Source organism: Neobacillus drentensis, from assembly GCF_036962765.1.
Classification (GTDB): Bacteria; Bacillota; Bacilli; order Bacillales; family Cytobacillaceae; genus Neobacillus; species Neobacillus drentensis_C.
The window spans coordinates 1-46,460 of sequence record NZ_JBALOS010000039.1 but is presented as its reverse complement, the minus strand read 5'-3'; the positions used below and the strand labels follow the sequence as shown (position 1 = coordinate 46,460).

Genomic DNA, 46,460 nt, shown 5'->3' with positions numbered 1-46,460 from the left:
AATTAGAACAATAATCTATTGAAATTTTCAAAAAACAGAATTTAAATAAAAAACTAAATCAAATTGTTTCATTTTATTCGTATCTACTGAATAATAATAACGTTTCGAAAATTAAAGGTAGAATTTGATTTGCGCAAACGATATTCATTGGACCCCTTGTTGAAACATGTAGACCTTGTTCATAGGAATGGACGGGTACACATATAAATAGTTACAACAATTCGCCGAAATTTTGAAAATAAATAGGGGGTCAGGGAAGATGAAAATAGTTGCCATTATTTTTTATATCTTTAGTGCTATCCTTTTATTGGGTGCATTTAAATATTTTTTGGATTTAACAAAACCTGGAGTATATCCGCCTAAAAAAATTCTAAAGAAAAAAGCTGCTGCACTATTTGGATGTGGAGGGATATTCCTGCTAATGGCTGTTTTGATTTCAAAATTTTTATAGAAGTATAGTAAGAAAAGAACCCCGATGGGTTCTTTTCTTAAAAAGGATCCCGTACATTATTTTTGAATGACGGAAGGTGCTGTTAATTTAGTTCGTTTCACTATTGTTTGAGCTACCGGGTATAAAATAATCATGATAACAGTATTCAGTGCGATAGCTGGCAAAACTCCTGCAGCAAATAGTGCAGTGAATGATGCAGGTAATCCCACTAGAAAGAATGCTGCAGTTAAAAAGATTGTACCTGAAACAAGAGTTCCGATGGCTGTTAAAGCTCCAACACTAACAATAGAGTTTCGGTGTTTTTTTAAGGCTAAAAATAAACCGAGGAAAACTAGCGCAGTAATGGGTTTATCAATGATATTAGGGATCTGTCCACCTGGAAAACCGGTTGTCAATGCAGACAAAAATCCTGTTACAATTGCCAATAGCATGACACTTTTGATTTCAGGAATAAGGATTATTCCTAAAAACATCATCGCAAGCATCATGTCAGGTTTAATCCCAAGAAAATTAGGCATAACCGTGTGCAAGACTACCCCAATTCCCGCTAAAAGTGCTAAAACTACAATGTTCTTCGTATTCATTTCTCTTCTCTCCTCTGCTATACTAATCTATTTGTTCCTCCTGCAGTGCACTAATTGCCTACAGCGAAAAACTTATATTCATTATAACATAATAATTTAATAATAATAAAGATATAATTTTCAGATAATTGAAAATATCTTATTATTCTACTTGTTTATTAATATTTGCAGCCATCTCTTCTAACATTTGGAAAGAATATTCACTTTGATTACTTTTCCAAACTGCTCCAAATCCATCGCCTTTTCCATAACGAGGCAGTAAATGCATATGATAATGAAAGACTGATTGACCTGCATGTTCACCATTGTTATTTAGAGTATTTAGTCCAACGGGATCAAATTCTTTTTTTAAGGCATTAGCAATGGCAGGGACCACTTCAAATAGGTTCCTAGCAATTTCCGGTGTTAATTCAAATAAGTTGTCTTTATGTACTTTCGGAATTACTAATGTATGTCCTTTTGTTACTTGTGTAATATCTAGAAAGGCTAAAACGTGTTCATTCTCAAAAACCTTTGCAGATGGAATTTCTCCATTAACAATTTTACAAAATATACAATCGCTCATTTCTACACTGTCCCTTCAATATTGTTTGTATTATTTTACCATACAAACGAAAAAAAGAAAAAGGCAGGATCCGCATGGAATCCTGCCCTCTCGAAGGGGAATTGCTTCAAAAGGTACGTTCATTAGGAGTGTTCTTTGATAAACACCTCATTTTTCGTAGAGTGTTTTTATAAAGAAACATAATTGTTCAAGCTGACCATCCCCTATTTGTTTTTATATGTTTTCCCAACTTATAAAAACAGGTAGCGATCTGCGGTAAACACCTCATTTAATGTTTATTTTTTTAAGATAAACAGTTACTTGGTGTTACTAGAACTCAAAATGGCTACTGTGCACGCTGTACAAAACAACCATCCCCTTATCTGAAACGAATTGGAAGCTCACTTTTTTGAAATGTTAATTGTCTTTAACAGACACCTCATTTCAATTTTTGATGAATCACTTCATCGAAGTAATGTGTTTCCCCTTCGAATATTATGATGTCCGATGTGAAAAGAAATATACAAAAAAAATGATAAAAATTTGAATTCCTATTTTTATCAAGGACAATTTGTTAAAATAAATAGACAATCCTGCTGAGGAAGGACGTTGAAAATGTCATTATTATCGATTGAAAATCTTGTTGGAGGTTATACGAGAAATCCTGTCTTAAAAGATATTTCCTTTGAAGTAAAAGAAAAAGAAATGGTCGGACTTATTGGTTTAAATGGGGCTGGTAAGAGTACCACCATCAAACACATTATTGGTTTAATGGAACCACACAAAGGTGCAGTAAAAATAAAAGGACAAACCTTTACTGAAAATAAAGAAGCCTATCGTAAATTGTTTACGTTTGTTCCTGAAACCCCTGTTTTATATGAGGAATTGACTCTTGAGGAACATTTGAGACTCACTGCGATGGCCTATGGTCTCGATGAGCAAGCATACAAGGAGCGCGTAAGTCCATTACTTAAAGAATTTCGAATGGAAAAGCGGCTAAAGTGGTTTCCTGCCCATTTTTCTAAAGGTATGAAACAAAAAGTAATGATAATGTGTGCCTTTTTAATTCAGCCATCCTTATACATTGTGGATGAACCCTTTGTTGGACTAGATCCACTAGGGATACAATCCTTGCTGGATTTAATGAAAAAAATGAAAGATAACGGTGCAGGGATTTTAATGTCTACTCATATTTTAGCAACGGCAGAAAAATATTGTGATCGATTTGTGATCTTACATGAAGGAAAAATACGTGCAAAAGGAACGTTAGATGAATTGAGGAAGCAATTTTCAATGCCAACTGCTTCTTTAGATGATCTGTATATTCAATTAACAAAGGAAGAAAATTATGTTTGAGGATAAAAAGCTTTGGAAGGAACGAGCTAGTGGTCGTGTTAAGGATTTAGGAAGATACTTACGCTATATTTTTAATGGTCATCTTGTCGTTGTCTTGTTGTTTTTAATAGGAACAGCTTCATTTTATTATCAAAAGTGGATTGAAAATTTACCTGCGGGTTTTCCAGTTGAAATAGTAATCGCAATTGTCATTGGATTTTTGTTAACATACAGTCCTGTTTACAATTTTTTGCTAGAAGCCGATCAGGTGTTTATCATTCCGCTTGAGGATAAATTAAAAGGATACTTCCTTCGTTCTGGAGTGGCGAGTCTTGTTTTCCAAGGGTACCTTCTCCTTATGGTTTTGGCTATATTGATGCCAATGTATGCACATAGCAGCGGTAAAGGTTTTCGTTCCTTTTTGCCTTTTTTTGTCATCCTCCTCATAATAAAGGCGTGGAATTTAGCTGCTAGCTGGCGCATTGATTTTTTCGTTCAACCGAATGTTCATAGGTGGGACATAGTTGTTCGCTATTGTATTAATGCAACTTTTACTTTTTTGTTATTTAAACAAGCGAGTCTCTTTATTTTGTTGGTGATTATTGTGATTTGTGGACTTTATTATCGAACTTTTGCTGTTCAGACAAAAAAAATGGGGCTTAAATGGGATTTATTGATTAAACAAGAAGAGAAAAGAATGGCTTCTTTTTATCGCTTGGCAAACATGTTTACTGATGTGCCTAAATTAAGGGATACGGTTAAAAGACGAAAATGGTTAGATTTGTTCCTTAACCGAATGGCATTTACCCAAGAGAATACATATCTTTATTTGTTTTCAAGAGCGTTCTTACGATCATCTGATTATCTTGGCCTCTTTACGCGTTTAACAGTAATTGGTGCCCTGGCGATTTATTTTATTTCTTTTGGTATAGGTCAAATTTTACTAGGAGTCTTATTCTTATATTTAACAGGTTTTCAACTTCTTCCACTTTGGAACCATCATCAAAACAAACTTTGGGTAGATTTATATCCAGTGGAAAAAAGATTTAAAAGTAAAGCATTTTCCTGGTTGGTATTGACAATTTTAATTATCGAAACGGTTATCTTTGCTCTGTTTATTTTGGTTAAAGGTGAATTCATGCTTTCGTTGCTTTTTTTACTTGCAGGTCTTGTATTTACCTATATTTTTGTTTACTTTTACGCGAAAAATCGGCTAAAAGCATAATCGACAAAATCCTCTTTTTTATGAAAGGGGATTTTTTTTGAAACTATTGTGCGGAAATTTTCGTATGAATGCATAAATATTATTATGGAGGGGTGGCATATGAACGAATATGAATTAAAGGTATATGAGGAAGTAGAAGAGTGGAAGCGAAAATTAACCAGACGTTCGGGGATGATGAACCGTATTTCGAAAAAAGCTCAAGGAAAAGTAAATGAATTGATCCCTGAAAAGGTACATGAGGTAATGACCGAAAGTATCAAAGCAATGGTTAAAGCTACTTTATTTGGATCGCAGATGACAACAAATAAGGACCAAGCACGTGGGTTAACCCTAGCAGAAAAAGATGAATTAGCAGCTAAAAAAATTGTGGCATATCAGAAGACAGCGATGATCGAAGGGGCGGGGACAGGGGCAGGTGGAATATTGCTTGGATTGGCGGATTTTCCCTTATTACTTTCCATTAAGATGAAATTCCTTTTTGAAGCAGCGTCCATCTATGGTTTTAATACAAAGGAGTATGCAGAAAGACTGTTTATCCTTCATGTTTTCCAACTAGCGTTTTCAAGTGAAGACATTCGGAAAAATACATTAGATGAAATTGAGAACTGGGATAACCGAAAAGAGACACTGGTGGAAATGGATTGGCGCAAATTCCAGCAAGAATACCGGGATTATATCGACCTTGCCAAAATGCTCCAGCTTGTACCGGGTATTGGGGCGTTTGTTGGTGCATATGCCAATAACAATCTTCTTAAGCATTTAGGAGAAACTGCCATGAATGCCTATCGATTAAGAATAATACAAAAATCCCCTGACCCAATTTGAGTCGAGGGGATTTTTCTTATTGTTTATGAATGGTTATAGCGGCTACACCTAATGTTTTTGCTGCTATTAGCATGGCTTTTTCATCAATATCAAACTTAGGGTGGTGGTGCGGGTAGCCTGTCTCGATACCAGAAGGTTTTGCGCCGGTAAAGAAGAATGTTCCTGGCACGTGTTGCAAATAATAAGCGAAATCTTCTCCACCCATTTGCGGCTCGGTTTCTTCGATTGTGGTTACTTCAGTGACTTGCTGTGCACAAGAGGTTAAAAATGCAGTTTCATTTGCATGGTTGACTACAGCTGGGTAACCCCGTTCATAGTTAAATTGAAAAGTACTGCCGGTCATAGCGCATGTGCCTGCGATGATTCTGTCCATTTCATCTTCAATAAATTGGCGCACGTTGTCATTAAAGGTACGAACAGTGCCTATAAGCTGGGCTTTGTCAGCAATAATGTTAAATGCATTTTGCGCAGTAAATGAGCCAACGGTAACAACGGCTGAATCAATGGGGTTCACCCTTCGACTAACAATCTGCTGCAGATTTAAGACAAGTTGAGATGCAATAACAATAGCGTCCTGGGTTTTATGAGGCTGAGCACCATGCCCGCCTTTGCCTTGGATATCAATTTCAAAACGATCGGCTGCCGCCATGATCGGTCCAGTCCGATATTGGATCGTTCCTGTAGGTTCACTTGCCCATAAATGAGTACCGAAAATTACATCCACCCCCTCTAAGCAGCCATCTTCAATCATCGTAATCGCACCGCCTGGGGCATACTCCTCTGCATGCTGATGGATAAAGACATAAGTACCTTCCAATTCATCTTTTAGCTCATTTAATGCTTTTGCAAGGACCAGGAGGGTGGCAGTATGCCCATCATGTCCACAGGCGTGCATGACCCCAGGTACTAAGGATTTGTAAGGAACATCCTTTTCATCCTGAATGGGTAAAGCATCAAAATCTGCCCGTAATGCCACGGTTTTACCTGGTTTTTTTCCATAAACCTTCGCAACCACGCCATTTCCACCAATATTACCTTTGACTTCAATTTGGAGTTGTTCATAAAATGATTGAATAAATTTTGCGGTATTATACTCTTGAAATGATAATTCAGGATTCTGGTGCATATAACGACGGATTGCAACCATTTCTTCATAGGAACCTTCAAGTGCCGTAAACAGTTTGTTTAACATATCTAATCCCCCAAACCTCAAATGAAGAATGTATTTTCAAACTATTTTAACACTTTTATCCTATAAAGTAGATTTTTATAATCAATTTATTTATACTTTTACTAGAATTTCAATTAGATGAGAAGCAAGAAGGGGTTTGGAGGATGGATCGAAAGGACAAAAGAAGTTTTACCTATCTATTTATTTTGTTAGCTGTTTTATGGGCAGCGTTTACATGCATTAAGGTGGCAATGAGCAGTCCTTTTTGGATAGATAATAAAGTTGCCGGGATATTTTCAAATGTACCTGATTCCTTGATTCCGTTTTTTATTAAAATTACCGAAATGGGGGATAAAAAAGGGATAGGGGTAGCAGCCTTACTTGCACTTGCCTGGCTCCTAGTTAAAAAGAAAAATTATGTTGGTGCCGCGGCTCTGGCCTTATCCGTTGCAATCGGAAATGAAGTAAGTAAGCTAATAAAAGATTTTTTTGAGCGTCCACGTCCAGACCTTGAGCATCTCGTTCAGGTAAAAAGCTATAGCTTCCCTAGCGGACATGCCATGGTTGGGATGATTGTTTATTTTATGATTGCCTATCTGCTTTTGGAAGAGATGAGATCAAGGGCAGGGAAAGTAATCATTACGGTAATCACAGCTATCTTACTTTTATTGATTGGTGCCAGCCGCATTATTTTACAAGTACATTACCCTTCGGACGTACTTGGCGGCTATGCATTAGGTTATCTTTGGGTTGTTTTGTGGATTCTACTATATACCTATTTTAAAAAACGAGTAAAATAAGCAAAGAGGCTGGTCAGAGATCAGCCTCTTTGCTTGGATTAAATGAGAAACATTGCAGCAATAGTTGTTACAACGAGACCAATCACAACTGGCAAGAGGTTTCGTCTTGCAAGTTCAAATGGGTCGACATTACAAATTGCTGCAGCTGGGATTAACGCCCATGGTACAAGAGTTCCGCCGCCTACCCAAATGGCCGCAATTTGCCCGAGGGCAGTCAATGTGGCGGCACCTTTACCGATGGCAACTGCAAATAGGCTTGCTACTGAGCCGGCAAGAGATATACCTGAAAAGCCTGAACCATCTAAACCAGTGATCGCCCCTACAGTAGTTAAGGTAATCGCCCCAACTTCTTTGCTTAACGGTACGATACTGGCAAGGGATACACCTAAGTCATTAACAATCCCTTGCGAAGATTTTGGTAAATAGTCACCAATGATTTTCCCAAATCCGGCATCACCCAAGTAGAAAAATGCAGCAATTGGGATAACAGGACCAAAAACCTTGAATCCAAATTGGAATCCTTCTATTAAATATTGAGTAGTTTTTTCAAAGCCTTTATTTTTATGACCTGTTAAAGAAATTAATAGAAGAATGAAAATGGAGGTACCACCGATTAATGCGGTCGCATCCCCACCTGCTAAATCAAGGACTGACATTGCGGCAACGTCGGCTGCAAATAATAATGGAACTAGAAAGGCAAAGAAACGTTTTTGCCCAAGTGATAAAAGCGTAGGTTGATTGGTGGCTTCTTCAGAGGGATAATCAGTGTTAACAGAGGTGGTTGTTGTGAGAACCCCGCGCTTCATATCTCTTCTTAAGAAGTAGAAAGCAGCAACGGTGGTTACTAGGCCCATGATAATCACTAACGGAATACTCGCATCAATAACATCTTGAATAGGAATACCGGCGGCATCAGAAGTAAGCTTTGGAGCAGCTTGAATGACAAAGTCACCGGATAAAGCGATTCCATGGCCAAACAAGTTCATTGCCATTGCAACGCCGAGAGCTGGTAATCCTGCGCGAATTGCAACTGGTAAAAGAACAGCCCCTAAAAGTGCAACAGCGGGCGAAGGCCAGAAAAACCAGGAAATCACCATCATTAAGATCCCAATGGTCCAATACGCTAGTGTAGGATTGCGTATCAGCTTTCGAAATGGTGATATCATAACATCATTAATTCCAGTTACCGTTAATGTGTTGCTCATCGCAACAATTATGGAAATAACAAGAATAGTAGATAATAATTCTGTAATTGCATAACTGAAACTGTTGAAAATGCTGCTAATCGAATGACTTAACGAACCTGTTGCTGTAATAGCAATTAGAAAAATACCGACGATACATACAATCGACGTGTCTCTTCTCATAACCATGAATCCAATTATGAGGATAATAAAGGTTACGTAGATCCAATGAAGTGCAGTAAGCTCGACAATCATGCCATTCCCTCCTTTCATCCACCCAGGGGGGCTATAGCCCTGTTGGATGTAATACAGAATATGAAAATTGCCCTAAGTGGTGAGAGGAAAAAATGAAAAAATATTGAGGAGTTACCTGCCGAATTTAACAAATTCTCAAACGTAAAAACGACTTTTTTTTGACAGTTACTATCGTTAGCTATACACAAATAGGATTAATAGATATAGTTAATACAGTTTAGAATGAATCAGTGAGTTTTAAATTCATCTTATATATATTAAAATGGACAACAGACACGTCTTTGAAAGGTGGACAACAATAATGACAAGACCGATTAATGAAACATTTTTAAAAGCAGCAAGGGGCGAGAAAACAGACCATGTCCCTGTTTGGTATATGCGTCAGGCAGGTCGTTCACAGCCTGAATATCGAGCAATTAAAGAAAAGTACTCTCTTTTTGAAATCACTCACCAGCCTGAGTTATGTGCGTATGTAACACGCCTGCCTGTTGAGCAATATAACGTTGATGCAGCGATTCTATATAAAGATATCATGACACCCCTCCCTGCGATTGGCATGGATGTAGAAATAAAGGGCGGAATTGGACCAGTCATTGATAATCCAATCCGTTCATTAACAGATGTTGAAAAACTGGGTGAAATTAATCCAGAAGAAGATGTTCCTTATGTATTGGATACAATTAAATTATTAACTGAAGAGCAGTTATCTGTGCCATTAATCGGCTTTTCTGGTGCACCTTTTACACTTGCAAGTTATATGATCGAAGGCGGCCCTTCTAAAAACTATAATAAAACAAAAGCGTTCATGTATACCGAGCCAAAGGCATGGTTTGCACTTATGGACAAACTGGGCGACATGATCATTACATATGTAAGATCCCAAATCAAAGCTGGAGCAAAGGCTATTCAGATTTTTGATTCATGGGTGGGAGCATTAAATGTGGAGGATTATCGTTATTTCATTAAGCCAATCATGAACCGTATCTTTACCTCATTAAAAGAGGAAAATGTTCCGCTCATTATGTTCGGTGTTGGTGCAAGTCATCTTGCATTAGAATGGAATGACCTTTCGCTTGATGTAGTAGGTTTAGACTGGCGTTTACCAATCCATCAAGCAAGAGAAATGGGCATTCATAAAACTGTTCAAGGAAACCTTGACCCTGCTATTTTGTTAGCTCCATGGGAAGTTATTGAAGAAAGAGCAAAGGTAATTTTAGACCAAGGGATGGCGCAAGATGGCTATATCTTTAATTTAGGGCACGGTGTATTCCCTTCCGTAAATCCAGAAACGTTGAAAAAATTAACTTCCTTTGTCCATGAGTATTCAGCATCTAAATTAAGTCGTTAATTCCCCTTTTGAGTTTTAAAATTGGTAAGGAGTCCAATTTTTTGGCACAATAATATGGGTGCTTTATAATGGGTCATTAAGGGCATTCATGCTTTTAATGGCCCAAACCCAATTGTCTTATTTGAATTGGGAATAAGTGAACAGATTTTTAAAATGAGGTGCGATCATGTCAAAAAAGAAAATGGGTCTGCTGGTAATGGCTTACGGTACCCCATATACATTAGATGATTTAGAAAGATACTATACCCACATTAGACACGGGCGGAAGCCAACTCCAGAAATGATTGAAGACCTGCGTAGTCGGTATGAAGCCATTGGTGGGATTTCCCCGTTAGCTAAGATTACCCTCGAGCAAGCAGAAAAACTTGAAGAAAATCTAAATAAAATTCAAAACCACATAGAGTTCAAAATGTATCTTGGATTAAAACACATCAACCCCTTTATTGAAGATGCAGTGAAACAAATGCATGCTGATGGCATTGAAGAGGCGATTAGTATCGTTCTTGCACCTCATTTTTCAACTTTCAGCATAAAATCATATAATGGAAGAGCTTTAGAAGAAGCAGAAAAATTAGGCGGAGGGCTCAAAATAAGAACAATTGACAGCTGGTATCAGGAACCAAAGTTTATTGATTATTGGGTAGACAAGATAAAGAAAGTCTTTGCAGAAATGCCGCAAGAAGAAAAGGAGCAAGCAGTTCTGGTTGTTTCTGCCCATAGTCTTCCTGAGAAAATTCTCCAGTTTGGGGATCCTTACCCAAGCCAGCTTCAAGAAACGGCTAACCTAATTGCTAATCAGGCAGGAATAATAAATTATGTGGTTGGCTGGCAAAGTGCAGGGCAAACTCCAGAACCATGGCTTGGTCCAGATGTTCAGGATTTAACAAGGGATTTATATAATCAGCATCATTATAGAGCGTTTGTATATGCACCAGTAGGGTTTGTATGTGAACACCTTGAAGTGCTTTATGATAATGATTTTGAATGTAGAAAAGTGACGGAAGAATTGGGTGTAAGTTATTATCGCCCGGAAATGCCGAATGCCAAGGATGAATTTATTGACGCATTGTCGACCGTCGTCCTTAAAATGACCGCTGAATAAGCCTTAGAAAGTTTAATGGAAGAAGGTGACCACCTTGGCGGAAGAAAAACAAAGAATTATCATTATTGGGGGAGGGATTGCTGGGCTGACATCAGCTTTCTATCTCCAAAAAGCGATCCAGGAAGATAATCTCCCCATTGAAATTAAACTTATCGAAGCATCACACCGACTTGGCGGCAAAATGCAAACTGTTATCAGGGACGGTTTTACAATTGAGAGAGGGCCAGATTCATTTTTAGCCCGAAAGTTGAGTATTAGCCGGCTTGCAAAGGAAGTTGGGATGGATGATCAATTAGTCCATAATACCACGGGTAAATCATTTGTTCTAGTTAACGAGAAACTTCACTCTATGCCCGGTGGATCGATCATGGGTATTCCAACCGAAATGGGCCCGTTTATCACTACTGGTCTATTTTCTATACCCGGTAAATTAAGAGCTGCCGCAGATTTCATTCTACCAAGGTCAGAAAGTGGAAAAGACCAATCGTTAGGTGATTTTTTCAGAAGAAGACTCGGAGATGAGGTGGTTGAAAATTTAATTGAACCATTATTGTCTGGGATTTATGCTGGAGATATAGATCAATTAAGCCTCATGTCTACTTTTCCGCAATTTTATGAGGTAGAACAGAAGTACAGAAGCCTGATCATTGGTATGAAAAAATCTACTCCTTCCCAACCCCCAAAAACGCCTGATAGTAAGGAAAAAGCTAAAGGTGGTTTCTTAACCTTTAAAACGGGGCTACAATCATTTGCTGAAGCGATTGAAGAAAAAATCGATCCTTCATCAATCCTAAAAGGTCATCGAGTTGATAAAATTACCAAAAATGGTGATAGATATGATGTATATCTCAATAATGGGGAGACATTAGCAGCGGAAATCATTATTGCAGCAACTCCTCATAAGATAACTCAGTCGATGTTTGCAGATTATCATTTTTTCGATCCATTTAAATCAGTCCCGTCGACATCCGTAGCAACCGTAGCCTTAGCCTTTCCTGAAGAAGCGGTGAAGAATGATATTGATGGAACAGGCTTTGTTGTTTCTAGAAACAATGATTATTCCATAACCGCTTGTACTTGGACCCACAAAAAGTGGGCACATTCAACCCCGAAAGGGAAAGTACTGCTTCGGTGTTATGTGGGAAGGTCAGGAGATGAAACAATCGTCGACCTCTCAGATGACAGAATAATTAAGATTGTCCTAGATGATCTGAAAAAGATCATGGATATCACGATGAATCCGGATTTTGCTATTATTTCACGTTGGAAAAATTCCATGCCGCAATATACGGTGGGACATAAACAACGATTGGCTAATATTTTTGAGCATATGAATGCTGAGTTGCCTGGGGTATTTTTAGCAGGTTCTTCCTATGGGGGTGTTGGACTCCCAGATTGCATTGATCAGGGAGAAGCTGCTGTCAAAAATGTGTTAAATTATTTAAAAAGAGGAAACTCCTAAAAAGGGGCTGTTCAAAGATAACAGCTTCTTTTTTCTGCTTGCAAACATATCGGAATCGATGTATACTCTAAAAGTGTTAATTGACCATTTTGTTCAAACGGTCAAAATAGTCATTTATTTGAATTTCGATTAAATAGGATAGTCGATGAGATCGTCCTTATTTTTTGCAGAAAAATGACCAAATGAACAAAATGGTCATAAAGATAAGGGAGGTATTATAAGTGAAAAACCTGCTGATTAAGGAAGAGCTTCTTGCCATTCTAAGAAATAAAAAAGTGTTAATTCCTATTATCGCTGTCATGTTTGTCCCAGTTTTATATGCAGGAATGTTTTTATGGGCTTTTTGGGACCCATACGCAAAGCTTGATGAACTGCCGGTTGCTGTTATCAACGAAGATGTTGGGGCAACACTTGATGGAGCTCATCTGAAGCTTGGTAACGATTTAGTCGCAAATTTAAAGAAAAATGAACAATTTGATTTTGATTTTGTCGACAAAAAAAAGGGTTATGACAATTTAAAAGATCAAAAATATTATATGGTCATCGAAATCCCTAAGGACTTTTCAAAAAATGCAACAACCTTACTGGATGATAAACCCGAAAAACTGGAATTGATCTATACACCTAATGAGAGCTATAACTTCCTCTCTGCCCAAATCGGTGGCACAGCAGCAGAAAAAATTAAAACAGCAGTTGCTGAAAAGGTGACCGAAACGTATGCAGAAACGATGTTTGATAAAATCAGCGAGCTTGCCGATGGTGTTGTAAAGGCTAGTGATGGTGCAAGAAAGATCGATGATGGTTCGGATGAACTAAATAAAGGATCAAAGGACCTACAGAATGGTCTTGCGACCCTGGCTGAAAAATCAATCGAATTTAACACTGGAATGAAATCAGCTGATGCTGGTTCTAACAAGCTTGCTGCAGGTTCAACGGAACTTTATAATGGACTCGCGACATTAGCGGAAAAGTCAATTGAATTTGAAAGTGGTGTCAAGTCAGCATCTTCAGGCTCCAAACAATTAGCAACAGGTTCATCTCAATTGAAAAATGGGTTAGCAAAAGCTGATGCAAATTTGCCGTTGCTAATTGCCGGTACGAAAGAGGTATCTGCAGGTGCAGAACAATTAAAACGAGACTTGCCAGCAGGGATTGCGGCCGGGATTGAAAAAGAATTGACCGGAAGTGTTCCTGAACTTAATGCCGGCATTGATCAATTTCAATCACAGTTAACGAATACATTAGCATCACAAATGGCTGAACAAACCATTACTCAGCAAACAGAGAAAATGCAAAAATTAGCCAAAACCTTAATCGAGAACAATGTAGATCCTGCACTTGTTCAAGGAATAATGGAAAATGAGCAAAAAAATGCCCCAACGAAAGAACAGCTAGAGCAACAGATTTTATCGGAACTTAATCCTAAAATAGATGCAGGTTTTGACCAGTTCAAAACAGGCGTCGATGAAAAATTAGCAGGTTCATCGAAAGGATTAGAGGATAAAATTCAAGCACAAACAAGTCCTTATTTTGATCAATTAATATCTGGTATTGGAAAAATAAATGGCGGGCAACTTGAATTACAGAAAGGGATCCATGATTTATATGCAGGTTCATCAAAATTAGCAGATGGGTCAAATAACCTTTCTGAAGGATTGAGTCAACTTGCTAATGGTGCTGATAAAATGACCAACGGATCTGGACAATTAGCATCAGGTTCTGGTGAGTTAAAAACAGGCGCCTTCGACTTAAATAATGGAATGCATCAATTAACAGCAGGCGCATCAGGATTGTCATCTGGTGCTGGCCAATTAGCGGATGGTTCTAAGCAACTTAACGACGGTACATCTAAACTTTCTAAAGGTGCAAAGGAATTAGCAGATAAGCTTTCAGATGGCGCTAACGAGGTATCCAAGGTCCACTCCGATGATAGAACCTATAATATGATGGCTGATCCGGTAAAACTGGATAATGAAAAAATTAACCATGTACCAAACTATGGGACCGGCTTTGCACCATATTTCTTATCATTAGGCCTGTTTGTGGGCGCTTTGCTTCTATCAATTGTTTTTCCACTTCGCGAAACGACGATTGCACCAGCAAATGGATTTAACTGGTTTTCAAGCAAGTTTTCCATTATGGCTGGGATTGGAATTTTTCAAGCCTTACTTGCAGACATAATTCTCCTTGGAGGGCTAGGTCTTGACGTCCAAAGCATTCCAAAGTTTATTCTATTTTCGATTATGACAAGCTTAACGTTCATCGCGTTAATTCAACTGCTTGTATCCGTATTTGCAGATGCGGGACGTTTTATTGCAATCATCATCTTGATCTTACAATTAACGACAAGTGCTGGAACATTCCCGCTTGAATTAATCCCTAACTTTTTACAGCATTTCAATGCTTACCTGCCGATGAGCTATTCAGTCCAAGGCTTTAAAGCTGTAATATCAAGTGGTGATTACAGTTCCATGTGGCAAAATTTTATGATTTTATTAGCTTTTATGCTTGCCTTCTCATTAGGAACAATTGCTTATTTCTCAATGCGATTTAATCATAAATATAAGCATCAAATGACTGAATAAAAATATAAAAGCAAAACCAGCCGATCATTTTTTTTCCGGCTGGTTTTTTGTACTATAATAAAATTGATCTAGATTTTTGAGTATATTAGGAATATAAACTTTGAATTGGAGGGGTTATATTGAAACTTACCGTTATTGGATATTGGGGTGGGTATCCGAAACAGAATGAGGCTAGTTCTGGGTATTTACTAGAACATGAGGGTTTTCAATTATTAATTGATTGTGGAAGCGGCGTCCTTTCTAAGTTGCAAAATATTATCCAGCCTGAGGAATTGGATGCGGTGATCCTTTCCCATTACCATCCTGATCATATAGCGGATATTGGCGTCTTACAGCACGCAAGATTAATCCAAGGATTTTTAGGAAAGAGGACCCAAACCCTGCCTCTTTATGGTCATGATTTGGTTCCATATGAATTTAGCAAATTAACCTATAAAGAGATCACAAAAGGAGTTGCCTATAATCCTAGTGAGACGCTCACAATTGGTCCATTCCATGTTTCTTTTCTTAGAACAGATCACCCCGCCCCATGTTATGCTATGAGAATAGAAGCAGCTGGAAAAACAATAGTCTATACTGGAGATAGCTCATTTAAAGAAGAATTTATCGAGTTCAGTCGCAATGCTGATTTACTTTTATGTGAATGCAACTTTTATGGACACCAAAATGGAAAATCGGCTGGACACATGAACAGTATCGATGCAGGAAAATTCGCACATAAAGCAGAGGTAAAACAATTAATTCTAACTCATTTGCCTCACTATGGATCACTGCCTCAGTTAATTACTGAAGCATCTACTGAGTTTACGGGTATAATTATGCTCGCAGAGGAGTTTCAATCGATTTCACTATAAGAAGGGACCGAATACTATGTTATTCATCGATAATAAAGAGATTACTGATCCACAGGTAAATTTGGCAATTGAGGAGTATGCACTGAAAAATCTTGATATTAATGAAACGTATTTACTATTTTACATAAATGAACCCTCCATCATTATAGGTAAGAATCAAAATACAATTGAGGAAATTAATACGGAGTATGTGGAAAGTAATAACATTAAAGTTGTCCGCAGGCTGTCTGGCGGTGGCGCAGTCTATCATGATCTTGGCAATTTAAACTTTAGTTTTATCACGAAGGATGACGGGGAAAGCTTTCATAACTTCCGTAAATTTACGGAACCAGTCGTGGCCGCATTAAAAAAATTAGGGGTAAACGCCGAATTAAGCGGCAGAAATGACATTGAGGTTGGAGGTCGAAAAATCTCTGGAAATGCCCAATTTTCAACTAAGGGCAGAATGTTTAGCCACGGTACGTTAATGCTTAATTCAGAAATTGACAACGTGGTCTCAGCCTTAAAAGTAAAAAAGGACAAAATAGAGTCCAAAGGAATTAAATCAGTCCGCAGCCGTGTGGCCAATATTTCTGAGTTCCTCACAGGACAGTTGAATATGGGTGAATTCCGTTTATTACTGTTAAAAAATATTTTTGATGTTCAAGAAGAAATACCAGAATATGTTCTTACCGAAGAAGATTGGGAAAAGATTTACCAACTTTCAAAAGAACGCTACCAAAATTGGGAATGGAACTACGGTAGATCGCCTAAGTTCAATTTGCAGCATTCGCACCGCTTTCCAGTAGGAAGCATTGATGCCCGCTTAGAAGTGAATAGAGGGGTCATTGAAAATTGTAAAATCTATGGCGACTTTTTTGGTGTGGGGGATGTAAGTGAAATTGAGGAGAAGTTAACAGGCATACGCTATGAAAAAAATGAAATCGACAAGGCACTTGCCGGTATTGACACGACCCATTACTTTGGAAATATAGCAAAAGATGAGTTTTTAAATTTATTATACTAAAGTACAAGACACAGTGTTTTCAAACGCTGTGTTTTCGTTTTATCAGAATTTTCTAGCATTATACTTGAATAGGTTCATTACTTTTAATATAATATGCTTAGAAAATTGTCGCAATTTTGTGAATGAGTATTCATTCAACTAAGGAGGAGAACGATGAATCTTTTAACACGGTTTGAAGAATCAGCGAAGAACTTTGCCACAAAGCCAGCCTATAAATTTATGGGCCAAACATGTACTTATGCTGAACTGGATGCTGCCATTACGAAATTTGCATCAGGCCTCAAAAAACTAGGAGTCAAAAAAGGGGATCATATTGCACTATTGTTGGGAAACTCACCACACTTTGTGGTTAGTTTATATGGTGCATTGCGATTAGGAGTAACTGTTATTCCGGTGAATCCAATTTATACGTCAGTTGAAATAGGCTACATATTAAATAATGGTGATGTCAAAGTAGTTATCGCACTTGACCTAGCGTTCCCATTAGTGGAAAAGATGCATACCTTCCTGCCAAAAATCGAACATTATGTATTTTGTGAAACGACTCCAACTAGCAATATTGAATCGAAAATTGGGACACTATCAGGCTATTCAAAAATGAAATCGTTTTCATCGGTAATTGCTGAAGGTGATGTAACTTTCAATGGACCAGATCTCAATGATGACGATATTGCCATTATTCTCTATACGTCTGGTACAACAGGCAAACCAAAGGGTGCAATGTTAACCCATAAGAATTTGTATAGTAATGCCAAAGATGTTAGCGAATATTTGAAAATGAATCCCGATGATAAAGTAGTTACGGTTCTGCCGATGTTTCATGTTTTCTGTTTGACGGTTGCCTTAAATGCACCATTATTAAGCGGGGCAACCCTATTAATTGCACCAAAATTTAGTCCAAGAGAAATTTTTGATTTAGTTAAAGAACATCAGGGGTCTGTTTTTGCAGGTGTACCGACCATGTATAATTTCCTCCTCCAATATCCTGACGGAAAGCCTGACGACCTAAAATCGTTACGCTTATGTATTTCAGGAGGAGCTTCCTTACCTGTTGCCCTCTTAAAGAATTTTGAACAAAAGTTTAAAGTAGTAATATCGGAAGGATATGGCTTGTCTGAGGCATCTCCTGTTACATGCTTTAATCCGCTCGATCGGCCGCGCAAACCTGGTTCAATCGGAACATCAATCCTTCGTGTTGAGAATAAAATTCTTAATGAGCTGGGTGAAGAAGTTCCAGTGGGTGAGGTGGGAGAACTTGTCGTGCGTGGCCCTAATGTAATGAAGGGTTATTATAAAATGCCGGAAGAAACGGAAGCGGCGATACGAAATGGATGGCTTCATACCGGTGACCTTGCCAGGATGGATGAAGATGGCTACTTTTATATAGTTGATCGAAAAAAAGATCTCATCTTAGTTGGAGGTTATAATGTCTATCCTCGAGAAGTAGAGGAAGTAATTTATAATCATCCAGATGTTGTAGAGGTGGCTGTTCTAGGGATTCCAGATCCAAATCTTGGTGAATCTGTTAAAGCCTTTGTTGTCAGCAAGAAACCTGAACTAACCATAGAGCAATTACTAGATTATTGCAGTGAACACTTGGCCAAGTATAAAATTCCATCCTCTATTGAATTCATTGATGTACTGCCAAAGAACACAACCGGGAAAATATTAAGAAGGGCACTAAAGACACAAGTAGTCCAACCTACAAATTCATAAAATGCCGGGCAGGTTTTGTAAAACCTGCCTTTTTAAGGGGGAACATGTCCTATCGATATATTCCTATCTTCTGTAAGCCGTATTTTATACCAGCTTTTGTTTTAATTGTTCTAATTTGTTCTTTTTTAACTAAACTAAGTATAGAGAGGTTGTACTTGAAGGGGGACAAATTATGGCGAGAAAAATGGGAGTCTATGCGGTTATGGGCTACATTCTATATGGATTGTTTATTTATTGGTATTTATTCTACTTTGCTGATTCAAGCCTTCCATTTGAATATGAGGGGTCGAAGGCGGACCCGGCCACCTTTTTAAATGGCAGGGAACTTATGCTTAGTGAAGAGTATTCCAAAATAAGAAATTTATTATTTTTCTTATCTACCCCGTTAGAATGGCTTTTTTACTTTTTAGTATTATTATTCGGGTTATCGAAAGCAATGAAGAACTGGGCCAAAAATTCCTCAAAGTATAAATTGCTTCAAACCGCTATATATTTAATTTGGTTATCTGTTTTTGCTTATGTGGCGACTTTTCCATTAAGCTATATCAGTTATTCTTTATCAAAAACGTATAATATTTCAACCCAAACGTTTACTTCTTGGATGAAAAATGAGTTGATAGATTTTTGGATAAATTATGGAACATGGCTGATAATTGTCCCGGTACTATATTGGCTGATGAAGAAAAGCCAAAAACGATGGTGGCTATATGGGTGGTTATTATCGATTCCGTTTACATTATTTATGATGTTTCTCCAACCAGTGGTGATTGATCCGTTATATAATGACTTTTATCCATTAAAAAATAAAGAATTAGAAACCAAAATTTTAGTATTGGCTGAAAAGGCCGAAATTCCAGCACAGAATGTTTTTGAAGTGGATAAGTCAAAAGAAACGAATGCTTTAAATGCCTATGTCACGGGGATCGGCTCAAATGCTCGAATTGTCCTTTGGGATACCACTTTAAATAAACTAAATGATAATCAAATTTTATTTATCATGGCTCATGAAATGTGCCATTATATCGAGAAACATATTTATTTTGGAATAGCAGGCTACTTGCTAATTTCCCTCCTGGGTTTGTATTTGACCTATAGGATTATGAATTGGGTAATAAAACGCTGGGGAAACGAGTTGAAAATATCAGACATAAGAGATATCCGCTCATTGCCGTTATTCTTTATGATCCTATCGATGCTCTTGTTTGCTGCTAGTCCATTTACTAATTTTGCTTCTCGTTATCAGGAAACACGGGCCGACAAATATGCAATTAAGATGACCCATAATACAGAAGCGGCAATCACTTCTTTCCAGGCATTGACTCGTTCTGGTTTAAGTCAAGTGAATCCACCGCTACTAGTAAAAATTTTCAGGTATACCCATCCAACCATGCTTGATCGGATTTCCATGCTTGAAGAATATGAAGTGAAACAAAGGAATAAATAAATAATCCATTAAAAAGGCGGAGACATATTTATACGTCTCCGCCTTTTTTGGTTAGTAAAAAAATTAAAATAAAAAAATAAAAAAGCCGTCAATCATGACGGCAGCTAAAAAGTAATTTACGTTCCAAACTTTTTGTTAATTTCCTTCAGTTGCCCGGATAACTGAAGAAATGACTTTTTGTCACGACCATCGATGGCGGCATCAATTTTTTGCAGTAATTTTTCTTTTTCGACCGTTAGCTGAATTTCAGACAATAGCATTTCGATGTATAAATCCTGGACAAAGTTCTCTTTCAGACGATTGCGTTTCATGGCACCAAGTTTCATCAATTCCGTGTATGATTTTTCATTCATGAAAATCACCTCAGATGCTTTTTAAAATTATATGGTTTTTTTTGAAGAATATCATTGGTTTTTATAATTTTCAGATAAATATTTATTTAGTGTGAAATTTGTGAATAATTTAAGAACAATTCAGAAAAGTAAGGGAATAAATAACAAGGAGTGGTAAGATATGGTGGATAAGATGAAAAAGGAGTTGGATGGGTTGAAACAAATCGAAGATTATGAAATCAATTCACGCACGTTATTTCTTGAACCAGTGGTATATGGAAGTAAAATTTATTCGCGTATAGTGGAATTAGAAGATGAATTCTTGTCGCCCTTCAAGCCACTGGATATCATCAAAAAAAGTTGTAGTTATTTTGGTGTTGATTACGAAAGCAGGAAAAGAGGAACACGGCAATTAATTGGTTATTCCCGAAAGCTTCCAATCATAATTGAACCAATTTATCACATTTATTTTTATCCTACGGTTTCTCCGCTAATTCCTACGTGTATTTGGATTTCATTTGAACATGTTGAGAGTTATCGCCGCGTAGCCGCTCAAAAAACAATGATCATTTTCCGCAATAAACAATCGCACATATTTCCAGTCCCAGTAAGTACAATCGAAGGCCAGATGTTAAGAACTTCGTTATTAAAATCAAAGCTTTTGCAAAGAATAGAAAGTAATGGGAGAAGGTTATTTTATTTGCCACATGGACCACAGCCATTAAATGCATTGGAAACATCTTTTGAATACAATTCTCGTATGAAGGATCCAAAATAAGGTTGCCATTGATTAACCATTAGCGGGACAGATGTTTTTTTAATAAATAGGCCTCCATTAATTCTTGGACCTTATTACGGATTCTTGGATTAAAGTAATTATGGTTTTCTTCATAGCCTTTATAAATAAACCTGTACAGAGTAAAAGCATCGTCCCGTTTTGTTTCAATTACCTGAAGTTTATTTTTTTTCATATATTGTTTTACATCCGCCAATTCCCTCTGTATTTCCTTCATCGTTTCCTCAATCAAATCTAAATAGGGTTGTTTTAGTTTAAACGGGCTCTTTTCTACAACTGTTAAATCCCGGTTTAAGATAATTAGAACCATTGGCAAATACATAGCTTTTTCCATTATGTCACGATCATCTTCGGGGATTCTGGTCATTTTTTCGGTCACACCTTTCATTGAAATAAGAACAAACGTTCCTCTTTATTTTACAAAAAAGAACCATTAAAAGCAATAGGCCTTTACATTATCAAAAACTCGTCATTTGGCGAGTTTTATTTATTGAAAATTTCACTTGTTATATGAGAAAGTTTTTATTAATAGAAGGATATCTGATAGGGGAAAATGAATTAAATGAAGAAACCCTTAAAGTGAAAAAACAGTCATATAAATAGAAGAATAAAAAACGTGGATGAATAGGTGATAACAATGAGATCTGATAAACATCAAATGAAGAAAAAGAGAAAATGGTCATCCATTTTACTGGTATTCGTACTACTGATTGGGGCAGTGGCAGGTTATGCTTATTATCAATACAAACTGGGCGTTAATCAATCACTAAAAAAAATTGATAAAAAAGCTTCAAATGTTGTCTATAATTTCGAAGGGCAAAAGGATCAGTATGGAGGTACAAATATACTTGTGCTTGGAAGTGATGCTAGAGGTAAGGAAAGGTCGCGTGCAGATACAATCATGATTGTTCATTATAATGAAGACAAAGGGACCTTTAAACTAACTTCCATTATGAGGGATAGCTACCTCGAAATTCCAGGGCATGGTAAACATAAAGTTAACTCTGCCTTTGCCCGGGGCGGACCAGAATTAATGAGACAAACGATTAAGCAAAATTTTGATATTGACCTTCAGTACTATGTTATAGTCGATTTTCAAGGCTTTGTGCAACTTATTGATGAAGCATTTCCAAATGGGGTAGAGATAGATGTAGAGAAAAAAATGTCTAAAAATATTGATGTAACTTTAGAGCCAGGTCTGCAAAAATTAAATGGAGAGGAAATGCTTGGTTATGTCCGGTATCGCCATGATGCTATAGGTGATTTTGGAAGGGTAGAACGGCAGCAAAAAGCAGTTAAAGCCATTGGAGATCAATTAATGGGCCTTCAAACGATTCCAAAACTTCCTAAACTTATTGGAGTCGTATCTCCTTATGTGAATACAAATATGAACACTTCAGACATAACATTTATGGCTAAGGATTTCTTTTCGAGTAATCGCGGAAATATCGATACGTTGCGAATTCCTGTCGAAAATAGTTATTCAGATGCGAGAATAGCTGGGGAGGGAGCAGTATTAGATATTGATGTCGAAAAAAATAAAGAAGCACTCCATCAATTTATTACAAAATAAACATGGGTACTGCTAATTAGTTCTTTTCGTAAATTTTGTTGCTTTTGGAGCTTAATTAGGGTTATTTACTAAGCTTCTGGGCAATTTTCGCAAATATTCTTACGAGAAGATACCACGAAGCATCTAATTATACGGGTTGATGACATTATACGAAAAACAACAATCTATGCGAAAATAGCCTTAGTAAAAATAATGGGGAGAAATCAGATGGACATTGAATCATTAAAATCGTGGTTTACACTTGAACACATTATGAGTCTGATTCAGGATTATCGAGCCCTTGGGCCGATACCAGGCATATTGCTTATAGTCATTGAAGCATTTATGCCATTTCTCCCATTGTTTTTATTTGTAATGGCAAATGCCAGTGCGTTTGGACTTTGGTTAGGATTCTTATATTCATGGCTAGGAGCATGTATCGGGGCAATGCTCGTTTTTTTACTAGTCAGAAGGTATGGACAACAAAAGTTATTAGCTTTTTTGCCCAAGCACCCTCAGGTCCGCAAATTGATGGATTGGGTAGATCGTCATGGATTCGGCCCACTCTTTTTACTGCTTTGTTTTCCATTTACACCCTCAGCTGTAGTCAATATAGTTGCAGGCCTTTCTAAAATTCGCCTTTCTCAATACATGTTAGCTGTGTGTATTGGAAAAATGGTGATGATTTTCACGATTAGTTTTGTGGGCTATGATGTTCAGTCATTGCTGACAAAGCCGCTTCGTACTGTTGTAGTATTGCTTATTATTTTCATTCTTTGGATTGCTGGTAAAAGAATTGAAGGCAGAATGAATAAGAGCCCGGAAACTGACCATAATGGGGAAATAGACAGAAACTATAAGCAGGAGAAACGGAGGAGCGTAAATGAAGATTGAATGGAAAAAGGAAGGCATGGAATGGGCTAAAGCTTTTGCAATCGGAATCATTATTTTTGCTTTTATTCGTACATTTTTCTTTTCAAACTATGTAGTAGAAGGCGAATCTATGATGCCAACGCTGCAGGATGGGAATAAACTAGTCGTTAACAAACTTGGTTATCAAGTGGGGGAATTGAATCGATTTGACGTTATTGTTTTTCATGCCAATAAAAAAGAAGATTTTGTAAAACGGATAATCGGCTTGCCAGGTGATAAAATAGAATATCGTGATGACCAGTTGTATATTAATGGACATAAGTATGAAGAGCCTTTTTTAAATGTGTATAAACAAAAATCACCTGGGATAAGGATTACTGGTGACTTTAGTTTAAAAGAAATTACCGGTGAAAATACAGTCCCTGATGGAAAGTTATTTGTCCTTGGTGATAATCGCCTAGGTAGTTGGGACAGTCGGCAGTTCGGTTTTATTTCAGCCAGTCAAGTGGTTGGTAAAGTGGATTTACGCTACTGGCCATTAAATGAAATGGATGTCCATTTTTAGATGAGAAGATGAAGGGTATACACGATGATGAATCGTGTTTTTTTTTGCCTGAAAAAACCGTAGAATTTACCAATTATGGCTTCAATCTGTTAGTAGTATTCCAAACGTTTGTGCTTATTTTGTGATAGAATGAGAGATATAGTTCCTTTTAGTGGTAGTGGAAAGTGAGGTTTATACATGTCATTAAGAATGGTAATCGGGCGGTCGGGAAGTGGCAAAACAGCTATGTTCCTTGAAGAAATAAAGGAGCGGCTTCTGGAAAACCCAGAAGGAACTCCGATTATTTATATTGTTCCAGAACAGATGACTTTTTTATCTGAATATCGATTGGCTACAGACCCAGCGATTGGCGGAATGATTCGCGCTCAAGTATATAGTTTTTCTCGGATGGCGTGGCGAATCTTGCAAGAAACAGGCGGGATTAGCCGAATCCATTTAAGCAGTGTAGGGATGAGCATGCTAATTCGCAAAATTATCGATGAGCAAAAGGAGCAACTACAGCTTTTTCAGCGTGCAGCCGATAAGTCTGGATTTATTAAACAACTGGAGCAAATGATAACGGAATTTAAACGATACTGTATAAGTCCCGAGGAGCTGATTCAGAGTTCCTTCCAATCGAGTGGAGACACAACGGCAGCCAATGCCTTACATGATAAAATCAAAGATTTAGAAATAATCTATAAAAAGTTTGAAGATGAAATTTTTGGTAAATATATCGATTCAGAGGACTACTTTACCCTACTAGCGGAGAAAATAACCAGCTCAACCTATTTAAAAGATGCTGAAATATATATCGATGGTTTTGATAGTTTTTCACCCCAGGAATATCGTGTAATGGTGGAGTTGATGAAGCATTGTAAAACCGTTTCAATTGCACTGACAACAGATCACTTATCCCTTGCTGCACCTCCTGATGAACTTGACTTATTCCGTTTATCCGGTGGAGCTTGTTTCTCTATTTATGATTTAGCAAGTGCAAACGGTATCGAGATGGATCAACCTGTTATTTTACAAGAACGAAAGAAATGGAATCAGCCTTCATTACAACATATGGAAGAAAAATTTGATTCCCGGCCTGCAGTCCCATATTTGGGTGAGTCAAAAATTAAGATTTGCCAAGCAGTAAATCGTAGAGCTGAGATCGAAGGGGTTGCCAGAGAGATACGCGATTTTGTCAGGACGAAGAGTTACCGGTACCGGGATATCGCTTTATTAATCAGAAATGGCGTGGACTACCATGAGATTGTTGAACCAGTTTTCAACGATTATCAGATTCCCTATTTTATTGATCAAAAAAGGACGATGCTGAACCATCCACTGATTGAATTAATTCGTTCGAGTCTGGAAGTGATCAATTCTTACTGGCGCTATGAACCTGTATTCAGAGTGATAAAAACAGAATTGTTATATCCCCTTCAGGAAAATTCTGCTAAAATGCGTGAAAAAATGGACAAACTAGAAAATTATTGTCTAGCTTACGGAATTAGCGGAAGTAAATGGACGAAAAAAGATCGTTGGAGTTACCGTCGGATTAGAGGGTTAGAATTAGAGACAATCTCTCAAAACGATGCTGAAAAAGAAATGGAACAAGAGTTAAATGAATTAAAACTCATGATAACAGCTCCGTTATTACGGCTATCAAGACGTTTGAAAAAAGCAGATTCGGGACGAAAACTCTGTGAAGCTATTTATTTATTGCTAGAGGAATTGGATGTTCCAACAAAGCTTGAGAAATGGAAAGCAGCTGCCGAAGAGAAGGGTAATCTTGTTAAAATGCGTGAGCACGAACAAGTGTGGAATGCTGTAATCGATCTGCTCGATCAATATGTTGAAATATTAGGTGAAGAGCCAATTGCACTAAAGGCATTTGCAGCGGTTTTAGAATCAGGATTTGAATCCTTACATTTTTCACTTATCCCTCCTGCACTTGATCAAGTATTGATTGGTGATTTAGAAAAATCAAGGCTCAATGAAATAAAAGTCGTGTTTGTAGTGGGTGTCAACGAAGGAATACTGCCTGCAAAAATATCAGATGAGGGGATCCTCTCAGATGAAGACAGGGAAATGCTTTTAGCAGCTGGGGTCAATATCGCACCAAGCAGCCGGACGCGTTTACTCGATGAAAACTATCTTGCCTATAAAGCATTTACCGCTCCAACGGAAGCCCTTTTTGTCTGTTACCCACTTGCGAATGATGAAGGAAAAGCGTTAATTCCTTCTTCGTATATTAAGAGAATAAAAGATATGTTTCCAGGAGCTGATGAACTTTTCTACGTCTCAGATCCATCGCAAGTTTCGGAACAGAGTCAACTGAGTTTTATATCAAATTTTACAACGTCTTTGTCCTACCTCAATTCCCAGCTGCAATGGAAAAAACGCGGCTATCCCATTTCGAATCTTTGGTGGGATGTTTATAATTACTATCTTGAGAGTTCAGGTAAGGATAAAGCACAAAAAGTGTTTTCAAGCTTATTTTATACGAACCCAACCGTAAAGCTCTCGAAAGAGGTGGCGGATGAATTATATGGTGAAGCCATTCAAGCCAGTGTTTCCAGAATGGAATTATATAACTCCTGTGCTTTTTCTCATTTCGCTCAGCATGGTTTAAAGCTCCGGGATCGTCAAGTGTATCGATTAGAGGCTCCAGATATCGGGGAGTTATTCCATGCAGCTTTAAAACAGATTGCAGATATTGTCAATGAACAAAACCTTTCTTGGGCTGAGCTATCAAAGAAACAATGTGAAGACCTCTCCAAGGAAGCAGTCAAGACGTTAGCTCCTAAACTACAAAATGAAATATTATTAAGTTCCGAGCGCCATCATTATATTAAACGGAAATTGGAACAAATCATTGCCCGTGCTTCTGTCGTTTTAAGTGAGCATGCAAAAGTGAGTGGTTTCTCACCAATTGGTTTAGAATTAGGATTTGGACCTAATGGAAAACTGCCTCCATTATCGTTCTCACTGAAAAATGGGAAAAGGATGGAATTAGCCGGGAGAATTGATAGAGTGGATCAGGCAAAAGCCTCAGATGACAGCGTCTTTTTACGAGTGATTGATTATAAGTCGAGTGAAAAGGATGTCAATTTTAGCGAAGTGTATTATGGACTTGCACTGCAAATGTTAACCTACCTTGATATTGTCATGACACATTCGAATGAATTGGTAGAAATGAAGGCGAGCCCTGCAGGTGTTCTCTATTTTCATGTTCATAATCCTTTTATTAATACAACAAAAATGCTTTCGATCGATGAAATCGAAAAAGAGATAATGAAAAAATTTAAGATGAATGGATTAATGGTAGGTGATCAAAATGTCATCCGACTTATGGACAAAACACTTGAATCGGGTGATTCGCAAATTATTGCCGCCGGTATTAAAAAAGACGGGAATTTATCTAAAAAATCGAAAGTTGCTAGTCTATCAGAATTTGATGACCTGAAAACTTACGTCCGCAAATCATATCTAAAAACAGGTAATGCTATTATCGATGGTCAAATTGATATAGCTCCATATAAATTAAAGGATAAAACACCTTGTACATTTTGTTCATATAAATCTGTTTGTCAATTTGACGAGGCAATTGAAAATAATCAATTTCGGGTTCTCACACCGCATTCAAAAGAAGATGTATTAGAACTTATTAGGAAGGAGGTACGAGAATCTTGAGTAATGTTGTTATTCCTCCCAAGCCAGAAAATGTAACATGGACAAATGACCAATGGAAAGCAATTATGGCTAAAGATCGGGATATTCTTGTCGCAGCTGCTGCAGGATCAGGAAAAACTGCTGTTCTTGTGGAAAGAATTATCCAAAAGATTCTTTCAAAAGAGGATCCCATTGATGTTGATGAATTATTAGTTGTAACCTTTACGAACGCATCAGCTGCTGAGATGAGACATCGAATTGGGGAAGCACTAGAAAAGTCTATTGATGCCGACCCTATGTCCCGCCATTTAAGAAAGCAACTCAGTTTATTAAACAAAGCATCCATTTCAACACTTCACTCCTTTTGTATGGAGGTCATTCGAAAATATTACTACTTAATCGATGTTGATCCCGGGTTCCGAATTGCCGATGAAACAGAGGCGCAATTAATCCGAGATGAAGTAATGGACGAATTATTTGAAGTGGAATATGGAAAAAAAGAGAATGGAGCATTTTTTAACTTGGTGGATTCATTCACCAGTGACCGCAGCGATGCCGCTTTAATGGATATTGTTCGGTCAATTTACGATTTTGCTAGAGCAAACCCACTACCAGAACAATATTTACAGTCAATTATTTCGATGTATGATGTTTCATCGATTAATAATATTGAGGACCTTGCCTTTATCCAGGCTCTTCTATTTGATATTGAACTTCAATTAGAAGCGGCTAAAGAAATGATTAAGCGCGGCTTAGAAGTAACAAAGCTCCCAGGCGGACCAGCACCTAGGGCCGAAAATTTTATCGATGATTTAAATGTGATTGACACTCTTCTGTTAGCCAAGAAAGACTCTTGGGAAACACTATATCAAGCCATACAAACTTGGTCTTTTTCACGCGCAAAACAGGTCAAAGGTGAGGAGTATGATAAAGAACTAACAGAGAAGGCCCAAAAACTTCGTGATAAAGCGAAGAAAAAAATTCAAGATGTAAAAGATGAGCTATTTTCTCGAAAGCCTGAAAGCTTTTTACGTGACATGGAAGAGATGCGACCGTTAATAGAAACGTTGATTCATCTTGTCAAGGAATTTTCACAGCGATTTGAAAAGGTTAAAAGAGAAAAAGGACTTGTCGATTATGCCGATTTAGAGCATTACTGCTTAGGAATTTTGACAAAGGAAAACTCATCGATGGGAGAATTTCTGCCGTCGGAAGCAGCCCTTGCTTACCAAAGGCATTTTAAAGAGGTTTATTGTGATGAATATCAAGATACAAATATGGTGCAGGAAACGATCCTGAAACTTGTAACTAAGAAAGATGAACATAATGGAAATATGTTTATGGTCGGAGATGTAAAGCAGTCGATTTACCGCTTTCGTTTGGCTGAGCCCAACCTTTTCCTTGGCAAGTATAACCGCTTTAGAGTTGATGGAGAATCAACAGGTTTACGGATTGATTTAGCACGAAATTTTCGAAGCCGAAGAGAAGTACTCGATGCTACAAATTTTTTATTCAAACAAATTATGGGTGTTAAGGTTGGCGAAATCGAATACGACGAGGCAGCAGAATTACGTGCTGGCGCACCTTATCCTGAAGAGGAGCCTTACCCGGTCGAACTTCTGCTTATTAATCAAAATGTTGAGGATAAAGGGTCATCTGCGACATCTGAAGGGGAAGCAGAGGGAGAACTAGAAGAATTTGATGCAGTTGGTCTGGAACAATCCCAACTGGAAGCCAGAGTTATTGCAGCTAAAATTAAAGAATTAATAGCTAGTGGAGCACCCGTGTATAATCCAAAAACAAAATCAAATCGGCCGCTAATGTATCGGGATACAGTAATCCTGCTCCGTTCAATGACATGGGCTCCACAGATCATTGAAGAATTCAAGCAGCAAGGAATTCCCATTTATGCAAACCTTTCAACGGGTTATTTTAACGCAACTGAAGTGGCCGTAATGATTTCACTCTTACGGGTGATTGATAATCCATTCCAAGACATCCCGCTTGCTGCGGTATTACGGTCACCTATCGTTGGGTTGAATGAGGAAGAACTATCAATAATCCGTATTCATCAGAAGCGAGGTTCGTTTTGGGAGGCGGTGACTGCCTTTTGCAAGAGTAAACAAGCTGAAAATATGGCTGCTTTTTACGAAAAAGTCCGCCGCTTTTATGACTTTCTGACGGAATGGCGCTCTATGGCAAGGCAGGGATCCCTGTCTGAGTTAATTTGGCAATTATACAGAGATACTCAGTTTTATGATTTTGTCGGCGGTTTACCTGGAGGAAAGCAGCGTCAAGCTAACCTCCGTGCATTATACGACAGGGCACGGCAATACGAGCATACTTCTTTCCGGGGGTTGTTCAGATTCCTTCGGTTTATTGAGCGAATGATTGAAAGAGGGGACGACCTCGGGGCAGCTAGGGCACTTGGTGAGCAAGAGGACGTTGTCAGGATTATGACCATTCATAGCAGCAAAGGACTTGAATTTCCTGTCGTATTCATGGCTGGTATGGCACGAACCTTTAATATGGCAGATATTCGTAAAACATTTATGTTAGATAAAGCATACGGATTCGCATCTAAGTATGTAAATGCAGAAAAAAGAATTTCTTACCCTTCCTTGCCGCAAATTGCTTTTAAGCGGAAAAAGAAAATGGAAATGCTCGCTGAAGAAATGCGTGTCTTATATGTAGCCATGACAAGGGCAAAAGAAAAACTTTATTTAACTGCAACACTCAAGGATGCCATGAAAAAAATTGACCAATGGAATGATTCGGCATCCAATACAGAATGGCTCTTAAAAGATTATGAACGGGCAGCCGTTTCAAGCTATATTGATTGGATTGGACCAGCATTAGTTCGACATCAAGACGGTAGTGAATTAAGGATTAGTGAAACGATTAATCCCCTGGTTCCTGAAGAAATTACAAGGAATCCTTCCTTATGGAAAATTTCACTAATAAGTGCTGAAGAAGTGAAACAAATGGAAACAGAAACAAGTATGGAAGAGGACCATTTTCTTGATAGGGTCCAAAAAGGTGAGCTTGTCTCGACCACGTCACCATTTGCTGAAGAAATAAAGTCACGCTTAGATTGGGAATATTCCTTCTCAAAGGCTGCAGTCCATCGCTCAAAACAATCAGTATCTGAAATGAAACGGCAAAGGGAAATCGCGGATGAACAAAGTGGGACGGACCTTGTCAACCACTTTAAAAAATCGATCATAAAACGCCCTAAATTTATGCAGGAAAAACAATTAAGTCCTGGTGAACGTGGCTCGGCCATGCACATGGTCATGCAGCATGTCGATTTAACGAAAGCTGTGAGTCAAGAGTCTCTTCAAGAACAAATAACATGGATGGTAAACAATGAATTGCTAACCCCCGAACAAGCTACAGTCATTGATGTACATTTGATTGTTCAATTTTTCCATTCAGATTTGGGGCTAAGGTATTTTAATGCAAAAACAATCAACAGAGAAGTTCCTTTTACACTTTCCATGCATGCTCGTGATGTGTATCCTGCTTGGAACGATGAAGAAGAATCTGTGTTTGTGCAAGGAATTATTGACTGCATCTTTGAGGACGAAGACGGGCTTGTTTTGGTGGATTATAAATCAGATCGTATATCTGATCGTTATAAAGGCGGGTTTGAACAAGCGAGATCAATTCTTGAAAACCGATACAAGATGCAAATTGACTTATACACCCGAGCAATCGAACAAATTTGGAAAAGAAAGGTCACTGAAAGGTATTTGTTTTTCTTTGATGGAGCCCATATTTTAAAGATTGAAAAGGATTAAGATAACAAAAAATGACATAGACCATTTTGGTTTATGTCATTTTTTAATTATTCCCCACAATTGGCTGGTCGACTACATTTGTATCAAGTACATTAGTACCACTTAACCCGTTATTTGCAATGATAAATCCACCGGTATTAAATGCACCTGAACCTGCATTTGTCTTAGAGGCGGCCTTCGGAGAGATATAGACTGTATCCCCAAATTGGACAATACCTCCACTTACGTGAACGATTTGGACAGGGCCGATAATCGCTGGCATAACAAACATCCTTTTTAGTAAACTTACTTATCATCCTTAAAAGTATCTTATGCTTTTATTTTTGTCCATGTTCTGCTTCCCCACCATCTTTTCCTGGAACAGGAAGTAGTTGACGAATATGTTTAACCCTTGCCTCCATCGAAACATGTCCGCTATTACCTACGTGTAAAAGGGACGAAGAGGATATCCCTAAAATTTCAATCCTACTAACCCTAATTAGCGGGTTCGGATTTTGACGAGAGTATATGAAAGGTTCAGTAATTGGTTGAAAAGGAATAGGTTCGGTAAAGACACGATAGGGGAAAAAGTTACCCTCATTTCCATAAAATAATTCTGTTTCTCGTTGGACAGCGAGTGCTTTTGAAAGACCATTAATGATACAGGAATCCCCTAGCTGGACCGTAGAGGCAAATGAAGCTATTTTAATATTTATAGAATCTACACAAGAGGTTCTTTGCAACATCATGTTCACTCCGGTGATAGGGGAACAAACGGGCCAATAATTAATGATTCCGCAGGGGTATCAAAAGTTGAGGCCAACTGGATCGTTTCGGTATCGCCCACCATTACTAACGATGAACTTGCCACCCCAATGATTTTTATGCTTTGAACACAGAGCTCGCGGTTATAAACTTGAAAGTTCATTCTGTTCTCATCCCTTTCAGATTTTCAGGTAAATTGCTGAAAAAAATATTCACTCCATTTTGAATTTCCTTCTTTAGTGCTTCAATAATTAAATCGTCAGAACGGGTAGCTTCAGAAGAACGGCTGGTAGCGGAATTGGAGGTTAAATGTTGTTCTATCCTGCTCGGAAGCTGCTTGATGATGTCTTGTTTTATAAATGATAAATATTCATCATTCGGTTGAACGTTTAATTCCCTCTGGGCGGCCTCAACGATTGGAGGTAAATCCGTTTCTAAATATCGGTAAATCGCTTCCTCGATTTTCATGGATCTTTGCATTTGATTCTTTGGTGAAATTGGGGTGGTTAAGGACTGATTTTGGACAGCGAAGTCTTCGATTCCGGCTAATTCGGACGGGTTTAGACCAATATTTAAGGTCCCTTCGAGAGTCTCCACCTTCAATTGATCAAATTTATATTCAATTTTGTCTACATGGATGGACTGTCTTTCACTTAATTGTTTGATATCTTCTCTCATTTTTTGGAGAGTTTTTTCTAACGTTAGAATCCTCTGCTCCTGTGCTTGAATACACATCTGCATCCATTGAAGATATTGGGAATAATCCTGATTCATTTAATCACCTCACAATTATTTCGCCAATAAAATAGTCGGATTTAACCTAGTAGGACGAGCTACTGCTCCTGATTTCTAACGGCAGCTTGCAGGGGTACTGAAGGTGTTCCTAATAAAGTGCCTGAAGGTTGAGTCGTTTGTGGTGCAGGTTGTGTAAAACCACCGGTATTATATAAGTGAGCCGTAGGTTTGATAATCCCAGCACTGCCTATTTGCAAGACGGAGGAATTGGTAATCCCGCCAATTTTAATGAAATTTATTTGAATGGACTGCTGTATATAAAAATTCATTTAAACCCACCCACTCATTAAGCATTCAGTGCAATTCCTTGATCGTAAACATCTGAATCTTGGGTATTTGTCGAACTAACATTATTTTGGAGCTGTAAGCTATCCCCCGTGTTAAAGGAACCAGCACCAGAAAAGGTTTTTGCGGTAGAGAATGGCATAATTTTATAAACGTCTCCAATATGGAAAACTGAACTGCTCCCAAGTGTAATGACCTGTGCAACTCCAACAATTGCTGGCATTATCAACACCCTTTTTCTTCAAAGTATCTTCTACATCCTATGTATGTGCAAAGGTAATGTGATTGATTAGCCCAAAAAAGTTAGATTCCTATAAATGGGGGATCAACCTTAATTTAGTCCTTAATATTTGTTCGTTTGATTTGTTTCTTTTAATATATTAAGTGTATTTAATTAGAATAATTGAGGTGAAACCAATGAAATTTGTAACAGTATTTTATAATGATGAATTGTTCGTGGGATTGGTTGACCAAGGAGAAACAAAAGTACTTTTACTAAACCATGCAGAAGAAGCAATGACGGGACAAAAAAGCTTTCCTTCTTCCATGCTTGAGTGTATTGCCTCTGGTGAGACCTTTATTCAAAAAGTTAATGGATTGCTGGAGTGGATACAAACTAGTGAAAGGACTGAATCTTTATATCTTCCTATCGATGATGTAAAACTCTTGGCTCCGATTCCAAGGCCGAGTAAAAATATCTTATGTGTAGGAAAAAATTATGCTGAACATGCGATTGAAATGGGGAGTGAAGCAGATATTCCTGAGTATATCATGGTATTTACGAAAGCCCCGACAACGGTTGTCGGGTCTAATGAAAGGGTCCTAAATCACCAAAATGTAACCGATCAACTGGATTATGAAGGCGAGCTTGCTATTATTATTGGTAAAAAGGGTCAGGCAATAAAAAAAGAAGAAGCATTGGATTACATATTTGGTTATACCATTCTTAATGATGTAACCGCTCGAGATTTACAATCGCGGCACAAGCAATTTTTCATCGGGAAAAGTTTAGATACCACCTGTCCAATGGGACCGTGGATTGTCCACAAAAGTATAATTGAAAATCCCAATCATCTAAATATACAAACAACAGTGAATGGAGAAGTAAGACAGAACTCAAATACAAAGAATTTTATTTTTCCGATTGAGGAGGTTATCTCCGTTTTATCAGCTGGAATGACATTAGAACCAGGGGATATTATTGCGACCGGTACACCAGCTGGTGTAGGAAAAGGATTTAAGCCCCCTAAATTTTTATCCCCAGGGGATCAAATGGAAGTAACGATTGAAAAGATTGGAACACTAAAAAATACCATTCAGGAATAATACTTATTTCCCAATTGAGAGATAGTATTCTTATGTTTGTTACTTTATTTGACACTCATTTTTTCGTGTTTATTCATTGTTTATGGTATGATAAATTTCGAAATCAATGACATTTTATACATTAGGAGGGGCTCTATTGATTCACGGACATATCACGGCATGGGTTTTAGCACTAATCTTATTTGTGGTTGCACTTCTATTACATAAAGGTGGAAAGGCAAAAGGATTTAAAATTGTTCAGATGATTTTACGAGTATTATATTTGCTTATTCTTGCCACAGGTATCGGACTTCTATTTTCGGTTTACAAAATTGATGTCTGGTATATATTAAAAGCGGTTGTCGGAATTTGGATCATCGGATTATTTGAAATGATCCTTGGCCGAGTAGCAAATAACAGAAGAACATCTGTATTTTGGATTCAGTTTATCATTGCTTGGATACTTGTCTTATATCTAGGCTTTGAAAAATTGCCTATGTCATTTTTAAACCCATAAATCTATTTGTACCTATCAGGACTGCCCGTAAACTTGGCAGTCTTCTTTTATTTGAAAGGCACTGTAAAAGTCAATTTACAAAGTAAAAGAAATATGCTTCTAAATGAAAAAGGCATGGATGTCCATGCCTTTTTCTATGAAATCATTTTCTCAATCACTAACCGTTTACCGGTATTTAATGTGAATTCAAATCGATCATTAACCTTTTCATAATAACAAAAATGGTGTTGGACATTACATATTTGCTCCTGATTATCAAAAACTAAAAAATTTACACCATCCTTGCGATTTTCATCTGATAGGAAGGATAAATGATTATAACAGTAAATGCAATCGTAAATGGAAAAATTTAAGGAGTTTAAAGTGGTAACAAATTGAAAAAAAGCATCATCATTTATCCCATCTAAAAGTCTCTCAAGCGAGTAAACTAAATGTTTTCTAATCCTCACTAAATCGTGATTGCGCAGCATCGTTGCTTCATTTCCAATTCGAACTTTACCTGTTTCATACAATATACCTTTCTTCCAACGATTCATACGGAAGACTTCTATTTCTTGCTGAAGGTAATCATCTAACATTTCAGCTTCTTCCGTTTCCTCATCAAAGAAGATCCATTGTTCATTTATCTGTTCAACTGTTCCTTCGGTGTAGGCCCTTTCCTGAAAATCATATAGTCTCATTCGTTGTTGTCGATTCATTATTAACCTCCGTGCCAGATGATATCATCTTCTTTTTAGACATCTTCATGAAATTTTATAACTGAAATTGAAGTATTATTTTTAAAAAAGGGCTGTGTTAAACTGGTGTGTTGATCTCTGCTCCAATCAACTTGGTTACAAAATTAACAATGATCTTTAACACAGCCAAACAAAAAAACTGACTAATCACGGTGCCTACCGCTTTTCTATTTGGACAATTAACCATTTCCCATGGGCTGAATAGTATAAAACATGAATTCATGTACAGTAGTTTTGTTAAGGCTCTTTTCGTAAACTTTGTTGCTTATGAGCTTAATTAGGGTCATTGACTAGGTTTCTAGGCGATTTTCGCAAATGTTCTTACGAAAAGATGCCACGAANNNNTATGCGAAAATAGCCTTTGTTAATGGGGAGTGTGAAAGGAAATGTGTGGCATTACAGGCTGGATTAATTTTGATAAATTCATCAAGAACGAAGTCGATACACTGACGAAAATGACAAATACACTGGCAAAAAGAGGCCCTGATGAAACCAACATCTGGTCTGATGCGAATGTTGCTTTTGGCCATAAAAGACTTATTGTTGTTGACCCTGAAGGGGGAAGACAGCCTATGTCCAAACAAAAAGACGGATATAATTACACAATTTGCTACAATGGGGAATTGTATAATACAGAAGATATCCGCAAAGTTCTCCATACTAAAGGATATTCATTTAAAGGTCATTCTGATACAGAAGTTCTATTATCTGCCTATATAGAATGGGCGGAAGAGTGTGTCAATCATTTGAATGGAATTTATGCTTTTGCAGTTTGGGATAGCAAGAAGGAACAGCTCTTTATTGGACGCGACCGCTTAGGGGTAAAACCGCTATTTTTTAGAGAACACCAGAAAGGTCTTTTATTTGCATCTGAAATCAAAGCTATTTTAGCCCATCCTGAAGTGAAAACTGAAATCGACCAAGAAGGTCTTGCAGAGATCTTTGGAGTTGGCCCTTCAAGGTCACCCGGATCTGGTGTGTTTAAAGGAATAAGTGAACTAAGACCAGCGCATGCTTTGACATTTTCAAAAAATGGTCTGAAAATTTGGCGCTATTGGAATGTAAAAAGTGAAGAACATAAGGACAGTGTGGAGGAGACAGCTGAAAAGGTCCGCTATTTAGTTACCGATGCTGTTACAAGACAGCTTGTCTCGGATGTTCCACTAAGTACATTTTTGTCAGGCGGGTTGGATTCGAGCATCATCACAGCAATAGCAGCTAAGGGTTTCCAAGAACAAAACAAAGGTCAGCTTCACACCTATTCTATTGACTATGAGGGAAATGACAAATATTTTTCCTCAACGGAATTCCAACCAGATGCTGATGGAAAATTTATTCAAATGATCACCGATAAATATAAGACATTCCACCATACCAAAATCATTTCACAACAACAGTTGGTCAATGATTTGGTGGAAGCGACCCATGTTAGGGACCTTCCAGGAATGGCTGATGTGGATTCCTCGTTACTTTGGTTTTGCAAAGAAATAAAACAGGAATTTGTCGTCAGCCTGTCCGGTGAATGTGCAGATGAAATATTCGGGGGATATCCTTGGTTTCATCGCAAACAAGACTTAGAACGTCCTGGGTTTCCGTGGATGCGTTCCCTATCAGAACGACATAATTTATTGAAATTACACTGGCAGGAAAAACTAAAATTAAATGATTATGTAATGGAAAAATATGATCAAGCGATTGCCGAAACACCAAGGTTAGATGGTGAGAGCGACGAAGAATCAAAGCGTAGAGAATTATTTTATATTAATATGATTAGTTTTATGACCACATTGCTTGACCGCAAGGATCGAATGAGTATGGGAGCTAGTTTGGAAGTTAGGGTTCCTTTTGCTGACCACCGCCTCGTCGAATATGTGTGGAATATCCCGTGGGAGATCAAAATGCATCGTGGCAGGGAAAAGGGCATTCTCCGAAAAGCATTTGAAGGTATTTTACCGGAGGAAGTATTGTATCGTAAGAAAAGCCCGTATCCAAAGACGCATAATCCGGCTTACACCGTTGCGGTTCAAAAACTGGTGGAGCATATATTACAGGATAAATCCTCAGTCCTGCATGAATTTTTTAATAAAGATCAACTTGAAAATATTATCAAATCTGGTGGAAATTCATTTCAAGAGCCATGGTTTGGCCAATTGATGACAGGACCTCAGTTATTGGCTTATCTTGTGCAACTACACACATGGTTTAAGGATTACAATATTAATATTGTAAATTAGGCATGAATTTCAGAAGGATCGAAATTTAAATTTGGAATAAAAACTTGATTCGATTAAAATAGTGTAGGGAAGAGGATATCCTCTTCCCTTTTTTAGAGGAGGAAATAACAATATGAAAAAAATTACACCACTTATTTTAATCTTGTTTTTATTACTAAATTCATCGATTTCTGCACATGCAGCGGTGAAAAAGGAAGACCGCTTATGGCAGGATGAATCGATTTATTCCATCATGATAGATCGTTTTAACGATGGAGATCGTAATAATGATGCTGATGTTAATGGAAAAGATCCTTTAGCTTATAATGGCGGAGATATTAAAGGAATCATTGATAAGTTAGATTACATACATGACATGGGATTTACTGCGCTTCGATTAACGCCTATTTTTGATAATGCCAAAAATGGCTATCACGGCTATTGGGTAAAGGATTTTTACAAAGTAGATGAACATTTTGGCACTATGAAGTCTTTTCAAATGTTAGTAAAAGAAGCACATAAACGAAAAATGAAGGTATTGATTGATTATGTCACAAATAATGTAGCGACGGACCATCCTTGGCTAAGTGATTCCAGCAAGAAGGATTGGTTTCATGCAAAACAGGATATCGCCTCTGAAACTGGAAATCAAAATGAACTTGAGAAAGGTTGGATTGATGGATTGCCTGATCTTAATCAGGACAACCCCGAAGTAAAAAAATACTTAATAGATACTGCAAAATGGTGGATTAATAAAACAGATATTGATGGGCTGAGTTTACCAGAGGTAAACATGGTTCCAATCAGCTTTTGGACTGATTTTTCAACTGAAGTAAAGAAGGAAAAGAAGAACTTCTTCCTATTAGGTGTAATGTCCAACAATGCTTCGATCCATTTACAAGAATATAAAGGTGCAGGGATAGACAGTGTAATTACTTATGAGTACAGTGAAAAGTTACGAAAGACATTTGCAAGTACGGATCAGTCATTCAGCACACTTTATTCCGATGGCGATAATAAGCAGGACTCCTTTTTAAGGGCTAATTTTTTGGATAACGAATATACATCAAGATTTACGAGTGAAATTGTCGCAAAGAAACAATTCCCGGGTTCTCGCTGGAAAACAGCATTATTGTACCTTTATAGCACCCCCGGAATTCCCATCATTTATTATGGGACGGAAATTGCTTTAAATGGAGGAGGAATTCCTGATAACCGCGGACAAATGAGTTTCAGGGCTGAAAAGGAACTGATTGATTATATGACCAAGGTGGGGGAATTAAGGAACCAACTTCCTTCCTTGACAAGGGGCACAATGGAAATGCTCTATGATCAAAAGGGAATGGTTGTCTATAAACGAGTTTATAAAGGTGAGACATCTATTATTGCAATCAATAATTCAAGCAAGTCTCAAAGTGTTTCGTTAACCACCGATCAGATTGAAGGTGGCAAAGAACTGAGGGGCTTGCTTGCAGGTGATAAAGTTAAAAGTGATGATAATAAATATATGATTATTCTCGATCGGGATAATTCCGAAGTCTACGTTGTAGCTGAGAAAAGCGGCATCAATATTCCATTAATTGCAGGCTTAGTTGTTGTTTACCTGTTATTTATGTTATTTATACTTAAATTAAGAAAAAACAAGCGATAAAATGTCGGGGGCTTTCCCCGACATTTTTTTATCCATTGATAATTTCCCCGCCATTTACATGAATCATTTGCCCACTGACATAGGAGGAGTCATCTGAGGCAAGGAAAACATAGCTCGCGGCTAATTCATAGGGCTCTCCTGCTCTACCCATTGCCGTATTTGAACCAAACGTAGCAACCTGGTCTGCAGGAAAAGTAGAAGGGATCAGCGGTGTCCAAATTGGACCTGGCGCCACACCGTTAACGCGAATTCCTTGAGGTGCGAGGGACAGCGCTAGGGAGCGGGTAAAGGAAACGATTGCTCCTTTGGTGGCGGAATAGTCCAATAACTGTTCATTCCCCTTGTAAGCCGTAATGGAAGCGGTATTAATTATCGATGCACCCTGTTTTAAAAATGGCAGGACCATTTTCGTCATGTAGAAAAAGGAGAATATGTTTGTTCGAAACGTCTTTTCCAATTGTTGCGAAGTAATCGATAACAAACTTTTTTGCGGATGTTGTTCCGCTGCATTATTTACCAGGATATCGACCCTGCCAAATTCAGTATGAATCTTATTTACGGTCTCCTTACAAAAATCTTCATTGCCAATGTCACCTGAATAAAGTATACATCTACGTCCTTCGGCTTCAATTAATTGCTTTGTTTCTTCTGCATCTTGATGCTCTTCTAAATAGACAATTGCTACATCTGCCCCTTCTTTGGCAAAATATATAGCAACAGATTTGCCTATTCCACTGTCACCACCAGTAATAATCGCTGCTTTCCCAGCTAATTTACCCCCGGCTTTATAATTGGGATCAACCGAGACGGGACGAGGATTCATTTCACTTTCTATTCCAGGCTGATGATTTTGGTGCTGTGCTGGAAAGGTCTTCTTTTGTTGATTTTGATTGTTGCTCATTTCCTAAAACCTCCAAGTGTTTACTCGATATTAGTTTTAGATAAATGGGTCAAATTATGAAAAATAAAGATAATAAAAAAAGCGAAAGGATTTATATCCTTTCGCCGTTTCCATTATCGATAATTAATAAACTGGACATCCACGGTTAAGTCCGCTTCACGGACAAGGGAGATAATTTTTTGTAAATCATCCCTGCTTTTTCCGCTAACACGCACTTGGTCGTCCTGAACCTGGCTTTTTACTTTGACACCGCTATTTTTAATAATGGTATTAATTTTTTTTGCATTTTCTTTATCAATACCTTGAACCAGTTTAGCTCGTTGTCGAACCGTTCCGCCAGAAGCCTTTTCAATTTTCCCGTAATCAAGATTTCTAACTGGAACACCTCGTTTCATTAATTTACTAAATAAAACATCTTTTAGCTGGTCCATTTTATATTCATCATCAGAAATAAGAACAAGCTCTTCCTTATCAAGTGTGACTTCACTTTTACTGCCTTTAAAATCATAGCGCGTGCCAATTTCTTTCATTGTTTGGGTAATCGCATTTGATACTTCAGACAAGTCTACTTGAGATACAATATCAAATGAGCTATCTTTTGACATGACAAAACCTCCATTTTAAAATCTATATCGTAAAACCAAACCTGCTAAAGTTTCCCTTTATGGGTACATTATAGTAAAATATAGCAGTTCAAACAACTATTTAAAAAGGAAGCGTCTGTTCAGCAACGAATGATCTGGCGCGTTCCTAATACTAAACTAATTCTCCGTGAAAAGAAAAGAGGAGTTATATATGTCTTTACATGAATTAATCGGTCAAACAACCACATTAACTGTAGCCCGGAAAGCTGCGTTTGGGTATTTTTTAACAGATGGTAATGAAGATGTATTACTACATTTTAATCAAGCCCAACAAGAATTAGAAGAAAATGATCAGGTCGAGGTTTTTCTTTATGTTGATTCGGAAGGTCGAATCTCTGCTTCAACCGCCATTCCTGAAATTGCGGTTGGCCGTTATGCTTGGGTTAAGGTAACAGACTCAAATCCGCGCATTGGTGTTTTCCTAAATATTGGATTACCAAAGGATATATTGCTAGGAATAGATGATTTGCCCGTCCATAAATCTGTCTGGCCTAAGCCAGGTGATTTAGTCTATATAACTTTAAAGTTAAGCAGCAATTATCTCCTATATGCCAAGCTTGCTACTGACCAAGTGATTGAATCTATTTCAGTAAAAGCAACAAGAGCAAATTTTAATAAAAATGTCCAAGGCCATATTTATCGAACAGCCAAAGTCGGCAGTTGGATTTATACAATAGAAGGTTTTAAAGGGTTCATTCATGAGTCACAAAGACAACAAGAACCACGGATTGGAGAAAAAGTAGAGGGGCGGATCATTGATGTTAAAGAAGACGGCACCATCAACGTTTCTTTACTGGCAAGAAAGGAAGAATCGCAGGATGTTGATGCGGAGCGAATTTATGAGTATTTAATGAGCAGAAATGGTGCCATGCCATTTAACGATAAAAGCATGCCAGAAGATATTAAAGATCGGTTCAACTTAAGCAAAGGTTCCTTTAAACGAGCACTTGGAAAACTAATGAAAGAGGGCAGAGTGTACCAAGAGGGCAGCTGGACATATGTGAAGAAAGATTAATGTGTTTTTACATACTCTTTTCAAATTGACAGAAACTAATGGTGAATCTATTTGAAAGGGGTAAGGTTATGCCGCACACTTCAGACAATGATAAAAAAGCGAAAGACAATAATGCCCTTCGCCATGAAAAGAATATGATGCGCGAAAAAAATCGTCAGGCTGGAAAAAATCAATACTCCAAGAAGACGGACCATAAATAGAGTGAAAAAATGAGTGAGGTATAATCCTCACTCATTTTTTTACGCTCTGTTTAGTGTGCCTGTTGATTTCTGCTCCAAACAACATAAGGGCAAAATTATCAATGAGCTTTATCAAAACCTTTTTTTTATGATGGAATTTTGTTTAAGAAAAAAATGGCGATTGTCCCTGCACCTGTATGGGATCCTATGGCTGATCCTATTGATGTAATCATAACTTCAAAAGGATGGAATTCTTCTTCAATCATTGCTTTCATTTCTGCCGCAGTTTCATCACAATCCGCTTGGCTGATTCCAATTACTTGCTTTTCCATATCCGCGCCGCGTGCCTTCATGATATCGATGATTCGTCTCATCACTTTTTTCTTACCGCGTATTTTTTCAATGGGGACGAGTTTCCCATCTTCAACATTTAGGATGGGTTTGATATTCAATAACCCCCCAAGGAAGGCTGATGCTTTTGAAACACGGCCGCCCTTTGCTAAATAGTCTAAATCTTCAACCGTAAAGAGATGTTCCATATGTTGACTTCTAAACAATACGTCTTCTAAAATCTCTTCTTTGCCAACATTTTTTAAAGCTAGAGCCGCTGCTTCTTTTACGATAAGCCCAAATCCTAACGATGCACATTTTGTATCAACAATTGTTAAATTAAAATTTGGATATTTTTCCTTCACTTGGTCAAGAATCATAACAGCAGTGGAATATGTACCAGATAATTCTGAAGAAAATGCTATGTATATCCCGTCTTCATCTTTTTCAGCCATTTCGGTAAAAACTTCTTCGAACAAGAGCGGGGAGACCTGAGATGTCTTTGGAACAATTCCGCTTCGGATTGCCTCATAAACGGTGTTTGAATCGATTGTTTTTACATCTTCATATTCTTTTCCATTGATTTCAACTTTTAATGGTAATAATGTGACTTGATGCTCTTCATAAAAACCTTTTGGTAAATCGCATGCGCTATCAGCCAGTATTCGTACCTGCATGTAGCTCACCTGCTTTCAAACAATTTATAGTTTCAGTTTATCGGTTCCACAATAAAAATACAATTATCTACCACAGAAAACATAATGAAGGATTCATATTCTCTTAAAAAAGGGGTAATAGAAATGATTTGGCTCCAGACAAAGAAAATAGGAGTGGTCGCAGCAGGTTCATTATTAGGTGCGCTGGCTATGAATTTATTTTTGATTCCGGCCAATATTTATTCAAGTGGATTCACAGGAATAGCCCAACTACTATCAAAGGTGTTAAGTGACTATACTCCAATCCATGTTTCTCTAGGTTTTTTATTATTATTGCTGAATATACCTGTTGCTATTTTAGGCTGGAAAAAGGTGGGGAAATCCTTTACAGTCTACAGCTTTATAAGTGTTGCCCTGTCCTCGTTATTTTTAACATTAATACCAATTAAACAAGTTTCGAATGATATCCTTCTAAATGCTGTTTTTGGTGGTGTCATCCAAGCCGTTGGCGTCGGGATTACATTAAAATGGGGGGCTTCAACAGGAGGAGTGGATATCATTGCAATGGTTTTATCCAGAATGAAAGACAAGCCAATTGGACCCTATATGTTGGTTATTAATGGGGTGATTATTATAACAGCAGGATTTTTGTATGGCTGGGAAAAAGCCCTTTATACTTTAGTTACTTTATACACTTCTACACGAGTGATCGATTCCATCCATACAAGGCATGCAAAACTTACAGCGATCATTATTACTAAAAAGGCTGACGACATGAAAAAAGCTATACAGGAGCGGCTTGTCCGAGGAATCACAATCCTTCCGGCAAAAGGGGCATTTTCAAACGAAGCGAGAGAAATGTTAATGGTTGTCATTACACGCTACGAACTCTACGATTTAGAACGAATACTAAAAGAAGTGGATCCGAATGCCTTCACGAATATTATCCAAACTACCAATATCTATGGCTTTTTTAGAAAAGAGTAAACAAGAAAAGCGGAGCGCCCTTAAGGCGCTACCGCTTTTCTGTTAAGAAAGTTGATCAAGCTCTTGTTGCATTTGTTGGAGCTGTGCTTGCTCTGCAACAGTGGAATTTGCATAAGCAGAACTTAATGCATTTTTAGCTTTCGCTGTAGCAGAATCAAGTTCAGCAGGGTTGGCCGCTTTCGCCATCTCGACAAATCTTCGTGCTTCTTGGAACAATTGGTTTCCCATTTTATATTCCTCCAAGCGAGGATTCTTGCACATTGGCCATCTTCTGAGCTTCAGCTTCAGCGTAGGTCATGTGATAGGGAATACGTTCGGCATGTTTACTGACCGTATCCACTCCTTGCTGGACAAAGCGTTTTGATTTGTTTCGTTTACCCATTCGAATCCCTCCAATATGCTCAAGGCTCATTTTGAAACAGCATTGCTGCCTCAGAACATAGTATGTACCAAATTGGGGTCGTTCATTTACGTAAACAATGGCGAATGGGTGTTAAAATTTTATGTTTAACAAATCTGCCAAATATTGTCCCACTCCATCTTCTTCGTTGCTTAAAGTAATGTCATTTGCAATAATTTTCACTTGATCAATAGCATTTCCCATGGCAATCCCATGACCTGCATATTCAAGCATTTCGAGGTCATTGTCTTCGTCCCCAAATGCAATCACTCTTTCAGCAGGGATACTGTAATAATCAGAAGCCTTTTTCAAACCAACCGCTTTATTTAAGCCAGCTTTTATAATCTCAATCACGTGCCAAGGTGCTGCCCAACTGCGATGATCAATAACTTCGGCATGGACCGCAGATAAATGATCCCGTATTATCTTTAATTGATCTTCCTCTGTATGTATTAACAAGCTTGTTGGTGATTCCTTTAAAAATTTTGCTAAATCCCCCGTAGTGATTGTAGGATTTCCAAAATTAAAAATGTCTAAAAGCTTTTCATCATGATAGTGGAAATATACATCATCGATTACTTCTGCGATGATATTATGAAAATGAAAGCTTCTGCAGGCTTCTACAATATCTTTTGCAACCTTGATATCAAGTGGTTGGTGATAACCCCAGTCGGGCTTTCCAGGGTAATGCACAAACGCTCCATTGAAATTGACAATCGGTGTGTCTAAATTCAATTCATGATAATACATCTCACAGGAACGAAATGGTCTGCCCGTTGCAATCATTACGATATGACCTTGTTCTCTTACCTTTTTAATAATCTCTTTCGTTTTTATAGATATCGTTTTATTATCTTTCAATAAAGTTCCATCTAAATCTAATGCAATTAAGTGTCTCTCTGTCATAATAACTCCTTCTCAAGAAAATTTCATCACTAATAATGATTGTTGCTTTAGGAAAAAATTAATATACATGTTACACTGCGAATATAAATATGGCATGCTTGTAGGAACTTTATTATTTCTATATTCACTATGTTAACAATTTTATATCAAAACTGTAAAAAAATTCACACCAAAAGGTATAAAAAAACTATATACTTTTTTTAACCAAGTCTCAATCTAGAAAAGAAGGCATAGATATTTGCTATAATAAATTGGCATAAAGATATTTAAGGAGTGGAACAAAAATGAATGAAGAACTAAAAGAAAATATATTAGGTGCTCTAGAGTTAGTTATTGACCCTGAATTAGGTGTTGATATCGTAAACTTAGGATTAGTATACAATACCGAAATGGATGAGGATGGCAACGTAACGATTACGATGACATTAACTTCAATGGGCTGCCCGCTTGCTGGTACGATTGTGGATCAAGTCAAACGAGCACTGGCTGATATTCCAGAAATTAAAGGGGTAGAAGTTAATATTGTTTTCAATCCCCCTTGGAATAAAGAAATGATGTCCCGCTATGCGAAAATTGCCTTAGGAATTCGCTAAAATTTATTTGGATTTATCAAAAAAAACAGCAGATTTTTTCTGCTGTTTTTTTTGCTTCACAATTCGTACATAAATATACGACATGAATGTGAGCTAGTTCACTTTTTTTAAATATAAACACCATTATAATACAGGTTAATAA

At 37.6% G+C, this 46,460-nt stretch carries 46 protein-coding genes; 27 read left to right on the top strand and 19 right to left on the bottom strand.

The annotated features are described in order from the left end of the window. Window positions 1-259 precede the first annotated feature (259 nt). On the top strand, window positions 260-451 hold the full coding sequence (locus V7137_RS06635; RefSeq protein WP_335697342.1) for a hypothetical protein: 192 nt from the start codon (window positions 260-262) through the stop codon (window positions 449-451). A gap of 56 nt (window positions 452-507) precedes the next feature. Here the strand turns inward: V7137_RS06635 and V7137_RS06630 are convergent, their stop codons facing one another. Both V7137_RS06630 and V7137_RS06625 read right to left on the bottom strand, forming a co-directional pair. Continuing rightward, window positions 508-1,035, bottom strand: a complete 528-nt coding sequence (locus tag V7137_RS06630) for a tryptophan transporter (RefSeq protein WP_335697341.1) — start codon at window positions 1,033-1,035, stop codon at window positions 508-510. A gap of 142 nt (window positions 1,036-1,177) precedes the next feature. Further along, entirely contained in the window at window positions 1,178-1,600 is a 423-nt protein-coding gene (locus tag V7137_RS06625; RefSeq protein WP_335697340.1) for an HIT family protein, read from the bottom strand. Window positions 1,601-2,194: 594 nt separating this feature from the next. Between V7137_RS06625 and V7137_RS06620 the strand changes: the two genes are divergently transcribed. The 3 genes from V7137_RS06620 to V7137_RS06610 all read left to right on the top strand — a co-directional run bounded on the left by V7137_RS06620 (window position 2,195) and on the right by V7137_RS06610 (window position 4,964). After that, entirely contained in the window at window positions 2,195-2,935 is a 741-nt protein-coding gene (locus V7137_RS06620; protein WP_335697339.1) for an ABC transporter ATP-binding protein, read from the top strand. Then, window positions 2,928-4,139, top strand: coding sequence for an ABC transporter permease (locus V7137_RS06615; RefSeq protein ID WP_335697338.1), 1,212 nt, complete (start codon window positions 2,928-2,930; stop codon window positions 4,137-4,139). The genes V7137_RS06620 and V7137_RS06615 overlap by 8 nt, the downstream gene beginning before the upstream one ends. Before the next feature lie 99 nt (window positions 4,140-4,238). Next, complete coding sequence (locus V7137_RS06610; protein WP_218350186.1) at window positions 4,239-4,964, top strand: EcsC family protein; 726 nt, start codon at window positions 4,239-4,241, stop codon at window positions 4,962-4,964. 16 nt (window positions 4,965-4,980) lie between these two features. Here the strand turns inward: V7137_RS06610 and V7137_RS06605 are convergent, their stop codons facing one another. After that, a complete protein-coding gene (locus V7137_RS06605; protein WP_335697337.1) occupies window positions 4,981-6,156 on the bottom strand; it encodes a M20 family metallopeptidase in 1,176 nt (391 codons plus the stop codon). 143 nt (window positions 6,157-6,299) lie between these two features. On the opposite strand from V7137_RS06605, the gene V7137_RS06600 reads away from it, so the two are divergent. Further along, the gene (locus V7137_RS06600; protein WP_335697336.1) at window positions 6,300-6,935 is read left to right on the top strand and encodes a phosphatase PAP2 family protein; all 636 of its coding nucleotides are present in this window, start codon (window positions 6,300-6,302) and stop codon (window positions 6,933-6,935) included. A gap of 38 nt (window positions 6,936-6,973) precedes the next feature. On the opposite strand, the gene V7137_RS06595 is transcribed toward V7137_RS06600, so the two are convergent. Beyond that, window positions 6,974-8,374: a hypothetical protein gene (locus V7137_RS06595; RefSeq protein WP_335697335.1), complete on the bottom strand. Its 1,401-nt coding sequence runs from the start codon at window positions 8,372-8,374 to the stop codon at window positions 6,974-6,976. Window positions 8,375-8,675: 301 nt separating this feature from the next. Between V7137_RS06595 and hemE the strand changes: the two genes are divergently transcribed. From hemE to V7137_RS06555, 8 genes are all read left to right on the top strand, one after another. Continuing rightward, a complete protein-coding gene (gene hemE, locus V7137_RS06590; RefSeq protein ID WP_335697334.1) occupies window positions 8,676-9,722 on the top strand; it encodes a uroporphyrinogen decarboxylase in 1,047 nt (348 codons plus the stop codon). A 166-nt stretch (window positions 9,723-9,888) separates the two neighbouring features. Beyond that, the gene (gene hemH, locus V7137_RS06585) at window positions 9,889-10,824 is read left to right on the top strand and encodes a ferrochelatase (RefSeq protein WP_335697333.1); all 936 of its coding nucleotides are present in this window, start codon (window positions 9,889-9,891) and stop codon (window positions 10,822-10,824) included. 34 nt (window positions 10,825-10,858) lie between these two features. Next, the gene (hemY, locus tag V7137_RS06580; RefSeq protein WP_335697332.1) at window positions 10,859-12,286 is read left to right on the top strand and encodes a protoporphyrinogen oxidase; all 1,428 of its coding nucleotides are present in this window, start codon (window positions 10,859-10,861) and stop codon (window positions 12,284-12,286) included. A gap of 221 nt (window positions 12,287-12,507) precedes the next feature. Next, complete coding sequence (locus tag V7137_RS06575; protein ID WP_335697331.1) at window positions 12,508-14,871, top strand: YhgE/Pip domain-containing protein; 2,364 nt, start codon at window positions 12,508-12,510, stop codon at window positions 14,869-14,871. A 119-nt stretch (window positions 14,872-14,990) separates the two neighbouring features. Next, window positions 14,991-15,725: an MBL fold metallo-hydrolase gene (locus tag V7137_RS06570; protein ID WP_335697330.1), complete on the top strand. Its 735-nt coding sequence runs from the start codon at window positions 14,991-14,993 to the stop codon at window positions 15,723-15,725. A gap of 16 nt (window positions 15,726-15,741) precedes the next feature. Further along, window positions 15,742-16,731 (top strand): lipoate--protein ligase, encoded by a 990-nt coding sequence (locus V7137_RS06565; RefSeq protein WP_335697329.1) that lies wholly within the window; start codon window positions 15,742-15,744, stop codon window positions 16,729-16,731. A gap of 153 nt (window positions 16,732-16,884) precedes the next feature. After that, on the top strand, window positions 16,885-18,447 hold the full coding sequence (locus V7137_RS06560) for a fatty acid--CoA ligase family protein (RefSeq protein ID WP_335697328.1): 1,563 nt from the start codon (window positions 16,885-16,887) through the stop codon (window positions 18,445-18,447). Window positions 18,448-18,619: 172 nt separating this feature from the next. After that, window positions 18,620-19,891: a M48 family metallopeptidase gene (locus V7137_RS06555; RefSeq protein ID WP_335697327.1), complete on the top strand. Its 1,272-nt coding sequence runs from the start codon at window positions 18,620-18,622 to the stop codon at window positions 19,889-19,891. 116 nt (window positions 19,892-20,007) lie between these two features. Here the strand turns inward: V7137_RS06555 and V7137_RS06550 are convergent, their stop codons facing one another. Next, window positions 20,008-20,244 (bottom strand): IDEAL domain-containing protein, encoded by a 237-nt coding sequence (locus tag V7137_RS06550; RefSeq protein WP_335697326.1) that lies wholly within the window; start codon window positions 20,242-20,244, stop codon window positions 20,008-20,010. A 160-nt stretch (window positions 20,245-20,404) separates the two neighbouring features. Here V7137_RS06550 and V7137_RS06545 point away from each other — a divergent pair, with 160 nt between their 5' ends. Beyond that, window positions 20,405-21,001 (top strand): competence protein ComK, encoded by a 597-nt coding sequence (locus V7137_RS06545; RefSeq protein WP_335697325.1) that lies wholly within the window; start codon window positions 20,405-20,407, stop codon window positions 20,999-21,001. 19 nt (window positions 21,002-21,020) lie between these two features. Here the strand turns inward: V7137_RS06545 and V7137_RS06540 are convergent, their stop codons facing one another. After that, entirely contained in the window at window positions 21,021-21,386 is a 366-nt protein-coding gene (locus V7137_RS06540; protein ID WP_218350558.1) for a hypothetical protein, read from the bottom strand. 270 nt (window positions 21,387-21,656) lie between these two features. On the opposite strand from V7137_RS06540, the gene V7137_RS06535 reads away from it, so the two are divergent. The 5 genes from V7137_RS06535 to addA all read left to right on the top strand — a co-directional run bounded on the left by V7137_RS06535 (window position 21,657) and on the right by addA (window position 31,460). Continuing rightward, window positions 21,657-22,592 carry an LCP family protein gene (locus tag V7137_RS06535; protein ID WP_335697324.1) on the top strand — a complete coding sequence of 312 codons (936 nt, stop codon included), beginning with the start codon at window positions 21,657-21,659 and terminating at the stop codon, window positions 22,590-22,592. 207 nt (window positions 22,593-22,799) lie between these two features. After that, window positions 22,800-23,465, top strand: coding sequence for a TVP38/TMEM64 family protein (locus V7137_RS06530; RefSeq protein ID WP_335697323.1), 666 nt, complete (start codon window positions 22,800-22,802; stop codon window positions 23,463-23,465). Next, window positions 23,455-24,009, top strand: coding sequence for a signal peptidase I (lepB, locus tag V7137_RS06525; protein ID WP_218350555.1), 555 nt, complete (start codon window positions 23,455-23,457; stop codon window positions 24,007-24,009). The genes V7137_RS06530 and lepB overlap by 11 nt, the downstream gene beginning before the upstream one ends. Before the next feature lie 177 nt (window positions 24,010-24,186). Beyond that, window positions 24,187-27,678, top strand: a complete 3,492-nt coding sequence (addB, locus tag V7137_RS06520) for a helicase-exonuclease AddAB subunit AddB (protein ID WP_335697322.1) — start codon at window positions 24,187-24,189, stop codon at window positions 27,676-27,678. Next, entirely contained in the window at window positions 27,675-31,460 is a 3,786-nt protein-coding gene (gene addA, locus V7137_RS06515; protein ID WP_335697321.1) for a helicase-exonuclease AddAB subunit AddA, read from the top strand. Before addB ends, addA begins: the two co-directional genes overlap by 4 nt. Before the next feature lie 43 nt (window positions 31,461-31,503). Here addA and V7137_RS06510 read toward each other — a convergent pair whose 3' ends face one another. From V7137_RS06510 to V7137_RS06485, 6 genes are read right to left on the bottom strand one after another with little or no spacing between them, the layout of a single operon-like run. Then, complete coding sequence (locus V7137_RS06510; RefSeq protein ID WP_335697320.1) at window positions 31,504-31,722, bottom strand: spore germination protein; 219 nt, start codon at window positions 31,720-31,722, stop codon at window positions 31,504-31,506. A 55-nt stretch (window positions 31,723-31,777) separates the two neighbouring features. Then, window positions 31,778-32,185, bottom strand: coding sequence for a spore germination protein GerPE (locus V7137_RS06505; protein WP_335697319.1), 408 nt, complete (start codon window positions 32,183-32,185; stop codon window positions 31,778-31,780). 5 nt (window positions 32,186-32,190) lie between these two features. After that, the gene (locus tag V7137_RS06500) at window positions 32,191-32,367 is read right to left on the bottom strand and encodes a spore gernimation protein GerPD (RefSeq protein ID WP_218350550.1); all 177 of its coding nucleotides are present in this window, start codon (window positions 32,365-32,367) and stop codon (window positions 32,191-32,193) included. Beyond that, a complete protein-coding gene (gerPC, locus tag V7137_RS06495; protein ID WP_335697317.1) occupies window positions 32,364-32,978 on the bottom strand; it encodes a spore germination protein GerPC in 615 nt (204 codons plus the stop codon). The genes V7137_RS06500 and gerPC overlap by 4 nt, the downstream gene beginning before the upstream one ends. 59 nt (window positions 32,979-33,037) lie before the next feature. Continuing rightward, window positions 33,038-33,268: a spore germination protein GerPB gene (locus V7137_RS06490; protein ID WP_335697316.1), complete on the bottom strand. Its 231-nt coding sequence runs from the start codon at window positions 33,266-33,268 to the stop codon at window positions 33,038-33,040. 17 nt (window positions 33,269-33,285) lie between these two features. Continuing rightward, window positions 33,286-33,507 (bottom strand): spore germination protein, encoded by a 222-nt coding sequence (locus tag V7137_RS06485; RefSeq protein WP_218350547.1) that lies wholly within the window; start codon window positions 33,505-33,507, stop codon window positions 33,286-33,288. A 194-nt stretch (window positions 33,508-33,701) separates the two neighbouring features. Here V7137_RS06485 and V7137_RS06480 point away from each other — a divergent pair, with 194 nt between their 5' ends. Next, window positions 33,702-34,610 carry a fumarylacetoacetate hydrolase family protein gene (locus tag V7137_RS06480; RefSeq protein WP_335697315.1) on the top strand — a complete coding sequence of 303 codons (909 nt, stop codon included), beginning with the start codon at window positions 33,702-33,704 and terminating at the stop codon, window positions 34,608-34,610. Between the two features lie 136 nt (window positions 34,611-34,746). Continuing rightward, window positions 34,747-35,106, top strand: coding sequence for a YisL family protein (locus V7137_RS06475; RefSeq protein ID WP_335697314.1), 360 nt, complete (start codon window positions 34,747-34,749; stop codon window positions 35,104-35,106). Window positions 35,107-35,240: 134 nt separating this feature from the next. Here V7137_RS06475 and V7137_RS06470 read toward each other — a convergent pair whose 3' ends face one another. Then, window positions 35,241-35,804: a DUF2777 domain-containing protein gene (locus tag V7137_RS06470; RefSeq protein WP_218350544.1), complete on the bottom strand. Its 564-nt coding sequence runs from the start codon at window positions 35,802-35,804 to the stop codon at window positions 35,241-35,243. 425 nt (window positions 35,805-36,229) lie between these two features. On the opposite strand from V7137_RS06470, the gene asnB reads away from it, so the two are divergent. After that, entirely contained in the window at window positions 36,230-38,077 is a 1,848-nt protein-coding gene (asnB, locus tag V7137_RS06465; RefSeq protein WP_335697313.1) for an asparagine synthase (glutamine-hydrolyzing), read from the top strand. 112 nt (window positions 38,078-38,189) lie between these two features. Continuing rightward, window positions 38,190-39,707: an alpha-amylase family glycosyl hydrolase gene (locus V7137_RS06460; protein WP_335697312.1), complete on the top strand. Its 1,518-nt coding sequence runs from the start codon at window positions 38,190-38,192 to the stop codon at window positions 39,705-39,707. Between the two features lie 28 nt (window positions 39,708-39,735). Here V7137_RS06460 and V7137_RS06455 read toward each other — a convergent pair whose 3' ends face one another. Both V7137_RS06455 and V7137_RS06450 read right to left on the bottom strand, forming a co-directional pair. Beyond that, window positions 39,736-40,608, bottom strand: coding sequence for an SDR family oxidoreductase (locus V7137_RS06455; protein WP_335697311.1), 873 nt, complete (start codon window positions 40,606-40,608; stop codon window positions 39,736-39,738). A gap of 113 nt (window positions 40,609-40,721) precedes the next feature. After that, the gene (locus V7137_RS06450; protein ID WP_335697310.1) at window positions 40,722-41,213 is read right to left on the bottom strand and encodes a YajQ family cyclic di-GMP-binding protein; all 492 of its coding nucleotides are present in this window, start codon (window positions 41,211-41,213) and stop codon (window positions 40,722-40,724) included. 190 nt (window positions 41,214-41,403) lie between these two features. Between V7137_RS06450 and V7137_RS06445 the strand changes: the two genes are divergently transcribed. Together V7137_RS06445 and V7137_RS06440 are read left to right on the top strand one after the other, a co-directional pair. Next, on the top strand, window positions 41,404-42,267 hold the full coding sequence (locus V7137_RS06445; RefSeq protein WP_335697309.1) for a CvfB family protein: 864 nt from the start codon (window positions 41,404-41,406) through the stop codon (window positions 42,265-42,267). Window positions 42,268-42,335: 68 nt separating this feature from the next. After that, entirely contained in the window at window positions 42,336-42,467 is a 132-nt protein-coding gene (locus tag V7137_RS06440) for a DUF3941 domain-containing protein (protein ID WP_081825501.1), read from the top strand. A gap of 125 nt (window positions 42,468-42,592) precedes the next feature. Here the strand turns inward: V7137_RS06440 and V7137_RS06435 are convergent, their stop codons facing one another. Further along, a complete protein-coding gene (locus V7137_RS06435; protein WP_335697308.1) occupies window positions 42,593-43,453 on the bottom strand; it encodes a DegV family protein in 861 nt (286 codons plus the stop codon). Between the two features lie 123 nt (window positions 43,454-43,576). Here V7137_RS06435 and V7137_RS06430 point away from each other — a divergent pair, with 123 nt between their 5' ends. Then, a complete protein-coding gene (locus V7137_RS06430) occupies window positions 43,577-44,419 on the top strand; it encodes a YitT family protein (protein WP_335697307.1) in 843 nt (280 codons plus the stop codon). 42 nt (window positions 44,420-44,461) lie between these two features. Here the strand turns inward: V7137_RS06430 and V7137_RS06425 are convergent, their stop codons facing one another. The 3 genes from V7137_RS06425 to V7137_RS06415 all read right to left on the bottom strand — a co-directional run bounded on the left by V7137_RS06425 (window position 44,462) and on the right by V7137_RS06415 (window position 45,725). Beyond that, window positions 44,462-44,647, bottom strand: coding sequence for a DUF3813 domain-containing protein (locus V7137_RS06425; protein ID WP_335697306.1), 186 nt, complete (start codon window positions 44,645-44,647; stop codon window positions 44,462-44,464). Window position 44,648: 1 nt separating this feature from the next. Beyond that, window positions 44,649-44,801 (bottom strand): hypothetical protein, encoded by a 153-nt coding sequence (locus V7137_RS06420; protein ID WP_166258563.1) that lies wholly within the window; start codon window positions 44,799-44,801, stop codon window positions 44,649-44,651. A 111-nt stretch (window positions 44,802-44,912) separates the two neighbouring features. After that, window positions 44,913-45,725 (bottom strand): Cof-type HAD-IIB family hydrolase, encoded by an 813-nt coding sequence (locus V7137_RS06415; protein ID WP_335697305.1) that lies wholly within the window; start codon window positions 45,723-45,725, stop codon window positions 44,913-44,915. Window positions 45,726-46,009: 284 nt separating this feature from the next. On the opposite strand from V7137_RS06415, the gene V7137_RS06410 reads away from it, so the two are divergent. Next, window positions 46,010-46,318, top strand: coding sequence for a metal-sulfur cluster assembly factor (locus V7137_RS06410; RefSeq protein ID WP_335697304.1), 309 nt, complete (start codon window positions 46,010-46,012; stop codon window positions 46,316-46,318). Window positions 46,319-46,460 lie beyond the last annotated feature (142 nt).

Coding starts and splice junctions, on each gene's coding strand:
- V7137_RS06410 (WP_335697304.1), top strand. CDS start 46,010: ATGAATGAAGAACTAAAAGAAAATATATTAGGTGCTCTAGAGTTAGTT.
- V7137_RS06510 (WP_335697320.1), bottom strand. CDS start 31,722: ATGCCAGCGATTATCGGCCCTGTCCAAATCGTTCACGTAAGTGGAGGT.
- V7137_RS06420 (WP_166258563.1), bottom strand. CDS start 44,801: ATGGGTAAACGAAACAAATCAAAACGCTTTGTCCAGCAAGGAGTGGAT.
- V7137_RS06550 (WP_335697326.1), bottom strand. CDS start 20,244: ATGAATGAAAAATCATACACGGAATTGATGAAACTTGGTGCCATGAAA.
- V7137_RS06620 (WP_335697339.1), top strand. CDS start 2,195: ATGTCATTATTATCGATTGAAAATCTTGTTGGAGGTTATACGAGAAAT.
- V7137_RS06490 (WP_335697316.1), bottom strand. CDS start 33,268: ATGAATTTTTATATACAGCAGTCCATTCAAATAAATTTCATTAAAATT.
- V7137_RS06615 (WP_335697338.1), top strand. CDS start 2,928: ATGTTTGAGGATAAAAAGCTTTGGAAGGAACGAGCTAGTGGTCGTGTT.
- gerPC (WP_335697317.1), bottom strand. CDS start 32,978: ATGAATCAGGATTATTCCCAATATCTTCAATGGATGCAGATGTGTATT.
- V7137_RS06560 (WP_335697328.1), top strand. CDS start 16,885: ATGAATCTTTTAACACGGTTTGAAGAATCAGCGAAGAACTTTGCCACA.
- V7137_RS06480 (WP_335697315.1), top strand. CDS start 33,702: ATGAAATTTGTAACAGTATTTTATAATGATGAATTGTTCGTGGGATTG.
- V7137_RS06595 (WP_335697335.1), bottom strand. CDS start 8,374: ATGATTGTCGAGCTTACTGCACTTCATTGGATCTACGTAACCTTTATT.
- V7137_RS06610 (WP_218350186.1), top strand. CDS start 4,239: ATGAACGAATATGAATTAAAGGTATATGAGGAAGTAGAAGAGTGGAAG.
- hemE (WP_335697334.1), top strand. CDS start 8,676: ATGACAAGACCGATTAATGAAACATTTTTAAAAGCAGCAAGGGGCGAG.
- asnB (WP_335697313.1), top strand. CDS start 36,230: ATGTGTGGCATTACAGGCTGGATTAATTTTGATAAATTCATCAAGAAC.
- V7137_RS06485 (WP_218350547.1), bottom strand. CDS start 33,507: ATGCCAGCAATTGTTGGAGTTGCACAGGTCATTACACTTGGGAGCAGT.
- V7137_RS06455 (WP_335697311.1), bottom strand. CDS start 40,608: ATGAGCAACAATCAAAATCAACAAAAGAAGACCTTTCCAGCACAGCAC.
- V7137_RS06445 (WP_335697309.1), top strand. CDS start 41,404: ATGTCTTTACATGAATTAATCGGTCAAACAACCACATTAACTGTAGCC.
- V7137_RS06440 (WP_081825501.1), top strand. CDS start 42,336: ATGCCGCACACTTCAGACAATGATAAAAAAGCGAAAGACAATAATGCC.
- V7137_RS06535 (WP_335697324.1), top strand. CDS start 21,657: ATGAGATCTGATAAACATCAAATGAAGAAAAAGAGAAAATGGTCATCC.
- addB (WP_335697322.1), top strand. CDS start 24,187: ATGTCATTAAGAATGGTAATCGGGCGGTCGGGAAGTGGCAAAACAGCT.
- V7137_RS06530 (WP_335697323.1), top strand. CDS start 22,800: ATGGACATTGAATCATTAAAATCGTGGTTTACACTTGAACACATTATG.
- V7137_RS06625 (WP_335697340.1), bottom strand. CDS start 1,600: ATGAGCGATTGTATATTTTGTAAAATTGTTAATGGAGAAATTCCATCT.
- V7137_RS06605 (WP_335697337.1), bottom strand. CDS start 6,156: ATGTTAAACAAACTGTTTACGGCACTTGAAGGTTCCTATGAAGAAATG.
- V7137_RS06450 (WP_335697310.1), bottom strand. CDS start 41,213: ATGTCAAAAGATAGCTCATTTGATATTGTATCTCAAGTAGACTTGTCT.
- V7137_RS06500 (WP_218350550.1), bottom strand. CDS start 32,367: ATGAACTTTCAAGTTTATAACCGCGAGCTCTGTGTTCAAAGCATAAAA.
- lepB (WP_218350555.1), top strand. CDS start 23,455: ATGAAGATTGAATGGAAAAAGGAAGGCATGGAATGGGCTAAAGCTTTT.
- V7137_RS06565 (WP_335697329.1), top strand. CDS start 15,742: ATGTTATTCATCGATAATAAAGAGATTACTGATCCACAGGTAAATTTG.
- V7137_RS06540 (WP_218350558.1), bottom strand. CDS start 21,386: ATGACCAGAATCCCCGAAGATGATCGTGACATAATGGAAAAAGCTATG.
- V7137_RS06435 (WP_335697308.1), bottom strand. CDS start 43,453: ATGCAGGTACGAATACTGGCTGATAGCGCATGCGATTTACCAAAAGGT.
- hemH (WP_335697333.1), top strand. CDS start 9,889: ATGTCAAAAAAGAAAATGGGTCTGCTGGTAATGGCTTACGGTACCCCA.
- V7137_RS06600 (WP_335697336.1), top strand. CDS start 6,300: ATGGATCGAAAGGACAAAAGAAGTTTTACCTATCTATTTATTTTGTTA.
- V7137_RS06430 (WP_335697307.1), top strand. CDS start 43,577: ATGATTTGGCTCCAGACAAAGAAAATAGGAGTGGTCGCAGCAGGTTCA.
- V7137_RS06470 (WP_218350544.1), bottom strand. CDS start 35,804: ATGAATCGACAACAACGAATGAGACTATATGATTTTCAGGAAAGGGCC.
- V7137_RS06425 (WP_335697306.1), bottom strand. CDS start 44,647: ATGGGAAACCAATTGTTCCAAGAAGCACGAAGATTTGTCGAGATGGCG.
- V7137_RS06555 (WP_335697327.1), top strand. CDS start 18,620: ATGGCGAGAAAAATGGGAGTCTATGCGGTTATGGGCTACATTCTATAT.
- V7137_RS06415 (WP_335697305.1), bottom strand. CDS start 45,725: ATGACAGAGAGACACTTAATTGCATTAGATTTAGATGGAACTTTATTG.
- V7137_RS06635 (WP_335697342.1), top strand. CDS start 260: ATGAAAATAGTTGCCATTATTTTTTATATCTTTAGTGCTATCCTTTTA.
- V7137_RS06545 (WP_335697325.1), top strand. CDS start 20,405: ATGGTGGATAAGATGAAAAAGGAGTTGGATGGGTTGAAACAAATCGAA.
- V7137_RS06630 (WP_335697341.1), bottom strand. CDS start 1,035: ATGAATACGAAGAACATTGTAGTTTTAGCACTTTTAGCGGGAATTGGG.
- V7137_RS06460 (WP_335697312.1), top strand. CDS start 38,190: ATGAAAAAAATTACACCACTTATTTTAATCTTGTTTTTATTACTAAAT.
- V7137_RS06505 (WP_335697319.1), bottom strand. CDS start 32,185: ATGTTGCAAAGAACCTCTTGTGTAGATTCTATAAATATTAAAATAGCT.